Genomic DNA, 57,290 nt, shown 5'->3' on the forward strand with positions numbered 1-57,290 from the left:
CCGGATGCCCGGCTCACGCAGCCCGGGCGGCGAGCTCGCGGCGCGGTTCCTGGCGGGCGCTCAGCGTGGCGGTGCCGTGCCCAGCTGGCGGGAGATGCCCTGCGCGGCGACCTGCAGCGCGGCCGTGAGCCGCCCGCGGTCACGTCGGAGGGTGGCCACGACGACGCCGATCGCCGCGACGACCCGGTCGTCGCGGCGAACCGGCACGGCCACCGAGCAGGCGCCCAGCGACATCTCCTCGACCGTCGTCGCGTAGCCGGCGTGCCGGATCTGCGTCAGCTGCTCGCGGAGCCTTCCCGGATGAGTGACCGTGTACGACGTGATGCGGGTGAGCGATCCGAGGACGCGCCCGCGGACGTCCGCGGGCGCGTAGGCGAGCAGGACCTTGCCGACCCCGGTCGCGTGCATCGGCAGCGTCGAGCCCACCGAACTGACGACCGGGACCGACGCCCGACCCGCCATCCGCTCCAGGTAGAGCACCTCATCCCCGTCACGTACCGCGAGGTGGACCGTGGCTCGGGTGGCGGCATGGATGTCATGCAGGAAGGGCGAGGCCGTCTCGCGCAGGGTCGACTCGATCGGGGCCAGCAGGCCGATCTCCCACAGGCGCCGGCCGATGACGTAGTCGCCGTCGGCGCGGGCGAGGGCGCCCTGCAGGGTGAGCTCGCCCGCCAGCCGGTGGACCGTGGCTGGTGGCAGGCCGGTGCGCCGCGCGATCTCGGACAGCGGCAGCCGTGGGTGCCGGTCGTCGAACGCGTCGAGGATCGCCATGACCCGTCCCACGACGGTCGCCCCCGGTGTTCCAGTGTTTCCCGCCATCGGATCCAGTCTTCCACTGAGCGGAAAGATCGTGTTCGTCCGCGTGCGTGGCTCGACCTACCGTGCAGACCATGAGCCGTAATGCCACGTCGGCCCGCGAGCTGGAGCCACCGTCCGTGATCAGCTCCGAGATCGCGGCCATCGGGGCTCGCTACCGCCAGGCGGGTACCGAGGAGACCCAGCCACGGCTGGACTATCCGCCGTACCGCAGCAGCCTGCTGCGGCACCCGACCCGTGACCCGCACCGCGTGGACCCTGAGACGATCGAGCGCTGGGCGCCGTGCTTCGGTGACCGCGACGTCGCCCCGGCGGACGCCGACCTGACGGCCGGCCATCCCGGCGAGCCGATCGGCGAGCGCGTCGTCGTCACCGGGCGGGTGATGGACGCGGACGGCCACCCGGTTCGTGGTCAGCTGGTGGAGATCTGGCAGGCCAACGCCGCGGGTCGGTATGTGCACCAGCGCGACCAGCATCCGGCACCGCTCGACCCGAACTTCACCGGCGCGGGGCGATGCCTGACCGACGCCGAGGGCCGGTACCGGTTCCAGACGATCAAGCCGGGTCCGTACCCCTGGCGCAACCACTTCAACGCCTGGCGGCCGGCGCACATCCACTTCTCGCTGTTCGGCACCAGCTTCACCCAGCGCCTGGTCACGCAGATGTACTTTCCGGGCGATCCGCTGTTCGCGCTCGACCCGATCTACCAGTCGATTCTCGATCCGCGAGCCCGGAAGAGGCTGGTCGCGAGCTATGACCACGATCTGACCAGCCATGAGTGGGCAACCGGCTACCGGTGGGACGTGGTCGTGACCGGCGCCGGGCGGACCCATCTGGAGTCCGAGGACGCCCCATGACAATGATCGCGACTCCTGGCCAGACTGTCGGGCCGTTCTTCCACCTTGGCCTGCCGTACGACGGCGATCACGATTTGGTGCCGCTGGACAGCCCGGGAGCCGTGCTGTTGCGGGGCCGGGTGCTCGACGGCGCGGGCGACACGGTGCCGGACGCGCTCGTCGAGATCTGGCAGGCCCGCCCCGACGGTACGGTTCCGCGCGACACCGGTTCGCTGCGCCGCGACGGCCGGACCTTCAGCGGATTCGGCCGGGCGGCCACCGGACCGGAGGGGTCGTACGTGTTCAGGACCCTCGTGCCCGGATCGACCGAACCGGGCCGAGCGGCGTTCTTCGCCGTCACGGTCTTCGCCCGTGGCCTCCTGCACCGGCTCTTCACCCGCGCCTACCTACCCGACGACCCCGCGGCGCTGACGGCCGACCCGCTGCTGTCCGCGCTGCCCGCCGAGGCTCGCCGGACCCTGATCGCCGTGCGCGACGAGCAGGGCCTCGTGTTCGACATCCGCCTGCAGGGGTCCGGCGAGACCGTCTTCCTGCGCTACCCGGATCAGTGACGCCGCGGTATGAGTGATCTCTTCTGGCCCGGTGACGAGCGCGCGGGCGATCTGGTCACCGAGGCGGCGTGGCTGGCGGCGATGACGAGGGTCGAGCAGGCGTGGCTCGACGCGCTCGCGCGGGCGGGCATCGCTCCGGAGACCGTCGACCTCGCCGGGATCGTCGGACCCGGCGAGCTCGCCGCCGTGGCCCGCGAGGCGGAGGGCGCCGGCAACCCGGTGCCAGCGCTCGTGACGCGGTGGCGGGAACGCGCGCCCTGGGCACACCGTGGCCTGACCAGCCAGGACGTGATCGACACCAGCCTCGTCCTGCTGCTGCGCGACGTCGTCGAGCGCCTGCTCCAGGAGCTGCGCGGCCAGGTGGGCTCGCTCGCCACGCTGGCCGACGCGCACCGCGGCACGGTGATCGCCGGACGTACCCTCACCCAGCACGCCGTCCCCACGACCTTCGGGCTCAAGGCCGCCGGCTGGCTCACCGGCGTGCTCGACGCGGCCGACTCCCTGCGGCGGGTGCCGCTGCCGGCGCAGTTCGGCGGCGCGGCCGGGACCCTGTCGGCAGCCGTCGAACTCGCCAGGTTGCGCCGGGTGGCTGATCCGGTCGCCGCCGTGTCCGGCGCCGTGGCGGACGCCGCGTCCGTTCTCGGCCTGCGGGCCGCGCCTGCATGGCACACGACCCGCACGGCGTTCGCCGCGATCGGCGACGCGCTGGTCGCCTGTGTCGACGCCTGGGGGCACATCGCGACGGACACGGCGACACTGTCCCGTCCCGAGATCGGTGAGCTCGCGGAACCTTCCGGTGACGGGCGCGGTGGATCGTCGACGATGCCGCAGAAGCACAACCCCGTCCTGTCGGTGCTCATCCGCCGCGCGGCCCTCACGGCGCCGCCGCTGGCGTCGACGCTGCACCTGGCGGCGGCGCTCGCCGGGGACGAGCGGCCGGACGGCGCCTGGCACGCCGAGTGGCCGGCGGTCCGTGACCTGGCCCGCCGGACGGTCGTCGCGGCAAGCCAGACCAGCGAGCTGCTTCGCGGGCTGCGGGTCGACGACGCCCGGATGGGCGCCACGGCCAGGAAAGCCTGGGCCGAGCTGACCGCTGAGCGCCGCTCGATCGCCGCCTTCGCCGGCGGCGAGCCGTCCGGCGACGACTACCTCGGTGTGGCCGACACCGTCGTCGCCGACGTGCTCGCGCGCGCCCGCGGCTACCTGGAGGACACGCGATGACGGTTCCGCGCCTCACGGGCGCCCGGCTCTCAGGCCGCCCCCATCAGCCACTCCTGGTGGTCGGCCCATCGCTGGGCACGTCGTCGGCGGTTCTGTGGTCCACGGCCGCCGGTCTGCTCGGCGACGTCTTCCACGTCGTCGGCTGGGACCTGCCCGGCCATGGCGGCGCCCCCGTCGCCGGGTCCTTCACGGTCGCCGAACTCGCCCAGGGCGTCCTCGGCTATGTCGACGAGGTAGGCGCGGCCCGTGGCGACGGCGCGCCCCGGTTCGCCTACGCGGGCGTCTCGCTCGGCGGCGCCGTCGGCCTGCGGCTGCTGCTCGACGCCCCGGGCCGCGTGGAGCGCGCCACGCTCCTGTGCACCGGTGCGAAGATCGGTGAGGCGGGGGCCTGGCACGACCGAGCCGTGACCGTGCGCGCGTCCGGCTGCGCCGCCATGGTCACCGGCTCGGCCCAGCGCTGGTTCGCGCCCGGTTTCGCCGACCGGCAGCCGGCGGTCGTTGCGGAGCTGCTGCGTGATCTCGCCTCTGTCGACGCGGAGGGATACGCGTGGGCCTGTGAGGCGCTCGCCGACTTCGACGTCCGGGACCGGCTGGCCGAGATAGCCGCGCCGGTGCTCGCCCTCGCCGGTGCTCAGGACGTGGTGACCCCGCCGGCCAGCCTCCGGCAGATCGCGGACGGCGTGCGGGACGGACGGCTCGCCGTGCTCGACGGCGCCGCGCATCTGGCCCCGGCCGAGCAGCCACGGCAGGTCGCGGACCTGCTCCGTGGCCAGCCGCCCGCCCCGTCGCCGACCGTCGACGAGCTGTACGACGCCGGCCTGGCGGTGCGCCGGCAGGTCCTCGGCGACGCCCACGTCGACCGCGCGACCGCGGCGGCCACCGACTTCACGAACGAGTTCCAGCGGTTCATCACCCGGTATGCCTGGGGCTCCATCTGGACCCGGCCCGGGCTCGACCGCCGCAGCCGCTCGATGATCACGATCACCGCGCTCATCGCCCGCGGCCATCACGAGGAGCTCGAGATGCATGTCCGGGCCGCGCTGCGCAACGGGCTGACCGTCGAGGAGATCAAGGAGGTCATCCTGCAGAGCGCGATCTACTGCGGGGTCCCGGCCGCGAACACGGCCTTCAGGATCGCCGCGCAGGCACTGCGGACGCAGGGGGAGCAGTGACCGGGCGCCGACGGCGACCCGCGACGCCCTCCTGGGCCGACGCACCGCCGGCAGGCGGCCGGTGCGCGCGTTGGTGCTCAGATTCCTCGGGCCTCGAACGGAGCGCTCATGACCGTGATCGCCACCATCACTCGCACCCGCGTCGCGATCGTCGGCGGCGGGCCGGCCGGGCTGATGCTCTCCCACCTGCTCCACCTCGCCGGGCTGGACAGCGTCGTCGTCGACAACCGGACGGCCCACACCATCGAGACCACGCACCGGGCCGGCATCCTGGAACGCGACAGCGTCCGCCTCCTGGTCGACTCGGGCGTCGACCGGGTGCTCACGGACGGGCACCGGCACGAGGGCATCTCCCTGCGGTTCGCCGGGGCCAGCCATCGGATCGATTTCGAGGGCCTCATCGGCGCCTCGTGCTGGCTGTATCCGCAGACCGACGTGTTCGTCGACCTCCACCGGGCCCGCACCGGCGACGGCGCGGACCTGCGGTACGGCATCAGCGACACCGAGGTCCTCGACGTTCTGGACGCGCCCCGGGTCCGGTACACCGACGTGGACGGCCGTCGCCACGAGATCACGGCGGATCTGGTCGTCGGTGCTGACGGCTCGCGGAGCATCTGCCGAGCCCTGGTCGACGGGGCCACGCAGTACTTCCGCGAATATCCGTTCGCCTGGTTCGGCATACTCGTCCAGGCACCGCCCAGCGCGCCCGAACTGGTCTACACCCGGGCCCAGCAGGGATTCGCACTCATCAGCCAGCGCACCGCGTCGATACAGCGAATGTATTTCCAGTGCGACCCGAGCGAGAACGCCGACGACTGGTCCGACGACCGCATTTGGGACGAGCTGCAGCGCCGGGTGGCCGGCGAGGACGGTTTCCGGCTCCAGGAAGGGCCGGTCATCGAGCGGACCGTGCTCCCGTTCCGCAGCTTCGTTCAGGCCCCGATGCGGTACGGCCGGCTGGTGCTCGCCGGCGACGCCGCGCATACCGTGCCGCCGACCGGTGCCAAGGGCCTGAACCTTGCGCTCGCGGACGCCCGGCTCCTCGCCGAGGCCATCGAGCGGGCACTCGTCAAGAACGACCAGGCCGCCCTGGACCGCTGCGCGGGCCAGGCGCTAGGCCGGGTATGGAAGGCCCAGCACTTCTCGTACTGGATGACCAGCATGCTCCACCTCGTCCCGGGCGCGACCGCGTTCGACGAGTTACGCCAGCTGGGTGAGCTGGACAGCCTCGTCTCCTCCCGGGCCGGTACCACCTATCTCGCCGAGGGCTATACAGGCTGGCCCACGCGCTGACCGGCGCGTCGCGATAGCCCGTCCGGTCCCGCCGACGGTCAGGATGGCAGACGCAGGACCGGCTTGACGACGGTGCCGGCGTACGACGCGTCGAGTGCCTTCTCCACGTCGGCGAAGTCGAAGAACTCCACCAGCCGGTCGAAGGGGAAGCGGCCCTGGGCGAACAGGTCCATCACCGCGGGAATGAGCTGGGAACTCAGGCCACTGCCGCCGAGAAGGCCGATGATCCGCTTGCCCCACAGCGTGGAGATGTGGTCGAGGGTGAATGCGGCGCCGGCCGGTGCACCCCCGATCAGGTAACAGGTGCCGAGCATCCCGACCGAGTCGGCGGCCTGCCGCACGACGCTGATCACTCCGGTGCACTCCAGGGCGAGGTCCGCCGGGCCGCCGCAGATGCCGTGGACGGCGGCGACGGGATCGACGTCCGCGGCGTTGACGACGTCCGTCGCCCCGAGCTCGGTCGCCAGCCGCAGCCGGCGGTCGTGCCGGTCGACCGCGATGATGCGGGTCGCGGGGGAGTTGCGGGCAGCCATGATGGCCGCGAGCCCGACGGTGCCCACGCCGTAGACGACGAGGCTGTCGCCCGGGCCAGGGCGGGCGTCGTTGAACACGGCGCCGGCCCCGGTCGAGATCCCGCAGGCCAGCGGGCCCATCAGCTCGAGGGGGAGGTCGTCGGGAACCTTCACCAGCGCGGCGGCTGTCGTGAGCGAGTGGCTGGCGAACGACGACTGCCCGAAGAAGTGGCTGTGCAGCGGAGCGCCGGAGGAGCGGCGGAACGCGGATTCGCCACCGAGGCGGCCACCGCCCGCGAGGGCATCGCCCAGCCGGGCGCAGTAGCGGGGCTGGCCCCGGTGGCAGTTGCGGCACTGGCCGCAGGACGGCCAGCCGATGACGACACCGTCACCGACGCCGACTTCGGTGACTCCGGGGCCGACCGCGGCGACGCGCCCGGCGCCCTCGTGCCCCAGGACGCCCGGTAACGGGAAAGGCAGGTCGCCGTGGCGAGCCAGCCCGTCGGTGTGGCAGATGCCGGTCGCGACGAGCCGGACGAGAACCTCTCCCGGACCCGGTTCGTCGAGTTCGACCGTCTGGATGCTGAACGGGCCGTCATGCTCCTCGACGACAGCCGCGGAGATCTTCATGCGCGCGGTTCCCCGTCCGACTCAGAAAGGATAGGTGGCTGGCTGATCGCGCATGGTGATCCATCGGGTCTCCGTGAATGCCTCGACGTTGGCCGCCGGCCCGCCGAATCGAGCACCGGTTCCGGAGGCACCCACACCGCCGAACGGGCTGTTCGCCTCGTCGTTGACGGTCTGGTCATTGATGTGCACGATTCCGGTCGGGATCCGATCCGCGAGTGCCAGCGCGCCGACGGCGTTTCTGGTCACGATTCCCAGCGCGAGGCCGTATTCGCCGCGGGTCAGCTCGACCGCCTCGTCCAACGTGGAGAACTTCGCCACCGGGGCGATCGGGCCGAAGATCTCCTCGGCGAAGGCGCGTGAGTCGGGGGGCACGTCGGCGAGCACCGTGGCCTGATAGAAGAGCCCCGTGTAGGTGCCGCCCGCGGCGACGCGCCCGCCCGCGGCGACCGTGTCCGTCACGATCTTGTGGATCTTGTCGCGCTGGCCGGCGTCGATCAGCGGGCCGAGCGCGACCTGGGCGACGGCGGGGTCGCCGACGGGGAGGGCCGCCGCCTTCGCGGCGAGCTTCGCGACGAACTCGTCATACAGCCGCTCGGACACGACGTGCCGCCCGGTCGTCATGCAGATCTGGCCCTGATGGAAGTAGGAGCCGAACGCCGCCAGCGTCACGGCCTCGTCGACGTCCGCGTCCTCCAGCACGACCATCGCCGAGTTGCCACCGAGCTCGAGGTGGGCGCGCTTGAGGTGCCTGCCCGCGAGCTCACCGACGCGGCGGCCGGCCTGGGTGGAGCCCGTGAAGGAGATGACCCGCACCGCCGGGTCCACGACGAGTGCCTCCCCGACGTCGGCCCCGCCGGGGAGGACCTGCAGCACGCCGGCGGGCAGGCCCGCCTCGGCGAAGACACGGGCGATCGACACGCCCCCCGTCACGGGGGTGCGCGGATCGGGCTTGAGGATGACCGCGTTGCCGAGTGCCAGGGCGGGCGCCACCGAGCGGATGCTGAGGATGAGCGGCACGTTGAACGGAGAGATGACCGCCACGACGCCGGCCGGGACGCGGCGCGCGAGCGAGAGCCGGGGCTGCTCGCTCGGCAGGATCTCGCCGGTGGGCCGGCCCGGCAGCGCCGCTGCCTCGAAGCATTCCTGCTCGGCTGTGTGCACCGAGAACCCCGCCATCGCCGGGATCGCGCCGACCTCGCGGATGTTCCATCCGGTGATTTCCGCGGCGTGCTCGGCGAACAGCGCGCCCGCGCGGCGCAGCACGGCTGCGCGCTCGGGATGAGGAAGGGCGGCCCATGCGCGCTGCGCCTTCACCGCGGCCGCGCCGGCGCGCGCGACGTCGGCGGCGCTGGCCATGCCGATCTCGCCGAGCGAGTCGCCGGTAGCCGGCTCGATGATCTTGGCTATTCCGGCAGAACCAGGCCCCCAGGCTCCCTCGATGAAGATGTTGCCGGTCCAGGTGGCGGGTTCGAGCAGCACAGCGTCTCCCTAGCTCCCGAATGGTCGTCCGGGACGCTATGGCGACGATCACAGCAAGGCAATCCAGAGTTCCGTTCGAGGAACTGCTGTTCTATCCACCGGAACCGTCCAGGGTGCCGAGGTACCCCAGCCGCGACGAGATCTCTCCCGCTGTCCGCCGCAGTGGTCCCTCGAGGCGGCGCGCCACAGCCTCCATCGAGGCGTTCCACGCGCCGAGGTGAACGGAGATGTTGACCGCCGCGACGGCCTGCCCCGAGCGGTCGCGTACCGGCGCCGCGATCGAGCGGAGGCCGGGAGCGAGTTCCTCGTCGTTGACGGCGAGGCCGTCGGCCACCACCTTGGCCAGGATCGTCGTCAGCTGTTCGCGGGCCGTCACGGTCTTGGGCCCGCGACGCGCCAGGTCGGTCCGGTCGAGGATCGCGCGCACGGTCGCGGGATCGCGGTAGGCGAGCAGGACCTTTCCCATCGACGTGCAGTACGCGGGCAGCCGCGCCCCGACCTGGATGTTGAGTTCGATGCGGAACGCGGCCCGCGTTGGGCGCCTGCGCTCGATGTACACGATGTCCGCGCCGTCGAGCACCGCCATGTTGGCCGTGTGGCCCGTCTCGTCGGCGAGGGTCTGCAGGGGCCGGGCCGCGACCTTGCTGAGCTCCAGCGAGGACAGCGCCGCGAAGCCGAGCTGGAGTGCCTGCGGGCCGAGCGCGTAGCGCCGCGTGCCGGCGTCCTGTTCGACGAAGCCGAGGCTCACCAGGGTCGCCATGTAGCGATGGCAGGTGCTCTTGCTCAGCCCGACCGCGCGGCTGATCTCCACCAGCCCCAGCGGGGCCCGCTCGGCGCCCAGGGCCGACAGGACCGAGAGCCCGCGTTCCAGTGCCTGGCTGGTGGAGGCGATCGGGTCGCCATCGGGCGTTGCCGGCGCGCCGGTGCCGTTCGAGGCCATGCCCGCACCGTAGCGGAACGCGGTTCCAGCTGCTGGAACGAATTGTTGACACGTGGCGTGCGTCACGCGAATCATCCGGCGACCCCACAACCCATGGAGGACACCGGTGACCCCTTTAGGTAGACCCGAGATCTGGGTTCCGGACCGGCGAGGACTTCTGAAGGCCGGCCTGGGTGTCGCGGCGATGGCCACGGCCGGGCCGGTTCTGTCGGCGTGCTCGGTCAGGGGCGGTGGGGGCGGCGGCTCGACGCAGACAATCAAAATTGGTTTCGTCAGCCCGCGGACAGGGCCGGCCGCGGCCTTCGGTGAGCCGGACTCGTACGTGCTCGGCCTGGCCCGGGGCGTGCTGAGCAAGGGCCTGACCATCGGCGGCAAGAAATACGACGTGCAGATTTTCGACAAGGACGGTCAGTCGGACCCCCAACGGGGCGGTCAGGTCGCCAACGACCTCATTAGCGGGACCGGCGTCGACCTGATGCTCACCACATCGACCCCCGAGACGGTGAACCCCGTCTCCGACGCCTGCGAGGCGGCCGGGGTGCCCTGCATCTCGACGGTCGTGCCGTGGGAGGCCTGGTACTTCGGCCGCGGCGCGAAGGAGTCGGACAAGAAGGCCTTCAAGTACGTCTATCATTTCTGCTTCGGTGTCGAGCAGTTCGCCAACGCCTACACGACGATGTGGCCGCAGGTCGCGACCAACCGCAAGGTCGGCGTCATGTGGCCCAACGACGCCGACGGGAACGCCATCCGCGCGGCGCTCGGGCCGAAGCTGCAGAGCGCGGGATACACGATCACCGATCCCGGTGCCTACACCGACGGCACGAACGACTACTCGTCGCAGATCGCGAGGTTCAAGGCCGAGGGCACGGAGATCTTCAACACCTTCCCGCTTCCGCCCGACTTCGCGACCTTCTGGCATCAGGCGGCCCAGCAGGGATACAAACCGAAGATCGCCCAGGTCGCCAAGACCGGCCTGTTCGCCTCCCAGGTCGAGTCCCTGGGCTCGATCGGCGTCGGCCTGGCCGGTGGCGCCTACTGGACACCGACCTACCCGTACACCTCCTCGCTGACGGGCATCTCCTCGAAGGACCTGGGCGCGGGCTACCAGCAGAAGACCGGCAAGCAGTGGACCCAGCAGCTGGGCCCGAGTCTCGCGTTGTTCGACGTCGCGGCGGCCGCGCTGAAGGCGGCGCCGGACCCCAAGGACAAGAGCGCGGTGGCGAACGCGATCGGCGCCCTGTCGGTGGAGACGTCGGTGGGCAACCTGCAGTGGGGCAAGGGCCCCAACGGAAACGTCGTCGCGACCCCCATCCTCGGCGGTCAGTGGGTCCCAGCCACCTCGGGCAAGTACCCGCTCGACTTCGTGCTGTGCGAGAACTCCTCCGACCTGAAGGTTCCGGTCGCCGCGCAGCTCAAGCCCTACGGCACATGACGGCGGGCACCACGGTGGCGGCCGGGAACGCGTCCACGCGCGACAGCCAGGCGCAGGGAGAGCTCGTCGCGCGCGGCCTGTCGGTCCGCTACGGCGACGTGCGGGTCCTCGACAGCGTCGACTTCCACGTCGGCGCCGCAGAGGCGGTCGGCATCGTCGGACCCAACGGCGCGGGCAAGACGACCCTGCTGTCCGCCCTGTCGGGTACGGTGCGCCCGGCCGCGGGCACGATCAGCCTGCGCGGCACGGAGATCACCCGCCTCGGCGCCGAACGCCGCTGCCGGCTGGGCCTCGCGCGGGCGTTCCAGGTGCCGAAGCCGTTCGGCGGGATGACCGTGCTGGAGAACGTCATCGTGGGCGCGGCCCACGGCGGCCAGCTACGCCGACGCGAGCGCTTCGACCGGGCCATCGAGGTCGTCGAGGTGTGCGGCCTCGCCAGCCTCGCCAACCGCCGCGCCGAGACGCTCGGACTGCTGCACCGCAAGCGGCTCGAACTGGCCCGGGCGCTGGCGACCGGTCCGACGGTCCTGCTCCTCGACGAGATCGGCGCGGGGCTGACCGACTCGGAGGCCGACGAGCTCGTCGGCACGATCCTGCGGCTTCGCGAGCGCGGAATGTCCCTGGTGTGGATCGAGCACATCGTGCATGTGCTGGTCCGCGTCATCGACCGTCTCGTCGCGATGGACGCCGGGAAGATCATCGCCGACGGTGATCCGGACACGGTGCTGCGGGACGCGACGGTGGTGGACGCCTACCTCGGGAAGACACGCTCATGACGGCGCTGGAAGTCACCGATCTGCATGCGAAGCACGGCCTGCTCCACGCGGTCCGAGGGGTCTCCCTCTCGCTCGTCGAGGGGGAGACGCTCGCGCTCGTCGGCGCCAACGGGTCGGGGAAGACGACGTTGTTGCGGGCGATCGCCGGCGCGCATCCCATCGACGCGGGCCACGTCCGGCTGTTCGGCGAGGACATCACCACCGTCCCGGCTCACCGGCGGGTGGCCAGGGGGCTGGCTCTGGTCCCCGAGGGCCGTCGGCTGTTCCCCGAGCTCACCGTGCTCGAGAACCTCCAGGTGGCCGCGCGGCGCGGCCGGAAAGGGGAATGGACCGTCGCCACGGTTCTCGACGCCTTCCCCATGCTGCGCCCGATTGCCGGAAGGCTGGCGTCGCGGATCTCCGGCGGCCAGCAGCAGGCCGCCGCCATCGCGCGCGCCCTGGTGACCAACCCGCGAGTGCTCCTCATCGACGAGGCGTCTCTCGGGCTCGCCCCCGTCGCCGTGGACGCCGTCTATGAGTCCCTGACCCGCCTGCTGACGGCCGGCGTGACCGTCGTCCTCGTCGAACAGGACCTCGAACGCGCGCTCTCGGTCAGTCAGCGGGTCATCTGCGTCCTCGAAGGCCGCGTCGCACTCGAGGCACCCACGCCGTCGGTGACCCGCGAGCAGGTCACCGCCGCCTACTTCGGAATCGGGTCCGCGCCCATACCCGACCGCGCGTCGAACCCAACCGACGTCGCCAGCGCGGAAGTAGGGACATCGTGAACATCGTCAACGCCGTCGTCCAGGGCATCTTCCTGGGCAGTCTCTACGCGCTACTCGCCTGCGGGCTGTCACTCATCTTCGGAGTCATGCGGATCATCAACCTGGCGCACGGCGACCTCGCCATCCTCGGCGCGTTCCTCGTCTGGCTGGTGACCGACCAGACGGGCCTGTCACCGTTCCTCGCGATCCCGCTGGTTCTTCCCGCGATGCTCGCCGTGGGATACGGGCTGCAGCGCACGGTCCTCGCCCGCAGCCTCCGCGGCGGACCCCTGGTGCCGCTGTTGGCGACGTTCGGGCTGTCGATCGTGCTGCAGAACGGGTTCCTGCAGGTGTTCTCCCCGGATGTGCGCTCGCTCGGCTCCGACGTCGGCACCCTGTCGACCGGCAGCTGGAAGGTGGCCGAGGACCTGTCGATCCCCTATCTGGGCGTCGTGCTGCTGGTCGTCTCGGTCGTGGTGCTCGGCGGCCTGCACTACACCCTGCGCAGGACCCCGTTCGGCCGCGAGATGCGGGCCACCGCGCAGGATCCGGACACCGCTGGACTGGTCGGGATCCCGGCCTCGGCGGTGTATGCCCGCGCCGTCGCCATCGCCGTGGCCACCGCGGGCATCGCCGGTGCCTTCCTCGCCATCCGGACCTCCTTCGGCCCAGGCAGCGGCCCGGCCCAGCTGATCTTCGCGTTCGAGGCCGTCATCATCGGTGGCCTGGGCTCGCTGTGGGGAACGCTGGTCGGCGGCATCGCGCTCGGGGTGGCGCAGACCATCGGGGCCACGATCGACCCTCAGTACTCCATCCTCGCGGGCCACCTGCTCTTCCTCGTCGCGCTCGTCCTCCCGCGTATCAAGGCCCTGGCTCCCCGGAAGGCCCTCGCATGACTTCCACGCCCGTCGCGACCCGGGCCGCCAGCCACCCAGCCCAGTCCCGCATCGCCCGCTCGACCCCGGCATCGAAGGCGATGTCGGGTGTCCTCCTGGTTCTCGGGGCCGCGCTGTTCGCGGTGCCCATGCTGTTCACCACGAATGTCGTCCTGCAATGTACGAACCTGTTCATATTCATGATTCTCGCGGTCATGTGGAACGCTCTCGCGGGCTATGGAGGGATGGTATCGGTCGGGCAGCAGGCCTTCATCGGATTCGGCGCCTACGCGACGATCTGGCTTACCCATCAAGGCATCTCGCCGTTCCCTTCCATGATTCTCGCCGCCGCTTTGTCTGCGGTTCTCGCTGCGGTCGTGGCCCTTCTCGTGCTGCAGCTCAAAGGCGGTCACCTGGCCGTCGGCACGTGGGTGGTCGCCGAAGCGCTCGGGCTTCTGGTGGTACTCGACAAAGGCCTCGGCGGTGGCACGGGGGTCTCGCTGCAGGGTCTGAACTCCTACGCCCCGGAGCTGCGCCGCGCCTACATCTACTGGCTGACGCTGGCGGTCCTGATCGTCCTGCTCGGCGCCCTGTTCCTGCTGCTCCGGCTGAAGACCGGCTCCGCGCTCCAGGCCATCCGGGACGACGAGGAGGCGGCGGCCTCGCTCGGGGTACGGGTCCGGCCGCTGAAGTTCGGGATCTTCGTTCTCGCGGGATTCGGCTGCGGCGCGGCGGGTGCGCTCATCCTCGCGAACACGTTGTTCATCCAGCCGCAGTCAATCTTCGGGGTCCAGTATTCGGCCTACATGATCTTCATGGTGCTGGTGGGCGGTCTGGGTACCTTCGAAGGGCCGATTCTCGGGGCAATCATCTTCTTCGTCGTCCAACAGCAATTCGCCGACCAGGGGGCCTGGTATCTCATCGGCCTCGGGGTGATCGCGGTCCTGTTCGCGCTCTTCCTACCACGCGGGCTGTGGACGGTCGTCAGTGACCGTCTGCCCGTCCAGTTGCCACTCGGATATCATCTGTACACGGCCCCACAACCTGTGAAGGAGCGGCGCAGCTGATGGCCCAGTCCGCGACGTCCGGCGACACGCGGCGCAACGGGGCGATTGGCGGACCAACCACCATCCGTCATTACATCGACGGCCAGTGGGTCGACTCCTTCAACGGACGTACCTACGAGAGCCACAGCCCGTGGAGTGGCGAGGTCATGGCGACCGTCGCCGCTGGGGACGCGGACGACGCCCGCGCCGCGATCGACGTCGCGCAGCGGGCGCTCACTGACTGGTCGAGCTCGCTGCCGCATGAGCGTCAGCGCATCTTCCTGCGAGCGGCGGAGGTGCTGGATCGGCGATGGGACGAGCTCATCGTCCTGCTGGCCAGAGAGACTGGCTGTGGCCGTCACTTCGCCGAGGTGCAGGTCCGCTTCGCGGGCGCCCTCCTGCGGCAGTGCGCGGCCCTTCCCTATGCCGCCACGGGCCAGCTGCTGCCGTCGGACCAGCGGGGGACCTACTCGCTGGCAGTGCGTCAGCCCGTGGGCGTCGTGGGCGCGATCGCGCCGTGGAACGCGTCCCTGACGCTGTCGGCCCGGGCGATCGCGGGACCGCTGGCGCTGGGTAACACCGTCGTGCTGAAACCCTCGGAGGAGGCTCCGCTCACCGCCGGCGCGGTGTGGGCCCAGGTGTTCGAGGAGGCCGGCCTGCCACCGGGCGTGCTCAACGTCGTCACGCACGCGCCGGGCGAGGCGAGTTTCATCGGCGACGAGCTGCTGGCCAACCCGCTGGTACGACGGATCAACTTCACCGGTTCGACCGCGACGGGGCGGCGGCTGGCGGAGGCCGCAGGCCGGCACCTCAAACGGGTCGTGCTGCAGCTCGGCGGACAGAACCCGCTTCTGGTCCTCGCGGGCGTCGACCTCGACTACGCGGTCAACGCCGCCGCCTACGGTGCCTTCGTGCACCAGGGCCAGGTGTGCATGTGCGCGCGGCGGATCTTCGTGGAGGAGTCCATCGCGCAGGAGTTCTCCCAGCGATTCGCCGCCAAGGTATCCGCTTTGCCCATGGGCGATCCCGAGGATTCCGACACCGTCATCGGGCCCATCATCAACCACTGGGCGCTGTCGCTGCTCACCCGCCGGGTGGAGCAGGCGGTCGAACGAGGCGCACGTATCCTGGCCGGCGGAACCCCCTCGCCGCCCTGTTTTCCGGCGACGATCCTCACCGACGTGCCGGACGACATCGAGCTCGCCGTCGACGAGACCTTCGGGCCGGTCGTCGTCCTCGAGGTCGTCAGAGATCGCGAGGAGGCCATCGCGCGAGCCAATGCCTCCGGCTTCGGACTGACAGCGGCCGTGCTCGCGGCCGACCCGCAGGAAGGTCTGGAAGTGGCACGTCAGCTTCAGGCGGGAATCGTCCACGTCAACGACCAGCCAGTGAACGACGAACCCCAGATGCCCTTCGGGGGCGTCAAGGAAAGTGGCTGGGGACGATTCGGCGTCGGCTTCGCGGTCGAAGAGTTCACCGAGGCCCGGTGGATCACCGTACGCCGGCAGGCGCGCGAGTTTCCGTTCTGAGCAGCTAGCCGGCATGGGCCCGTCGCGTCAACCGGCTGTTTTCTCCGTGGGTTCGGGGCGCGGAAGATCGGCCCACGGGTCTCCAGCGGCCTGAGCATCGCCGCCATGGACGGCGGCGTGACGAGGGAGCGCCGGGCCAGCTGGCGGCCGACACGCCACCTGCCCGGCTCCGCCGCGGCCAGCTCTCCTGCCTGTTGACCCTGTTGACAGGTTTCCTGACGGCGGACCATCATGCGAGATCTTCAGGTTTCCTGTTGATCGGACGACCGATGAACACGACGATCCGCGACGTTGCGGGCTGGGTTCTGGCGCGCTGGCGATGCAGGCCCGCGCCGTCGTCGCCGACGACCAGGCCCCTCCAGTGCTCGTCGAAAGTCGGGTGCGGAGGCGTCACCCGCGCGGTAGGCCGAAGTGATCAGTAACTCTGAGGAGCACACGTTGCCGACCGCGACGCCCGCAATTCCTGATTCCCGGCCCCGATCGAGGCGTCGGCGCTTCTTCGACAGCCTGACCCATGGCCGGCTCAAGGGCCGTCACCAGGCCACCACCGACTACCGGGTGACCAGTGACCTGCGGATCCCGATGCGCGACGGCGAGGTCTTACTGGCCGACCACCTCGCGCCCATGGGCAAGAGCCGCGGAACGGTCCTGGTCCGCGGTCCGTATGGCTTCGGCCCGTTGGTCGCCTCCATCACCGGCGGAATCTACGCATCCCGCGGGTATGACGTGGTGATGGTCCGATGCCGGGGAACCTTCGGCTCTGGCGGCCAATTCGACCCCATGGTCACCGAGATCGACGACGCTGCGGACACCGTTGCCTGGCTGCGCCAACAGCCCTGGTTCGGCGGCCGGTTCGCGACCGTGGGCGGTTCCTATCTCGGCTTCACCCAGTGGGCGTTGCTCATGGACCCACCGCCCGAGCTCACGACCGCCGTCATCCAGGTCGCTCCGCATGACTTCAGTCGGGTGGCATACCTGAACGGCGGTTTCACGCTCAGCGACTTTCTGAGCTGGAGCGACAGCGTCACCCACCAGGAGGCCGGCTTTCTCAACTCACTGCGGCGGCGGGCGACGGCGGATCGGCGGCAGGCGTCGGCAGTGGCTGGACTTCCGGTCACGAACTGCGCGGACGAGCTCTGCGACGGGCGCGCCACCTGGTTCCACGACTGGATCGGTCGGCGCGACCTGGACGACCCGTTCTGGGCGCCCATGCAGCTGGCCGCGGCCCTCGACCGCGTCCAGGTACCGATACTCCTGCAGACCGGCTGGCAGGACATGTTCCTCCAGCAGACCTTCGAGCAGTATGAGCACCTGCACCGCCGAGGCATCGACGTGGCGCTCACGGTCGGGCCCTGGACGCACCTGGGGCTCGCGGTACGCGGGTCCCGGACAGTGCAGCCGGAATCCCTGGACTGGCTCGCGGAACATCTCGCCCAGGACGGCGCCCGCCACCGGTCGCAACCCGTGCACGCCTACCTCACGGGAGCCGGGCAGTGGCGTGACCTGCCCACCTGGCCCCCGCCTTCGCGCGACCAGGTGCTGTTTCCCCAGCCCGACCGCGGCCTGAGCACCGACGCGGTAACCGAGGCCGACGCCACGGCATCGTTCACCTACGATCCCGCGGATCCGACGCCGACCCGGGGCGGCCGAGGGAGCTCACCCGCCCTCGGCGGCTACCAGGACGACACCGAGCTCGGCCGACGCGCCGACGTGCTCGCCTTCACTGGAACAGAGATCACCGCGCCCATCGAGGTGGTGGGTACGCCGGTCGTCGAGCTGTCCCACACCACCGACAACCCACACGCCGACCTGTTCGTCCGCCTGAGCGAGGTGGACCGCAAGGGCAAATCCCAGAACGTCAGTGACGGATTCCTCCGCCTCGCCCCCGAGCGGGCCAACGGACCCATCCGCATCGAGCTCGATCCCGTCGCCCACCGGTTCGCGGCGGGAAGCAGAATCCGGCTGCTCATCGCGGGCGGATCCTTCCCGCATTGGGAGCGCAACCTCGGCACGGACGAGGACCCGGCCACCAGCACGAAGCTGGCACTCTCACGCCGCACGATCCACCTCGCCTCCTCATCCCTAATACTCCCGGTTACCAGCCTCGGTCATTCCGGCGAATGAACCATCGATATTCGCGGCCACTCGACGTCAACGGCAAGGTGGTAAACATGTCGCATATCCGGAGACCGGCGGCTCGGCGGCCAGGCGCGCAACCATTCCCATTCATCATCTCCACCCGGTTACCCACCCTTCCGGCGGGGTTACGGCCGGCCGGCGTCGCGGTCCTGGCCGCGAGCCTGGCCTTTCTCGCGGCCTGCGGCGGCGGCTCCGACGGCACAGGTGGCTCCGCTCCGACGGCCAGTGCGCCCACCGCGCAGGCGGACATCCTGGGCCCGGTCGCCAGGGCGACGGGCGCGCCCGTCAAGATCGGCGTGATCACGGACGGGGCGAGCGCGGTCGCCGACCACACCAACGACAACAAGGTCGCCGAGGCCACCGCCAAGTACCTCAACGAGCACGAATCCGGGATGGGCGGCCGGCCGATCGAGATCACGGTCTGTGAGACCCTCGGCGACCTGTCCAAGGCCACCGACTGTGGCAACCAGCTGGTCGAGAAAGGTGTGTCCGCCGTCCTGATCGGTGTCTCGGGCGTCGTCGAGAGCGCCTGGAAACCGCTGAGCGACGCCAGGATCCCCGTCATGCTCTACGGCTCGAGCGACCCCGGCCTGCTGACCAGCCCGACGACCTTCAGCCTCGGCAACCCGACCTTCCCCGTCATCGACCTGCCGATCCAGGTCGCGAAGGACCAGGGCAACAAGAAGGTCGCGTCCATCGTGATCGACGTCCCGGCCGCCCTGCACTCCGCCCAGGACGTGGCGCCGCCGCTGTTCGAGAAGGCTGGCATCGGCTACGAGCTCGTCCGCGTCGCTCCCGGCACCGCCGACATGACCCCCCAGATGCAGCAGATCGCCGACGACGGCTCCGACCAGGTCTTCATCATCGGCAACGACTCGTTCTGCATCAGCGCCATGAACGGCCTCAAGGCCGTCGGCTTCACCGGCACCATCACCGCTATCTCCCAGTGCATCACCGACGCCACCCGCAAGGCGGTGCCCGCCAGCACCCTGAAAGGCGTCGTCGTCAGCGCCACCGTGCCCATCGGTCCGGACAGCCCCTCGATGCGCCTCTACACCAAGGTCGCCGAGACCTACGGCGACGGCATCGACCTCAGCGCCCAGGACGGAATGATCATGTTCTCGCTTGTGGCCAGCTTCCAGGTAGCGACCCAGGGCATCTCGGGCGACATCACGCCGGCGGCCATCACCTCGACGATCAAGGCGATGAAGGAGACCGCGCTGCCCGCCGGTGCCGGCCTGAAGTTCCGCTGCAACGGCAAGGCCATCCCGGACCAGCCCGCCGTCTGCGTCCTCGGTGGCCTGACGACCGCCCTGGACGACAAGGGCCAGCCCACCCAGTACAAGGTCCTCGGCAACACCCCGATCGCGGACTGACATCCCGGATGGCGGCCACGGAGGCGACGAGCGGCGCGGACGCGCCGGACCCGGCGATGCCCGGCGGTGGGCTCGGCCTGCCACCCGGCACCGCGCTGCCCGACCTTCCAGCCGGGATGCCGCCTCCACCGCCGCTGGTGCCCCTGGCGCAGGTGCGCTGCGACGTCGGCGCGGTCGTCTCGCTTGGGCAGGCCACCTACGGCGAGCGCCGGTACGTGCCACTGGCCGGTGGCACGGTGCGAGGGCCGGAACTCAACGGGCGGCTGGTCGAGGGCGGCATCGACTGGCAGGTGGCGCGGGCCGACGGCGTCCTGGAGATCGCCGCGCACTACGTGATCCGTACCGAGGACGGCGCGTTGATCGAGGTCCGCAGCGACGGCCTGCGCCACGGCCCACCCGAGGTGATGGACCGCCTGGCGCGCGGGGAACCTGTCGCGCCGCGCGAGTACTTCTTCCGCACCATCGTGCGCTTCACCACCGGCGCGCCGGCCAGGCTGCACCTCAATCGGACGCTCGCGCTGGCCGTGGGCCGGCGCGAGCCGCGGCGGGTGGTGCTGGACCTCTACCGCATCACCTGACGATGCGCCGCCATCGTCGGACGAGGCGCCGCCCGCCGCCCGCCGCCCGCCGCCCGCCGCACCGACGGCCCGGATCCACCCGGCCGCCCTCGCGCAATCGGCGAACCCGGGGAGATCGCTGTGCCATGATGCCGAAAGATAGACAGGAAACCTGATGAATTGGTGGTGGCGGTGGACATCGAGTCACAGGCCGAGGTCGTGGTGCCACCCCAGGCCGCGGCCCTGCCCGTCTCGGTGCGGGTGCGGGCGGAGGGTCAGGTCCTTGTCGTGACCCTCGCCCGGCCGCGCAAACGCAACGCCCTCGACGACGCGACGATCGGTGCCCTGGAACGGGTGTTCCGGGAGATCGCGCCGGCCTACCGCGCCGCGGTCCTCGACGCCGAGGGCGACCACTTCTCGGCCGGCCTCGACCTGCACGAACTCGCCGAACGCGACGCCTTCGCCGGCGTCGCCCACTCCCAGTTCTGGCACCGCGCGATGGAGGCGATCGACGGCGGGCAGGTACCCACCGTGGCCGCACTCACGGGCGCCGTGGTCGGCGGCGGGCTGGAGCTCGCCGCCGCGTGCCACCTCCGGGTCGCCGACCGCTCGGCGTTCTACGCCCTTCCCGAGGGGCAGCGTGGGCTGTTCGTCGGTGGTGGCGGATCGGTGCGACTCCCTCGGCTCATCGGCGTGGCGCGGGTCATGGATCTCATGCTCACCGGCCGCCGCCTGGACGCGGACGAGGGCCAGGCGGCCGGCCTGACGCAGTACCTGGTCGAGACCGGCACCGCGAGTGCCGCGGCCCTCGAGCTCGCGCGGCGCATCGCGGGGAACGCCCCCCAGACGAACTTCGCCGTGCTGCGGGCCCTGCCGCGCATCGCGCAGGCCAGTCCCGATGAGGGCTATCTGCTGGAGTCCCTGATGGCGGCCGTGGCCCAGAGCACCGAGGACGCCAAGCAGCGGATGGCCAGCTTCCTGGCCGGGCGGGCGCCGAAGGTCACCGACCTGTGAGCGACACCAGCCGGGCCGCGACGCGGACCTCCGATGGCAGCCGGACCGCCGATGGCAACGTGACGCTGGACGAGATCTCCGAGGAGCGGCAGTGAACGATCACGGGATCGGGTCGTGGACCCGGCGGCGGGCCCGCATGGTCGCCGACAAGACGGCGCTGGTCGAGAGCGACCGGACCGTGACCTACGGCGAGCTCGACCAGCTCGCGGTCCGCGTCGGCCACGGCCTCGCCGCTCGCGGCGTCCAGCGTGGTGACCGGGTCGCCTACCTCGGGCTCAACAGCATCGACCTGATCGTCTGCATGATCGGTACGGCGAAGCTCGGCGCGGTGTTCGTGCCGCTCAACACCCGCCTCGCGCAGCCCGAGCTCGCCGCGATCCTGCGCGACTGCGCGCCGGCGCTGCTGCTGCACGACACGGTCTTCACCGATCTGGTCATGTCCGCGGACGTGGCTTCCCTCGGCCTTGCGCGCGTGGAGGTGGGCGGACCCGCAGCGTCGGGTCTGGCCAGCCTCATGGCCGACGACGGCACGCCGTGGGACGAGCCGATCGGCCTCGACGACCGGTTCATGATCCAGTACACGTCCGGGACGACCGGCCGGGCGAAGGGCGTACAGCTCAGCCACGGCAACATCACCTGGAACGTCGTCAACCTGCTCAGCGACCTCGACGTCCGCACCGATGAGATCTCCCTGGTCACCGCCCCGCTGTTCCACACCGCGGCGCTCAACCAGGTGCTGTTCCCGACCCTGTTCAAGGGCGGGACGTCGCTGATCGAGCCACGTTTCGACCCGGACCGCGCGCTGTGGCTCATCGAGCATCAACGGGTGACCATGCTGTTCGGGGTCACCTCCATGTACCTCGCGCTCGCCGCCGTGCCGACCTTCGCCGACGCGGACCTCACGTCGCTGCGGATAGCAATGACCGGCGGCGCGCCGGTGCCCGAGAGCGTGCTGCGGCTCTGGGCCGACCGCGGGCTGCCGCTCATCCAGGGCTACGGCCTGACGGAGACCGCGCCGGGCGCCACCCTGCTGCGCGGTGAGGACGCGTTGCGACGACTCGGCTCGGCCGGGGCCGGCGTGTTCTTCGCCGACGTCCGGGTCGTCGCGCCCGACGGTGCCCCGGTCCGTCCCGGAGAGCCAGGCGAGGTACAGATCAGCGGCCCGAACGTCACCGAGGGCTACTGGCGCAACGAGCAGGCGACCCGGGACGCGTTCACGGCCGACGGCTGGCTGCGCTCCGGCGACGTGGCCGTGGTCGATGACGACGGCTTCTTACGCATCGTCGATCGCCTCAAGGACATGTACATCTCCGGCGGGGAGAACGTGTACCCCGTCGAGGTCGAGCAGGCCATCCACACCCACCCCGCGGTGGCCGAGTGCGCGGTGATCGGCGTGCCCGACGCGCACTGGGGCGAGGTTGGCCGAGCCATCGTCGCGCCGCGCGCGGGCTGGCGGCTCACCGAAGCCGATCTGCTCACCCACCTGGCCGGCCGGCTCGCCCGTTACAAGCTGCCGAGGTCGGTGGTGATCGTGGCGGAGCTCCCGCACAGCGCCGCGGGGAAGGTGCTCAAGTCCGTCCTCCGGGAGGAGTACCGGTGACCGTCTACACCCCCGCCGTGGACGTCGAGGCTGTCCGCGCTCTCGACATCCACGTGCATGTCGAGAAGGACAGCCACGGTTGTTGCGCCCTCGACGACGAACTGCTCGAGGCATCGGCCGGCTACTTCCGGGCCGTCGACAACCGCACCCCCACGGTCGCCGACCTCGCCACGATCTACCGCGGGCTGGGCATGGCCGCCGTGGTGTTCACCGTCGACGCGGCCACCAACCTCGGGCATCCGGCGCTGTCCAGCGAACAGATCGCGCAGGAGTGCGCCGAGCACGCCGATGTCCTGATCCCGTTCGGCTCCGTGGACCCGCTGCGCGGCGCGGCGGCCCTCGACCAGGCCACCCGGCTCGTCGAGCACTTCGGCGTACGCGGCTTCAAGTTCCACCCCAGCCTGCAGGGATTCGCACCCGACGATCCCGCGTACTACCCGCTGTGGGCCCGGCTGGAGGAGCTCGGCGTCCCTGCCCTGTTCCACACGGGGCAGAACGGCATCGGCGCCGGTCTGCCCGGCGGGCGCGGCATCAAGCTGCGCTACTCCAACCCACTCCTGCTCGACGACGTCGCGGCCGACTTCCCGCGGCTCACGGTCATCCTGGCCCACCCGTCCGTGCCGTGGCAGGCCGAGGCGATCTCGATGGCCACCCACAAGGCCAACGTCTACATCGACCTGTCCGGCTGGCGGCCGAAGTACTTCCCGCCCGAGCTCACCCACGCCGCCGGCCACCAGCTGCGACACAAGGTGATGTTCGGCAGCGACTACCCCCTCATCCCACCAGGACGGTGGATGGAGGACGCCGCCGCGCTCGGCTGGCCCGCCGACATCCGCCCCGCCATCGACAAGCTCACCGCCGCGCGGCTCATCGGCCTGGTCTGAGCCGGTCAGCCGATGCCGGGGCAGATCCCGGGCAGGCAAAATCTCGCTGTATGGGCATCGCACACGAGCGCCGAGCGCCGCAACCGGATCTCAGCCCGGGCCCGACGATGCTCTACCTGGTCAAGCAGGTCGAGCTCGCGATCCGCACCCGCCTCGACGACCTCGTCCGCCCGGCGGATCTCACCGCGCTGCAGTACACGGCGATGACGGTGCTGGAGCGCCAGTCCGACCTCACCGCGGCGCGGCTGGCGCGCCGCTCGTTCGTCACCGCCCAGAGCATGGCCGACATGGTCACCGCGCTGCTCGACCGCGGCCTCGTCGAACGCCGCCGCGACCCCGCCGACGGGCGGCGTCTCCTGCTCGCGCTTACCGCGACCGGCCAGCGGGTACTCGACGAGTACCGCCCCAAGGTCGCTGCCCTCGAAGCACGGATGCTGCATGACCTCTCCGCCACGGAGGCCATGGAACTCCGACGAGTGCTCGAATCCTGCCGAGCCGCGCTGGTGGAGTGGGCACCGTGACCAGGCCGCCTGACACCCTGCCCCACGGCGGAGCGGTTCAGTGGACGTGGTCGCCAGCCGCGGCCGCGCGCCGGCCCGGTCGTCATGAGCTGGGCTCGGGTCCTCGGGGGAGTGGCGGTAGGCCGCGGGCGAAGGCGGCCAGCCAGCCGGGTGGCGGTATCTGGAACGGGCGTAGGCCGATGACGTCGCCGTCGTCGTTGAGCAGTGCCTGGCCGTCGCGCAGCCGGTTCGTCGCGAGTCCGGACAGGGCGTCGACCCGGTCGTACTGCTGCGGGCGCTGACGGGTCAGGACGATGCCGAACTGGTTCAGGATGTCGCGGTGCACGCGGCGCAGGCCGTTGCCGTCGATGGTCGCGACGACGAACACCCCGACCTCGGGTCCCTCTCGGAGCAGGTAGTCGAGCGGGACGCCCAGCCCCGCCGCACCGCCGCTCCAGGACGGTGCCGCGGAGATCCCGCGGCAGCGGTGCAGGCCGTTGAGGAGCAGGAACCGACAGTCCTCGACCAGGTCGACGGTGTAGCTGTCGTTCATGGTCCGCTTCTCCACCAGCTCCGCGAGCTCTCCGACGTGCGCCAGGGCGTCCGCCGCGCCGCACCGCCGCAGCCCGGGCAACAGCGTCACGAGTTCCTCATGCACCGCGGTGTACCGCTGGTCGACGGCGGTGAAGTCGACGACCGAGACCGCCGCCAGGCGGCCCGGGCCACGGCCTACACCCCCGGCGGCGAGCGACGCGCACACGGCCGTCAGCACACCCACGTTCGCCGGGTCGTCGCCGATGGCCAGCAGCGCGCGGTCGGCGCGGGCGGCGAAGTCGGTGTGCACCGGTGCCGAGAGCCCGAGCGGCTCGCCCAGCCAGATGCGCAACGGCGCGGCGGGCTCCCGCCGCGCGCCGGCGAGCTCGGCGAAGACGCCGCTGGTGATGTCGCCGGGCCGGTCGCCGTCGTAGACCAGGGGATCACGCGGGAAGTCCCGCGACCGGGCGAGCGCGCGGAACGTGTCCAGCAGGGCGGCGCGGTCGGCTGTCTCGAGGTAGGCGACCTGGAACTTCGTGTCCCGGCCGCGCTGGCCCGAGCTGGCGTTGTAGATGGCCTCACCGCGTGGCGCCAGCTCGGTGGCGGCCGGGTTGTTCTCGGCGAGGATGCGGCGGCTCACCTGGTCGTGGCACCGCAACGCGATACGGATCTCCATGTTGCGCACGGCGTCGCTGCCCATGCTGACCGGGCTGCTCGGTGTCTGGGACGCGAGCAGGACGTGGACGCCGTAGGCGCGGCCCATCCGCACCAGCGTCGCCAGATGCCCGGCCGCCTCCCGCCCGGTCTCGTCGTCGGCGTCGAACAGGACGTGGAACTCGTCGACGACCAGCAGCACCCGGGCCAGCATCGGGTCGTCCGCGTCCGCGTCCGCGTCCGCGCCAGTGCCGGTGCCGGTGCCGGTGCCGGTGCGGGTGCCGGCGGCCTCGGCCCGGGCCCGCCGGTAGCCGGCAAGATCCGCCGCCTGGTACCTCTTGAACAGGGCGGCCCGTCTCTCGATCTCCATCGTCAGCGTCCGCATCGTCTCCAGGCCGAACTCGCGCTGGCTGTGCATGGCGACGACCCGGGCGTGCGGCAGCGCCCGGCGCGCGTACTCCTGGAACTCGACGCCCTGCTTCATATCGATGAGGTAGAGCTCCAGCTCCGCCGGCGAGTAGAGGACCGCGGCCACGGTGATGAGCGTGTGCAGCAGGGTCGACTTCCCGGCCCCGGTCATGCCGGCGATCATGACGTGGTTGCGGGTGCCGTCACCCAGACGCATGACCATCAGGTCGTCCAGGCCGTACGTACCGAGGGGAACCGCGAGGCTCTCGGTCGCGTCCGCCTGCCACCAGGTGGACGGGTCACGCAGACGGACCAGCCGTTCGACACCGGCGATGCCACCCAGCTCCGGCCGGGTCGCCACCGGGAGCAGGTCGAACATCCGCTTCGGGGTGACGACGACCCGATCCGCGTCCCTCGCCGCGTCGGCGACGCGGTCCACGACGGTCCGCAGCACCTCCGACGCCTCCCAGCTCGACGCGGCCGGATGCTCCAGTTCGAACGTCCACTCACCCACGGCGGCCGGGGTGAGGACCGCCGGACCCGTCGTGACCTGCCCGTCCTCGCCCATGGCCAGGTGATGGGGGTAGTCAGCACTGTCCTGCGCGATCACGAGGATGGTGTAGACCCCGCACCGCGGGCCGTTCAGCATGACCTGGTCGAGCCGGGTGCGGCTTTCCGGGGTGGTGAACCCGCGAGGGAAGTCGAAGACGACGACGACGTGGTAGGGCTCGGGCCGGGCGCCAGGCCGTCGGTTGAACTCGACGAGCGAGCCGAGCCGGTGCGGTCCCAGCAGGTCGCGGTCCACCCGGCCGATCCGCTCGACCAGCTCGGTGAGCTTGTTCTCGATCTCCTGTGGGCGCACGAGGGGGTCGTCCATCAGCCGTACGTCGTCGGAGTTGAGGCCGGCGAGCGACCGCACCGCGCTGCCGAGCGCGATCGGGTCGATCACCGAGAGGCGCAGCCGGCCCGCGGGGATCGAGGCCAGCATGCGCCCGACCACACCCAGGACCGCGTCCGCGCGCCCGGGAACCCCCCGGCCGGCCCGAACGACGAGGTTGGTCGTCCCTGGGAACGGGAACAGCGCGGGCACCGTCAGCGGCTCGTCCTCGCACCCGCGCCGCGAGTACGTGCCGATGCGCAGCGCGTCGACAGGTTGGGAGAGCGGGTGCCACGCGCTCCAGTCGGCGTCGGCGGGTGGCATGGCCGCGTCGAGCTCGGCGCGCAGGGCGTCGACGGTGCGCCGCAGCTGGGCGAGGTCGCGCCGCCAGGCGTTCAGCGCGTCCTGGACGGCCTCGTTCCGGCCTCGCGTGGCGGCCTGCATGCCCTCCTGCCACTTGCGCGCGGCGTCCGCGCCCGAACGCGCGATCAGGTCGTCGCAGCGGCGTACCGCCGCGACGGCGACCGCGACCCAGTGCCGCTTCCTGCGCAGCGGCGAGCGCAGGCGACGGACGGCCAGCGTGAGCTCGGCGAGGGCAGCGGCGGCGCTGACCTCGGACGACGGGCCGGTCTCGTCCCGTTCCGCCTCCTCCCACAGCGACCAACGGGAACCGAGCGCCTCGCGCGCGCGACCCACCAGGTGGTCGACCTCGCGGGCACGCCAGTCGGCGTTGCCGGTCAGTGCTCGGCCGCGCGCCTTGTCCAGCTCGCCGCGGCGCGTGGCCAGCGCGGTGTCGGCCTTCTCGATCGCCTGCTCGGTTCGCTGGATGACGCGGTGGGCGTCGGTGCGCACCTGGTCCCACCGGCCGGCCAGATCTCGCACCGGACCGCCCGCGGCCGTCTCACTCATAGGTCCCGTTCACCCTTTCCCGGGATCCTTCGCGCGCTGCGTCAGTTCCCTCGCGCCCACTCGCGCCCATTCACGACCGGTCGGAATCGGACGGGTCTTGTTAGAGACCGCCGCCCTGGTTCGCGAGACCGCCGAGTATCCAGTGCACGGCGGCCTGAATGTCGAAGGCCATGGTCACCGCTTCACGCAGCCCACCGATCATCGGAGCCAGATGGTTTTCCTGATAACGCCGGCCGACACTGTCGTTCCAGCCCTTCTCCAGATCCGCGGTGCCGACGTCGAGTCCGGCAAGCAGGTCGCCGAGGAGGTCCGCGACACCGCCGACGCCCGCGCCTTCGCCGGCGAACGTCCTGAGGCCGTGCCGTGCGGGGGCTCCGGCGATCTGCGCCATGAACGCGGGCTGACGCAGGCTCGTCGCGCTCGCGGCCTGCCCCGGCACGTCCGCGAGGTACACGTCCAGCAGGTCCAGCAGCTCCGCCAGGAGGAAGATCGCGTCCGCCGCGAGGTCACCGAACCGGGTGGCGCACGTCGAGAACGTCCGTCCTCGGTCGACCTGTTCGCGGGCCCGGCCGCGCAGCGCGAGCGCGTTCTCCCGTAGCCGGACCGTGACAGTCCGTTCCGCTCTCGCGCGCTCCAGCTCCGCCTCGGCCTCCTCGACCTTGCGCCCGGCCACGTCGAGCGCCTTGGCCGCCCGGCGTTCGGCCTGGAGCGCCGCCTCGGTGTCGACACCCTCTACACCGGCTGTCGCGCCTTCGTTTGCCTGGCCGACGGCCGCCTCGGCCTCGCGCAGCGCACAGGCGGCCCGCTCCTCCTCCTCACGCGCGCGTTCCAGCGCCCGCTCGGCCGCGCGTACGGCATTCTCGGCCCTCGTGAGATCCTGGCTCGTGGCTCGCACCCGCTCCTCGGTCTGCTCGTAGAGGCCGGTCAGCCCGTCACGCTGCGTCACGATGGCGCGGTTGACGCTGGCCGCCAGGGCGGCGAGCTGGTGCGCGTGCGCGACCAGGACCGCTGGGACCACCGAGACGAGCGCCACCTGGCATCCACTCCTGGTCGTGCCTGACCTGGCCGCCGGTCAGCTGGCCTCGAGATACTCCGCGAGCTTCTGCGCCTTGTTTCGCAGCTTCGGCGGGATTTCGCCCATTTTGTCCGAAAGTGGCTTGAGCCGGCTGGTCGATTCCTCCAGCAGGTCGGCGATGTGCCGCCGCGCGTCGTCGTCCCACTCGAGATCGTCAAAGCGCTTGCGCAGCTTCTCCAACTCGGCCTGGGTATTTTCGACGAAGGTCTCTATTTCGCCGGCGAAATCCCGTAGCTCAGTCGGGTCCGCGTGTACGCGTCCGGACATGCTGCCTCGCTCAGAAGAAAGGACGTGGATGCCCGCGGCAGGGACACGCCGCGGAAGAAAGAGACCGGTGGCTGAGCCGGCCAAGGTGGCACCGAGCGGTTGGACCCGCCGGATTCAGGGCGCGACCCTGCCGCGCCCAACCGCTGTCGGGTGAGAGCGAGTGGCCATCGGCGGGTTCCCTTCCAGTCCGCACGGGGTCATGGTTCTTCCTCCCGCGGGCCGGGTCTCGGGGGTCCTGCGTCCCCGGTGGTCACGGCTCGCGGCAGTTACCAACAGAATGGCACGCGGGCCGGCCGGCGGGCAGCGAGTTCTCCTTTTGGTTGTTCCGGCGCCGTTCCGTTGTTTCGTTTACGGACCTGTGGTCATCGAGGCCGGAGTGGCCGGTGGCCGGGCAGATCATCCGTGGGCGAGTGGGCGCAGCAGCGCCACGGCGGCGGGGAGGTCGGCGGGTCGTTCGACGGTGGGGGGCAGGTCCGGCCAGCCGGGGCCGGTCGCGACGAGCACGGGTCGGTGCCGGTGGCGCAGGCAGGCCTGAAGCTGGTGCGGGTCGGCGGTGGTTCCGTATGTGACCAGATGACGACGGCGGTTGGCCGGGTCCGGCGGACGGTCTCCGTGAGCGCCGGCGTGGGGACGCTGGCGCCGAGCAGGCGGCTGGGCACGTCGTGTTCGGCCAGTGCGGCGGCGAGTGCCTCGAGCGGCAGGCTGTGCTGTTCGTCCGCGGCGCACGCGAGCAACAGCCGGGGCGGTCGTGCGCGGTCGGTGGGTCGGGGCACGGCGGCGAGTGCTTCGGAGACGCACCGCGACAGCAGGTGCTCGACCTCGATCAGCCCGCCGGTGGCGGCGTGCCGGCGCCCAAGGCCGGCGAAAACCGGCCGCAGGACCTCGTCCCAGGTGCCGGCGACTCCTCGTTCCTGGATGGCCGCGGCGATGATCTCGTGCATCGCGAGCGTGTCGAGCCGCATCGCGGCGCGGGCGAGGCCACGGGCGGCCGGGTCGGCGCGGCCGACCGGGACCGTGCGGCCGCCGCCGTCGCGGACGGCGGCGGGTGAGCTCCTCGGAGCGTGGTCCTCGGCGAGGGCGGTCCGGGCAGCCTCGGCGGCCGGCAGGCCGCGGGCGGTGAGACGGGCCATCAGGTCGAGCCTGGCGATGTCGCTCTCGGTGTAGCGGCGGTGTTGCCCGGGGGCGTGGTGGCTGGGTCCGAGGCCGTAGCGTTGATGCCAGGTCCGCAGGGTGGTGACCGCGACGCCCAGCCGGCGGGCGACGTCACCGGCGCTGGCGGTGTCCTGTTCGGGTGTCGGCTGGCCGGTCATGACTCGCGTCATGACTCGCGCTGGCTGGCCGCGGCGCAGAGGCAGCCAAGCGCCTCGCGGGTCGCCGGGTCGAGCGGAGCCTCGTCGACCGCGGCGAACGCGCAGGCGACCCGCTCGGAGATCATCCGGTCCAGCTCGGCCGCCGCGCCCGTCCGGGTGAGCAGCGCGGCCAGTCGTGGCAGATCCTCCGGAGCCCGGCGGGCGAGCAGTCGCCGCAGCTCGTCGGCCTCGGCACCGGTGGCCATGGCGCGGGCGAGTTCCAGCAGCACGGTCGACTTCCCGCGGGCGAGATCCTCGCCGACCGGCTTGCCGGTGACCCGCGGGTCGCCGTAGACACCGAGCAGGTCGTCCCGCAGTTGAAATGCCTCGCCCACCGCCATGCCATACCGGGTATATGCCCGCGCCAGCGGACCGTCGGCGGCCGCACCGCCGAGCACGGCTCCGTAGATCAGCGGTCTTGCCACCGTGTAGCTCGCCGTCTTGAGGCGAGCGACGTGCAACGCGCGCCCGATCGAGGACGACTCCAGCGCGCCGTCACCCAGCAGGTCCAGGAACTGCCCGGCAATCGCCTCCAGGCGCATGCGGTCGTAGCCCTGACGAGCGGCGATCAGCGTGGCCGCGGGCAGGTCCGCGCGGCTGGCGAGCCGATCCGCCCAGACCATGCACAGGTCGCCGACGAGGATCGCGGTGCTGCGCCCGAACTCGTCCGGGTCGCCGGGCAGTCCGAGGGCGACGTGCCGGCGGGCAGCCGCTCGGTGCGCGGTCGGCAGGCCGCGCCGGGTGGCCGAGGCGTCCATGACGTCGTCATGGACGAGTGCGCACGTGTGCAGAAGCTCCAACGCACCCAACGCCGGCAGAACCGACGTGGCGGGCCGACCCGGCCCGACGGCGCCACGCCACCCCCAGAAGGCGAACGCGGACCGGAGACGCTTACCGCCGCCGAGCACCATCTGCCGCGCGACGGTGACCAGTACCTCGAGGCCGGGATCCAGGCCCGTCAACGACGCTGACTCGCGTCCAGGAACTCGGTGAGCAGCCGGTCGACGGAGGTGGCGATCTCCCCGGAACGCGGTGACACGGCGCGGCGCGCGTCGGGGATTGACCTGGTAAGGGCGTCCTCTGCCACGCCGACAGCGTACGCCTGCCGACAGGTTGCGTCGATTTGTGCGTCGAAACACTGGCCGATCGTGGCTGGTGCGCCGTCTGGTCGACGCCGAACTCACCCAGGGCTGTCAGCCAGGGGGTAGCCGACGTATCCGGTCGAGGGCTGTCTCGGCGGAACGTTCCGTCATGCGGACCCGCCGTTCACCGAGATCGCCCGGGGGATCAGGCCGAGACGCTCAGGGTGCGGTGGATCGTGGCCGGGTCGGTGAGGGCGTTCGTGGCGACCCGGGCCACCTGGGACCGTGCCACCTTCATCCCGGCGGTCGTGTCGTCGGTCGTGACGTGCGCCGGCGCGTCGGTCTGGTCGTCGGTGAGCGAGACCGGGCGGATCAGCGTCCAGTCGAGGCCGCTGCCGCGGACGATCTCCTCCTGGCGCTCGCTGTCGCGGATCTGCGGGGCGAGCAGCAGCGCGAAGACCAGCTTGAGGGACCTGGGCAGCAGCCGGCGGCCCGCACCGAGGCCGTAGGTGGTCTGCGCGACGAGGCGGGGCACGCCGACCTGTCGCATCGCCGCGACGACGCGCGCCGTTCCCGTCGACCGAACGTCGAGCGGGGTGGCGGCGCGGCGCGCCAGCCGGACCTTCACCGGGTTGTCACTGATCCCGAGCGTGACGACCACCGCGTCCTGGCCGACCATCGCCTTCGCGAGTGCCTCGGCGTCCAGCACGTCGCCGTCGACGCGGACCACCTCCCGGTCCCGGTCGGCCGGCCCCAGGTCCGCGGCGCTCGCCGATCGCGCGAACGCGGTCACCCGGTGGCCTTCGGCCGCCAGCGCCCGGACCGCCGCGGCGCCGCTGCCCCTGCTCGCTCCTACGACCAGCACGTTCATCGTCTGCCTCCTTCTCGCGGTTCCCCGCGGTCCGCCGTTCGGACCTGGTTCCACGATCACGCGACGCGGTCGGACGTACAATGCTCGGAAGCCCGGCTCGATTGCTCATCCGTCCAGGGGGGCGCGGTGGCCGACGTTCTTGACGAGACGCTCGCCCACTTCGGTATGACCGGCGTCTTCTACGCGGTCTCGGAGCTGAGCGCGCCGTGGGGGATCGGCATCCCGCCGATCCGCGACACCGTGATGTTCCACCTGCTCACCGAGGGCGAGTCCCTCGTCGTCGACGTGGAGGGCCAGCGGGCCACCTCGGGTGTTGGTGAGCTGGTGCTCGTGCCACACGGAGCGGGCCACGTCGTCGGTTCCGACGCGGACGGGCCGGCGGTGCCGCTGTGGGACCTGCCCCGCGAGGAGGTCACCGAGCGCTACGAGCGGATGCGGATCGACGGGGGCGGCGCGCCGGCGCGGCTGATCTGCGGGGCGGTGGAGTTCACCGATCTGGCCGTCGGCCGGCTGATGGCGAGCCTGCCGCCACTGCTGGTCGCCGAGCAGCGCGACGGCTGGCTGCGCTCGACCGTCGAGGTGATGGCGGCCGAGTGCCGCGCGGCGGCGCCCGGCAGCGCGGTGGTGACCGCCCGGCTCGCCGACGTCCTCGTCGTCCACGCCGTCCGCGACTGGCTGCACCGCGAGCAGCCGACCCGCGGGTGGGTGGCGGGGGTCCGCGACCCACACCTCGGCCGCAGCCTGGCCGCGTTCCAGGCCGCGCCCAGCCGGGCCTGGGACCTGCCCGCCCTCGCCGCCGAAGCCGGACTGTCCAGGTCCGCGTTCGCCGCCCGTTTCACCGAGGTGCTGGGGGAGCCGCCGATGGCCTATGTCACGTCGTGGCGGATGGATCTGGCGGCCAGGCTGCTGGAGGACGGCGAGCTCAGCGTCGGTCGGGTCGCGGCCCGGGTCGGGTACGCCTCCGAGGCGGCGTTCAACCGGGCGTTCCAGCGGATCAAGGGGGCCACCCCGGGCCGGTGGCGGCGACCGTCCCCGCTGGAGGACGCGGCCCCGGCGTCACTGACCGGCGTCGACTGAACAGGACCGGTCCAGACCGCCCGTCGCCCGCCGCTCGTCGTCCGCCGGCGATGTCACACGCTGGTCAGCGCGGGTGCGGCGCACGGACCAGTTATGATGGCGCCATCAGCTCGTCGAGCTCCTGCCGCGAGTTGTCCGTGCGTCGCAGCACCCGATTTCTAGCAGCGGCTTCTCAACATCCGCTTCTCGGCATCGGGCCTCCGCTCCGCGCGTAACCGGTCGAGATCCTCGGGTCCCTGGTTGTCGGCGGGACATCCGCACAGATAGCGATCTTTCTTGTCTTCGTTCACCGATCTTGGCGTGCCCGCGCGCCTGACCGACGTTCTCACCCGTCTCGCCATCGAGACCCCCACCCCGATCCAACGGGCGACGCTGCCGGACGCGCTCGCCGGACGTGACATCCTCGGCCGCGGCCGCACGGGCTCCGGCAAGACACTCGCCTTCCTCCTGCCCGTGGTCGCGCGGCTGTCCGGCGGGCCTCGGGCCCGGGCCGGGGCCCCGCGCGCGCTGATTCTGGCGCCCACCCGCGAGCTCGCCGCGCAGATCGACACGGCGCTGCGGCCGCTGGCCGCCGCGGCCGGCCTCACCTCGTGCACCGTGTTCGGCGGCGTCGGTCAGAACCCGCAGGTGGCCGCGATCCGGCGGGGCGTCGACATCGTCGTGGCCTGCCCTGGCCGGCTCGAGGATCTCCTCGATCAGCGGCACTGCTCGCTGGCCCACGTGAAGATCACCGTGCTGGACGAGGCCGACCACATGGCCGACCTGGGGTTCCTGCCCGCTGTACGCCGGCTGATCGGCCAGACCCCGGCAGGCGGGCAGCGCATGCTGTTCTCGGCCACCCTGGACAAGGCCATCGACACCCTGGTGCGCCAGTACCTCACCAGACCCGCGGTACACGAGGCCGACTCGGCCCAGTCCCCGGTGGGCACCATGACGCACCATCTGCTGCACGTCGAGCGGGACAGCCGGCTTCCCGTGCTCGTGCACCTGTCCAGCGCACCAGGCCGCACGGTCGTGTTCACCCGCACGAAGCACGGCGCCAAGGCTCTGGCCCGCCACCTGAACCGCGCCGGCGTGCCCACGGTCGAGCTGCACGGCAACCTGAGCCAGAACGCGCGTACCCGCAACCTCGACGACTTCCAGGCGGGCCGCGCCTCGGCGCTGGTCGCCACGGACATCGCCGCCCGCGGCATCCACGTCGACAACGTGGCCCTCGTGATCCACGCCGACCCGCCGGCCGACCACAAGGCCTACCTGCACCGTTCCGGGCGTACCGCGCGCGCCGGCAACAGCGGCACCGTCGTCACCGTGGCGACCACGGAGCAGATCCGTGAGGTCACGCAACTGGCCCGCGCCGCTGGCATCAAGCCGACGACCACCCGGGTCGCATCCGCCGATCACCCGGTGCTCGCCTCGCTCGCCCCGGGCGCCCGGTCGCTGCCCAGCCCCGCGGCCGCGATCCAGCCGGAGACCCGAACCGCCCCAGCCCAACGGGTGCCGGCAGACGGAAACCGCGGCACCGAGCCGACACCTCGAACAGGCAGACGACGTGGACGCCGCCCCGCCGGTAACCACAGCCGCGGCGCCGGGCGGACCACAGCGTCTGCCGGGCGGACCACGGCGTCTTCCGGGCGGACCACGGCGTCTCGACCGCGTGCGGCCACGGCCACGGCTCGTGCCGGCTCACCTGATCACGAGGCCGCCCCGTCGCCCGCCCAGCGACCTGGGTCGCGACCGACCCACAGCGCCGCGACGTTCAGCGCACGCCGCGCCCGCTGACCAGACCCGGTCACGACGCGCCAGCGGTCACGTGATCGCCGAGTCCGCACGCTGTTCGCCGGTTGAGGCGGCCTGGTCAGGCCGGTGACGTGCGGCGACAGCGGCCACAGCGGTTGGGGATGCCCGGAGTGTGCCCCCCAGGGGCTCCGAGCATTCCCAACCCGTGGCCGCTGACCATCCTTGGCGCTGGCTTACGCGGCCTGGCGCCACGCTTCGGCCAGTGCGGCGAAGCTGGCCTTGCGACGATCGCGGTCGAGGCTCGGGGTGACGATGACGATCTCGTCGACCTCGGCCTCCCGCTTCATCTCCAGGAGCCGTTCGGCTACGGCCTTCGGCTCGCCGGTGACCATCCGGCCGTCGTCGTGGCGGGTGGAGCGGAACTGCGGCGACCTGGCGAACTCGCGGACGTCCTCCGGCCGCAGCGGCTCGCGTATCCCGCGGCTGATGTTCTGGATGGTCAGGGTCCACGCCGCCGTGAACTCGAGGGTCGCTTCCTCGTCCTCGCTCGCGAAGGCCAGCACGGACATCGCCGAGTACGGTGCCGCGCCCTCGGCCCGGGCAGTGAACTCGCGCCGGTAGCCGCGCAGCGCCTCGAACGCCAGGTCGGGGCTCATATGGTGCGCGAACACGGCGCTCAGGCCGTTGACGGCGGCGAACCGCGGGCCGTAGGGGCTCGATCCCAGGACGAACAGTTCGGGCCTCTCGTCGACCACGGGAGCGGCCACGAGTCGCGAGTAGGGATGCGAGGGCGGAAAGCCGTCCCCGAGGAACGCCAGCAGCTCGCCGACCTGCCCGGGGAACTCCGCGCCTGGATCGGCGGATGCCCCGCGGCGCAGCACGTGCGCGGTCAGGGGATCGGTTCCCGGCGCCCGGCCGAGCGCCAGGTCGATCCGTCCGGGGTACATCGCCAGCAGCGTCCGGAAGGTCTCGGCGACCTTCAGCGAGGTGTGGTTGGGCAGCATGATCCCGGCCGCGCCGACCCGGATCCGGGACGTGTGCGCGCCGACGTGCGCGGTCAGCAGCTCCGGGGCGCTGCACGCCAGGCTGGTCATGTTGTGGTGCTCGGAAACCCAGTACCGCCGGTACCCGGCCGCCTCGACGGTCTGGGCGATACTCACCGCGCCGGCGATCGCCGCGCTCGGGCTCTCGCCGTGCTCGATCCCGACGAAGTCCAACACGGCCAACGGAAGCGAACCCTCGGCACCACTCACCTTCAGCTCAAGGGCAGGCCCGCCAGCCGCATTCCCCGACCTCGACGTTCCCGTTGGTAGGCGGCGGGGCTCTGCGGGCGAGTGTCGGCGCCGGTCGCGCCCTCGCCGGTCAGCTCGCCCTGCGACGCCCGAAGCGCCGGTCGGTCGTCGCGGTTCGGATTGGGGGCTGGCTGACGTACCGTCGGCCCGTGTGGGGGACAGCTGCCCAGGAGACACCGCCGGCCGGGCTCGGCGGGGACCGGACGTGCCCGGCTGGTGGGCGTGTTCATGAGCGCTGACGGCGCTGACCTGTGGCGGGGTGGCGACGCGAGGCTGCCTGGGGACGGCGGTCCGCCGCTGGTCGGGTACACGCTGCGGTACCTGCGGGACCCGGCGCCGCACTGGCGGGCACGCTATGACCGGTACGGGCCGGTGTCGTGGGAGCGGACGTTCGGGCTGCGGGTGGTGACCATGCTCGGCGCGGACGCCGCGGGCGTGGCCCTGCGCAACCAGGAGCGGGCCTTCGCCAACGGCCCCGGCCAGGAGCTGCTCGCCGGGCCGTTCTTCCGCCGCGGGCTGACGATGCTCGACTTCGACGAGCACCGCCACCATCGCCGGATCATCGCCGCCGCCTTCGCCCCCGACCGGCTGCGCGACTACCTGGCGGGTATGAACCCGTCCATCGCGCGAGGCCTGGCCGGCTGGCGGCCGGACGAGCGGTTCAGGGTCTATCCGGCGATGAAGCAGCTGACCCTCGAGCTCGCGACCGAGATCTTCATGGGGGAGCGGCTCGGCCCGGAGGCCGACCGGTTCAACGCGGACCTGTTCGACTGCCTCCGGGCGGCGGCCTCGGTGGTCCGGGTACCGGTCCCGGGGCTGCGCTGGTCCCGTGGCCTGGCCGCGCGCCGGCGGCTGGAGGAGTTCCTACGGCCACAGGTGTCGGCGAGGCGGGCCGGCGACGGCCCGGACATGTTCAGCCGCCTGTGCCGGGCTCGGGACGAGGACGGCAACTCGCTGACCGACGACGACGTCGTCAGCCACATGATCCTCATGATGGCGGCGGCGCACGACACGTCGACGGGCACGATGACCAGCATGATCTACTTTCTGGCCCGGCATCCGGAGTGGCAGGAGCGCTGCCGCGACGAGTCACGCGCCCTCGGCACGGACGCGGTGGACCACGCCGACCTGGCCCGGCTGCCGGCGCTGGACATGGTGATGAGGGAGTCGCTGCGCCTGATCACCCCGGTGCCGCTCCTCGTGCGTCGGACGGTCCGCGACGTCGACGTGCTGGGTGTGCCGATACCGGCTGACACCCTCGTCGCCGTCGTGCTGGCCTTCAGCCACCGGATGCGCGAATACTGGCCGGATCCGGAGCGCTTCGACCCGGAGCGCTTCGCCGAGCACCGCCGCGAGGACAAGGCGCACCCCCACGCGTGGCAGCCCTTCGGGGGCGGCGCGCACACCTGCATCGGCCTGCACTTCGCGGGCCAGCAGGTCAAGGCGATCCTGCACCAACTGCTGCTGCGCTACCGGTGGAGCCTGCCGGCGGGCTACCGGCTCTCCCTCGACCGGTTCCCGCTCCCGGTCCCGCGTGACGGTCTGCCCGTCCAGCTCGAAGCGATCACCTGACCTGAGCGGCCACACCGGCCGTCCTGAGCGTGGTTCTCAGCAGTCTGAACTTCATTGACTTCATTGAGGGGATGGCAGGATCTCGACGTATCCGTCGGTTCCGTGCACGCGGATCCGCTGCCCGTCGGGGATCAGCCGGGTGGCGTCCACCACGCCGACGACGGCGGGCAGTCCGTACTCCCGTGCGATCACCGCGCCGTGAGTCATCAGTCCTCCGACCTCCGTCACCAAGCCCGCGATGGCGACGAAGAGGGGCGTCCAACTGGGGTCCGTGTGAGCCGTGACGAGGATGTCACCCGGTTCGAGGTCGGCCCGTGCCATGTCCAGGATGACGCGGGCCCGCCCTTCGACGGTCCCGGCGGAGACCGGTAGGCCGAGCAGCGCGCCGGCCGGCATGCCGTCGCGCCGGTAGGCCCCGGTGATGGCCTCCCCATCCGACGTGAGCACCCGGGGCGGCGTGAGCGCCTGATACGACCTGAACGCGTCCTTGCGTCGGCCGATGAGCTGGGCATCCACGCGGTTCGTGCGCACGACGTCGTGGAGCTCCTGGAACGTGAGGTAGAAGATGTCCTCCCGCTCGCGAAGTACGTGGGCCTGGGCGAGGCGCTCGGCTTCTGCCAACAGGGCGTGCTTGTACACGAAGTAGCGACTGACCATGCCGTACTTCGGATACTCCCGGTACCCGATGAAGGTCCGGACCCGATCGATCATCCGCTTCGTCTCTTCGGCCTTGCGCTCCCCGTCCGGCAGGGCCCGCAAGCGCTCCAGCAGCTCCTGCTCCTTCTTCCAGGCCTCCTGCCGCCCTTGCTCGAAGCGCCGCTCGCCGGCTCCCGGCTCGAAGTTCCTGATGTTGCCGAGAATCATGGGCACGAGCGTGGAGGGGCGTTCGCTCCAACGCGGCCGCGTGATGTCGATCTCGCCGACGCAGCGCATGCCGTACTTGTCGAGCCAGGCCTCGATGGCGTCCCGCGCCGCCCGCCCGCCCGCGAGCTTGGGCAGCTCATCCAGGAAACCCTCGTCCTCGACGCGCCGCAGGAACGCCACCACGCCCGGATGCGGGCGGATCGCGTCAGCGACGTCGAGCAGTGCCAGCCCCATCTCCGACGTGATGTTGTGGGGCACGGACTGCGTGAGCGTGTCCGCCGCGTTCTTCTCGCCCAGCCACGCCTCCAGCCGCTCATTGAGCCACCACGTGGCATCCATCGCCGACATGAACACCTGATGGCTCCGCGGATCGAACAAGATCCGCCTCAGCTCCTGGATGTCCGCCCGGATGAAGTCGAGCAGCGCCTCTCCCGACTTCGTCCGGATGTCACTTTCCAAGGCGGCGAGGGATGCCTCGCTGCGCCCGATCAGCTCGGTGACGATGGCCGGATCGGTCTCGATCGGGGCTGACGCGCCGCCCGACAGCGGGCCGGGGGGACCCTCGTCTGGCAGCGGCCGGATGAAGCCGTCGCGCTCGAGGATCGTCTGCAGCGCGTCCGCGGTCAGCGGATCGGATTTCCCCATGAGCTCCAGGAGGCCGGCGCGGCTCGTCGGCGAGGCCACCCTCTGGGTGACGTCGACGAACAGGCGGCCGCCGGCCTCGGCCATGGGGGCGGGGGTCGTCATCTGCCAAAAGGAGAGCCCCAGGGGCTTCATGGGGTCGGTCATCATCTGCTGATGGCCGACGGAGAGGTAGACGTGGTTCTCCCGGTCGCCGGACTCGGGGATGGGGAACAGCGTGGTGATCGGCCGGCTCTGGACGATCTGGAAACCGTCGTCGGCCAGGCACCACTCGATGTCCTGAGGGCGGCCGAGGTGCGCTTCGATCCGCCGGCCGAGCTGGACGAGCCGCACGACCTGCGCATCCGTCAGCGCCGGCTGTTCCCGCCGTTCCGGGGCGATCGCCTGTTCCTGCGTCCCGCCCGCCGGCGAGACGTGGATGGCGAGCTGCTTGGCGCCGACCGCCTTCGCGACGACCTCACCGTCGCGCACCGTGAAGACGTCCGGGTTCACCAGGCCGGAGACCAGGGCCTCGCCGAGGCCGAAGCTGGCCTCCACAGAGGCGACCTTCCGGTTGGACGTGATGGGGTCGGCTGTGAACAGGATGCCGGCCGCATGCGGGAAGACCATCCGCTGCACGACCACGGCCATGTGGACGGTGCGGTGGTCGATGCCGTTGCGCTGGCGGTAGGTCACGGCCCGCTCGGTGAACAGCGAGGCCCAGCAACGGCTGACGTGCTGGAGGATCGCCGCCGGCCCCACGACGTTCAGGTACGTGTCCTGCTGGCCGGCGAACGACGCCGTCGGCAGGTCCTCGGCCGTCGCGCTGGATCGGACGGCGTAGGCGGCCTGCTCGCCGAGCTGGGCGAGCGAGCCGGTGATCGCCGCCGTGAGATCGCCCGGGATGGCGATCCCTTCGAGCGTCCGGCGGATCTCCGCGCTGCGCGCGCGGATCGTCTCCCGGTCGTCCGGGTCCAGGCGCGACAGCTGATCGAGCCGATCGTCGATCGACGGCGCCTCCGCCGCGATCCGCCGGAAGGCGTCCGTCGTCACGCAGAAGCCAGCCGGCACGCGGATGCCTTCGATCCGCGACAGCGCCCCCAGGTGCGCGCCCTTGCCGCCGACGACCGCGACCTGCGTCTCGTCAACCTCTTGAAGATCCAACACGTACTGCTCGCTCATCGCCATACCTCCGGGGCAGCCGTGCTTCGTTGTCCGCTGCTGGTCAGGCCGACGATTCTGCGGCGCGACCCGGGTCTTGCGGCAAGCCCCCCAGGCCGCTGTACGTTGAAGATGGCAAGGAGTGGGATCTCCTTGCCTCGGGCGGGTCTTGCCTCGACGGGTCCTGTCTCAGACAGGGAGTCGGCGAGCCACGGCCGGCACCACGATGGCGGCGGCGACCAGGTGGGTCGTCATGAGCAGCAGCTTCGTGACCCAGGTGGCGTCCGCCAGCAGATCCGGCACCAGAGACAGCGCGGTGAGCACCACGGTGGTGCGGATGAAGATGCCGCGCGGGTGCCGCGTCACGCGCGACAGCACCACGGCGAGAACCAGCCCGACCAGCGAGAGCACCGCGGTCAGCATGGCGAACCCGAGCACCGGGATCGCCTCGCCGCTCATGTCGAGGCTGATCCCCGCCGCATGGCCGGCGGCGGCGACCGTCGTGGTGGCGGCGCTCGCGACGACAGCGGCGGCGACACCGGTCCAGACGAGCGGGCCGGTCTTCGTGGTGACAGTGGCGGTGGGGGTGACGGCCATCGTGGCCTCCGTAGCGGTGGCGACCGGCCCGGTGCCGGTCTCTCACCAGAGCTACGAACGCGACCGGGCCCGATCGACAGGTCCGGCGAAAGTCTTCTGAGAATCCTCCGCCTGGTGCCGTCGGGAAACGGATCCGACTTCATCGCTCCAGGACCGGCCGAAGCTGTGTCGCCACGTGGTGGCCGAATGGCCGAACGCCGGCCGGGAATGCCGGTGAACGGTTCCTGGCGCCAGGCCCGCGCCGGCCGGTACGAGGCGACCATCTCGCGCCGTCGATGGTGGACGGGAGGCATTCCTCGGGGGATGGAAACGTGTTACCGTGTCAGCGCTCAGCCGGTTGGAGCGCTGGGCGCGCGACGTGTTGCACTATCGAAAACGGTCGCGGCTGGCTTCTGCGGGAAGGGCCGGTTGCGTGTACGCCCTGGGCGCCACCCTCGCCCTCGGCCAGCTCATCCTGATAGCTGGCTATCTCGAGCCGTCGTTGGGGTTGGCGATACTCCTCTTTCTCGCCGCGGCCGTCGCGGATCTCATCGTCCTGGGCCTTGTCTACGCGGCGTTTCGCCCGCTGGGCCTGGCGCGGGACTCCGAGACATCCGCCCCGCCGCGGCTGTTTGATTATGTCGCCGCTTCCTTCGGCGCCGGCGCCATGGCCATGTTCGGCCTGTCCATGGTTGCCCTGGGCTCCTGGCTGTACATCGGCCTGCACGGCTGGGGGCTGCATCCGGTGCTCAGCGTCGCGATCACCTTGCCGCTGATGCTCGTCGGGCTGTTCGTGGTTTTGATCTTGTCGATGCTGCTCCTGGGACTGGCCATCAAAGATCCTAAGAAATGAATCTCGGATCGCGCCCGCGGCCTGCCTGAGTATCTCCGCGCTGGCCACACCTCGGGTTGATCATGGTCGGCGCAGGTTGTGGCGTGGCGGCGGGCGACGGCGCGTTCGACGGCGGAGGGGAGAGCGGACGGCGCGGCACGCCCGGCATGCCGCGCCGGCCGGACCGAGGTCGCCGGCCCGCCCGGGCGGGAAGCGCAGTCTCGTCGTCCTGGCGGGCCCGAGCGTCCCGTGGTCCTGACCGGGACGGATCAGGCTGTGCTCTGATCTCCTCGCAGCAACGACTCCAGATGTGCGCCGGCCTCGCGGACAGCCACGTCCGGGGCGGCTCCGGCGTCGCGGGCAACGATATAGGCGGCGTACCAGTCCGACCAGTGGTGCGCGGGAGCGACTGCCTCATAGGCGCCGTGATGCTCCTCCGCCTCGCGGAGCAGTCCGGCCAGTGCCGTGACGTTCATCGGCCTTAGCGTCCGGGAAGCCGGGTCGTGATTTCCTGAACGACCCAGCCGTTGCCATCCGGGTCGCTGAAGGAGACGAACGACGAGTAACTGCGACGCTCCGGATCCGGCCCGGGCACCCGCCCCTGCGTTCCCGCATGGTGGAACACGCCGCCCGCGTCGTGAAAGACCTCGCTCACGTCGACGCCAAGCCCGGCGAGTTCGGCCCTGGCCGCCTCGACGTCGTTGACGACCAGGTGCAGGCCCTGCGCGGAACCCGGCGTGGCGGTCGTCAGGCCGGTACCGAAGATGACCGAGGACGGCGACCCGGGTGGCGTCACCTGGACGACGCGGAACGGCTCGTCCGTGGCGAAGTCGGCGTCCAACCGCCACCCCAGCGACACATAGAATTCCTTGGCCTTGTCGACGTCGGAGACAGGGATGACGACGACCTCGAGCTTCATGTCCATGTCGGCTACCTCGTTCACACGGAGGTGGTGCGATTGGCGTGCTCATCTTCGCGTGGCCCGCGTCTCTCAGGGCTCAGTTGGCCCAAGTCGGGCGATGGCCTGACGAGGTGGGTGGAGAAGGGGCCGGCGGTTGTTCTCGCCGCGGCGGGCCTGTTCAGGTGGGCGCGGTCCGCCGGCCCGGTTGATGATCGCCGTCCGTGCCCTCCCATGGTTGTCCGCCGGGCCGGATCGCGACCACGGGAGGGCGCGGATGGCGATCAAGCTCGTGGGGTCGCTGAAGTGAACCGACGATCAGCATCCGCTCGGCGGCGTCGGCGACTGACTGTCCGTCGGCGGCGGGACGGCCGTGGCGAGGGTGGCGGTCGCGTCGGCGCATGCGGCGACGACCTCATCGAAGCAGGCGACGAGTGACGGTCGGTCCTCGGTCAGGTAGAGGTGGGTGGCAGTCGTGAACCAGCTCATCGCCATCAGAGCCACCGCGTGGATCTCGAGTGAGGACCAGCGGGTGCCGGCACGACCGAGGAGGATCTCGGTGGCCGTCCTGATGAACCCGCCGATTCCCAGCGGAAGTGGCTCGATCGTGGGTCGTGGCTCGGTCGTCAGCACGGCGCGAATCTGGGTCAGCAGGCCTCGGTCGTAGCCCTGGTCGCACAGTTCCCGCAGGACCGCGTGCAGGCTTCCCAGCGGCGCCTCGGTGGCTGGCCGCTCGGCGAGACGAGCGAGGGCGACCTCTCGCCGGACGACGAGGTGGTCCACCAGGATCGCTTCCTTGGTCGCGAAATGGTGGAAGACGGTGCGGCGGCCGACATCGGCGGCGGCGGCGATCTGGTCGATCGTCGTGTCGGTGTAGCCCTGGGTCTGGAACAACTTCAGGGCCGCGGCGGCGATGCGCGCCCGTTTCGCCGTCGGGTCTCGCTCGCGGGTCGGTGCAGCTGACACGCGGCGACATGTTACCGACCAGGCATGGTCTCGTCGCTCGACGTCGTGACGCTCGCAGGTCCGTGCCACCTGTCGGCGCAGCGGCCCGGGTCACCGACGTGAGCGAGCTTGTGCCGGCGCCGAGCGGCCTAGCTCGTGGGGAAAAGCTTGGCTGCGTTTGTTGCCGCGGCCGCCCTGATGGAGTCCGCGTCCTGGGCCAGGAGGTATCCGGCGCTGACGGCCTCGTCGACGGCGTGGTTGTAGGCGGTGAGATAGGCCTGGCCGTCCGGGTACAGCGAGTGCAGGCGGTCGGGTGAGAAGTTGGACATCGACCCGAACAGGGATTCCATCGCGGATGCGCCCGGTACGACGCCGCTGTAGGTCGCGACGGGTACCTCCAGCTCGGGCATCCGGATGCCGCCGAGTGCGTTGCCGTACTCGTCTCGCTCGATGCGCGGTGGGTTCTCGCCGAGGGAGATGCGAGGCAGGACAGGCGGTGGGGTGTTCCCAGATGCCCATTCCGTCAGGCCGACGCGGGCCGTGGATATGACTGGCAGCCAGTCGAGGGAGTTCGGAGCCGACGTCGCGCCGACCGCTCCTGACGTCGATCCGAGGTCGCCCGAGGGCAGTTTGAGGCCGTCGCGCACGAAGAGCGTGACCACGTCCCCGATGCTGTCGGCGCCGGCGCCGGCGTGGGCCGCGCCAGCGATCTCCCAGTACCGGAAGGTGGCCGAGTCCGGTTGGCGCACGGGGTAGATCGATTCGGCCTCGGTCTCGGTGCTCACGAGAATGACGGGAATGTCGAGGTCGTCCCGGATGCGCACGGGCGGCCGGGTGAGAAGCGTGTCCGCGTCGTCGGTGTCCGAGCCTGTGTCGACCCTGGCCGCACGGCCGAAGTTGGCGATCAGGAGCGCACCGTCGAGCGCATTGCTCAGTGGCTGCACGCCGTCAAGATAGGAGGTCAGGCGTATGGCGGACTGGGACGCACCGGTGGCGAACACGTGCTTGACGTCGAATCCGGCCATCGGGTCGACCGGCAGCTTTCCGCGGTCATGCCCGACGAGGAGCGCGGCCTTCGTGAAGATGCCGTAGGAGAAGTCGTCCCCGGGATGGGCGAGCGATCCGTACCGCTTTGGGTCCCACCTTCTAAGCCCGTTCCCCTCGGCGCCAGGAACGCCGTCGAGGCCGATCTTCTGCGCCGACACGTACACGGTGGCGTCGCCTTCGCGCACACTCGCGCGGGTGAAGTCGCCAATCTCGAATCCGGCCGTCACGTTGAGCCAAGACAGCCAGACGGTCCCGCTGAACTTCTTGGGATCGCTCGGACGCAGGACGAGCATCCGGGACCTGAACGGCGCCGTGCCAGACGGTTGCAATGCCCACCGGCCGTCCGTGCCGAGCTGCGTGCCAGGCGCCGGGGCGTAGGAGACGGCGTCGCCGCCGAAGAAGTACTCCCGCGCGGAATATCCGTAGCCGTCGAGGTCGAACACCGGCAGCGAGAAGGGGTTCGGGCGCTCGCCGTTGGCTGTCGGCCCGGTCACGGTCACCCCGGCCAGCTCGGCCGCGTTGCCGGTCGGTGTCGTTGTGCCGGCGGCCGCGCCGCCATCGCCACCGTCGCCGCGCGCGGTACGGCCAGGTAAGGCCGCTCCGGCGGCGAGCAGGAACACGGCTAGTCGACCCGGCCTGATTCGGCTCATGCGGACTCCCGAGGTGTTCGGCCGGCGAGCGCCACCAAGGAGATGTGAACGACCCGTCGCGAGAGATGCGACACTAGTGCCATAGTGGAAGGGTGGTCAAGACCGCGCCACGCTGTCGACGCGCGATGGACCGTGGCGCGCCTGGCGGCGTGGATGTCAGGCGGGAGTTCTTCCGCTCAGCGGAATCGTGGTGTTCGCGAGTGCCGCTGTGGGTCCTACGCTGCGCTCCACGCGCGGCGCCGGCGCTCGGGATCGAGTGCCTGGGTCGGACAGTCAGGCCGCTCACCGATCCGCTCGACCGCCCTGATGCGGGAGGTCCGCGAACGGTGCCTCAGGCCAGCGGCGTACAGCGAGAGGATCCATGAAATGATCACCGAGACCGCGTCGGGCGCTGTCCGTGGCGCTGAGAACGATGGCGTCGTTTCCTTCAAGGGCATTCCCTACGGCGATGACACCGGTGGAGACGCCCGGTTCCTCCCGCCCCGCCCGGCACCCGCGTGGTCCGGCGTGCGGGACTGTCTGACCTACGGGCCGTCCTGCCCACAGCCGTCCAGCGAGGAGGTCACCGGAGCCAGCCGACCGATCGACATGGAACGGATGACCGGGATCTGGAACTACGAGCGTCAGTTGGGCGAGGACTGCCTGGTCCTCAACGTATGGGCGCCGACCGGGGCTGTAGGCGCGCCCGGCGCGGGTGCGCGGCGCCCAGTCCTGGTCTGGCTGCACGGCGGCGCCTTCACCATCGGTTCGGCGTCCTGGCCGCTCTACGATTTCACGAATCTCGCTCGCAACAACGACGTGGTCATGGTCGGAGTCAACCACCGGATCGGTGCGCTGGGTTTTCTCGACCTGTCCCACCTGGGCGACGAGTTCGCCGACTCGGCCAATGCCGGCATGCTTGACATCGTCGCGGCGCTCGAGTGGGTCCGCGACAACATCGCCGCGTTCGGTGGTGATCCGAGCAATGTAACCATTTTCGGCGAGTCCGGGGGCGGCGCGAAGGTGAGCGTGCTGCTCGCCATGTCGGCGGCTCGGGGCCTGTTCCACCGTGCCTTCGCCATGAGCGGCGCCTTCCTCGACTGCATGCCCCCAGCGGAGTCACGGGAGCTGACGGACCTTACGCTGCAGCTCACGGGGCTCGCTGACGTGACCGATGACGCCGCTGTCGATGCCCTGCGCAAGCTTGACGTAATGACCCTCGTGAACTCACAACTGTCCCACCCCTTGGGCCTGCGGGCGATCACCGAGATGCGTGGGCGGTTCAGCCCGGCCCGATGCCCAAGTCTTCCGCGCGATCCCGTGGACGCGATCGCCGACGGCTCCGCCGCTGACGTGCGCGTCGCACTCGGCTGCACGACGCACGAACTGGAACCGTTTTTGGGGACACCTGAGGTATGGAGCGCCGATGACACGTTCCTGATGGGGCGGCTGCGGGGCTTCCTGGGCGACGACACCGACCATGTGCTCACCGCCTACCGCAGTGCCCAACCCGATGACAGTCTTGTCTCGCTCTACCTGCTGATCGCTTCCGACCACGCTTTCCGGATCCCAACGGTGCGGATCGCCGAGGCGCTCCTCGCCGGTGGCGGCCTGCCCCCGTATGTCTATCTCTACGCGTTCGGAAGGCGTAGTCCCGACGGTGTCGTGCGCGCCGGGCACGGCAGTGACATGTGGTACTTCTTCGACAACGTCAGCGTGGGGCCCGCTTTTGACGGTCCGCACGCCGCTCCGCTCGTCCAGGCCATGGCGGGCTCGCTGGTCGCCCTTGCGCGCCAAGGCGACCCCAACCACCAGGGCCTGGCGACCTGGCCCCCCTACGACACCACCAACCGGCCGACCATGATTTTCGATGTCGAGTCCCGCGTCGAGCCCGACCCGATGGGAGCGGAACGGCGGGCCTGGCAGGACATCGTCACCGTCGGCCTCGGGTGACCGACGTCCGGTCGGAGGTTGGCGCGTCGCGGTTCTGATGCCGACGCAGCCGGTGGATGACCAAAGCGCAGTCGACTCATGGAAGGCACCTCGCAATGGATTCGCGGCAAGCTCGGCCCCTTTCGCGGCCGATCCTACGATCAGGGAGAAAAGTGAAACACATCTGGAGAAACACCTGCCCGGCCGGCTTACGCTCGACCGCCGCCGCGATGATGGCCGCCGCCCTGTGCGTCGTCGCGGCCTGCGGCGGCGGCTCCGACGACAAGGGTGGCTCCGCCGCCCCGTCGGCGAGCGGCTCCGCCAGCCAGGCGGACGTCCTCGGTCCGATCTCCAAGGCGACCGGTGCACCGGTCAAGATCGGCCTGATCTCAGAAGGGGCGAACCCCGTCGCGGACGCCAGCGACGAGGCCCGCATCGCGCAGGCCACCGTCAAATGGCTGAACGAGCACAGGGCCGGGATCGGCGGCCGGCCGGTCGAGCTGACGGTCTGCGAGACCCTCGGCGACCTGTCCAAGGCCTCCGACTGTGGCAACCAGATGATCGATGACGGGGTCGCCGCGGTCATCATCGGCACGTCCGGCGTCGTCGAGAGCGCCTGGAAACCACTGAACGACGCCAAGGTCCCGGTCATGGTCTACGGCTCGAGCGACCCCGGCCTGCTGTCCAGCCCGACGACCTTCTCCCTGGGTGACCCGACCTTCTCGGTCATCGATCTGCCGATCCAGGTCGCCAAGGACAAGGGCAACAAGAAGGTCAGCGCCATCGTCATCGACGTCCCGGCCGCCCTGCACTCTGCCCAGGAGGTCGCGCCGCCGCTGTTCGAGAAGGCCGGCATCGGCTATGTGCTCGTCCGCGTAGCGCCGGGTACGGCCGACATGACGCCGCAGATGCAGCAGATCGCCGACAACGGCTCGGACGAGGTCTTCATCATCGGCAACGACGCCTTCTGCATCAGCGCGATGAACGGCCTCAAGGCCGTCGGCTTCACCGGCACCATCAGCGCCATCTCCCAGTGCATCACCGACGCCACCCGCAAGGCGGTGCCCGGCGGCACGCTGAAGGGCATGGTCGTCAGCGCCACCGCGCCGATCGGCCCGGACAGCCCGTCGATGCGCCTGTTCCTGGCTGTGGCCAACACCTATGGCAAGGACATCGACACCAGCAACCAGGGGAGCCTGACGATGTTCACGCTCCTCGCCGGCCTCCAGACGGCGACGCAGGGCATCACAGGCGACATCACGTCGGCGACAATCACCTCGACCATCAAGGCGATGAAGGAGACCGAGCTGCCCGGCGCCGGCGGCCTCAAGTTCCGCTGCAACGGCAAGGCCATCCCCGACCAGCAGGCCGTCTGCGTCCGCGGTGGCCTGGCGTCGACCCTGGACGACAAGGGCCAGCCCGCCGACTACAAGGTCCTCGGTAACACGCCGATCCCGGACTGAGCGTCACCTCGGCACCGTGCCAGTACCCGGCCGCGGACACGTCCCGCGGCCTCGTTGCCAGGCCATCCGTGGAGCGACAGCCAAACGGGGTTCTGGCACGGTGTCGATCGCCACGGGCGAACGGAAGACAGCGAGCGCGATCACCACCAGCGACGGCCCGCATCAGCCCTGCCCCCGTCGTCGCCCCCAGGTAAACCGCTTGCCATGCCCGGAGGGTTCCGGGAAGGTGATCGCATGATGCTCTGACCGACAGCGCTATTTCTCCGTGGTGCCAGTCCGCACCGCGGGTGTCGGTCATGTTCCCCTCCTGGTGAAAGAGCATCCTTCTTGTCTCAGCGACATTCCAGCCAGGTGACCTCGCAGCGATCCGGCCCGCCCGCGACGGTCAGGGATTCGGCGTCGGTCACCGTGTTCGCCTCGCCCGCGAGCTGGATCGAGTCGGACGCCGTCGCGCAGTGCCACCAGGTGGCCGCCCTCGAAGGCATGATCCATGTTGCCGGGATGCCGGACCTGCATCCCGGGAAGGGTGCCCCGATCGGTGCCGCGATGGCGTCGAGCGTGCTGTACCCGACGCTGGTGGGATCCGACATCGGCTGCGGTATCGCCGTGTTCCCCATCAGGCTTGGCCGCGCCGCGCCGGAGAAGCTCGCGAGGCGCTTCCCGGACCTCGACCGCGCGCTCGATCCCGAGCGGGATGTCGACGACCCCGCCTGGGACGCCGCCCGGGGCGACATTCCCGCCGGCCATGGCGACGGCCTCGGGACGGTCGGTCGAGGTAACCACTTCGTCGAGCTGGCGCGGATCGCCACCGTCGACGAGCTGGAGCACGCGGGCCGCCTCGGGCTTGCCGTCGGGGACCTGGTGCTCGTCGTCCACAGCGGCTCCCGCGGGCTGGGTGAACGGATCCTGCGGGCGCACACCGAGGTTCACGGCGCCGGCCCCGCTCCCGACCCCGCCGCCTACCTGGCGGCCCACGACGACGCCGTGCGCTGGGGGTCGCTCAACCGCCGACTGATCGCCGCCCGGGTCGCCCACGCGCTGGGCACCGAACCCACCGAAGCCGTCGTCGACCAGTGCCACAACCTGGTCGAGATCCGCGACGGGGTCTACCTGCATCGCAAGGGCGCCGCGCCCGGGGATGGCCGCGACGTGCTCGTCGCCGGCACCCGCGGCACCGCCTCCTACCTGGTGGCCGCCCACGCCGGGGCGGCGGCCAACCATTCCGTGGCACACGGCGCGGGCCGCAAGATGTCGCGCGCCGACGCGCTGCGCCGGGGCCGGGCCAAGCACACCGTCGAGCAGCTGCGCCGCACCCCGGTGGGGTCGCTGGTGATCTGCGGCGACCGTCAGCTCCTTTTCGAGGAGGCCCCGACGGCCTACAAGCGCATCGAGCAGGTGATCGCCGACCTCGTCGGCCACGGCCTGGCCACCCCCATAGCCACCACGATCCCCCTCGTCACCTACAAGACGCCCGACCTCCCGGACCGCCAGAACCACCGCCGCGAGCGTGGCCGGCGGTGACGTCGTCGCGTCGATCGCTGATCGCGGATCGCGGATCGATCGTGGCCACTGGGCAGTGATCAGCCGCCATCTGGCCTGTGCCTGATCAGGCGATGTTCTCGCTGGTCAGAGGCCTCGGTCGGGTCTGGTGGCCCTTCGGTCGGCTCCGGGGCGGCGCCTGGTCCGGCCCGGCTGTTTCTGGCTGGCCGAGACTGCCCCGGCCGAGGTGTGGAGGGGAGCCGGCCGATCGCGAGTTCGATCAGTTCCGCGGCCAGCGGGGTCGGCGCGTGACCGGACCAGACCGCGTGCAGCGGTCGGACCAGCTCCAGGTCGGCCACCCGCAACCGGACCAGCTCGCCGGTGGCCAGGCCGGCCGCCGCGGCCCGGGCGCTCACGACGCCCACGCCGCCGCCCGCCCGGACGGTGGCCAGGATCGTCGCCGTCGAGCCCAGGCTGGTCACGTGCTGGATGGGCGGAGTGCGACCGAGCGCGCCGGCGAGAGCGCGTAGGAACGTCTCGCGCGTGCCGGAGCCGGGTTCGCGCAGCAGGAGCGGCACCTCGGTGAGATCCTTGGCGCGCAGATCCCGTTCGGCCCGGGCGGCCAGGGGATAGCGGGCGGCCACGACCAGCGCCAGGCCGTCCGTGCCGACCACTCGGCGGCCGAGGTCGGCCGGGACGTCGGGCGACTCGACGAAGCCGAGGTCGGCCCGGCCGGAGCGGATCGCCGCGCAGACGTCCTCGCTGTTGGCGACGCTGGCCGAGATCTCCAGATCCGCGTGGCCGCGCCGCAGGACCAGCAGCCAACGGGGCAGCAGGTACTCGGCCACGGTCAGGCTGGCCGTGATGCGTAGGCGGGCCCGCTGGTCGGCCCGTAGTGAGAGCACGCCGTCGGCCAGCGTCTGGGCCGCGTCGACGACCGGGTGGATCCAGGCGACGACGGCCTCGCCGGTCGGGGTCAGCGTGCTGCCGCGCCGGGTCCGGACCAGAAGTGGCACCCCGAGACGCCGTTCCAGCCGGGCCAGCCGTTCGCTCGCGCTGGGTTGGCTGATGCCGTGCGCCTGGGCGGCGCGGCCGACGCTGCCGGTCTCGGCGACGGACAGGAGCAGGTCGAGCGTCGCCAGGTCGGTGGCCCAGCTCGGGAGGGACATCGCCGGACAGCGTGTCACACCACCCTGGCGACGGTGAGGCTGGTCAGGCTCACCGTGACCCACAGCAGCAGACCGAGCAGGAGCGGCCGGTACCCGGTGCGGCGCAGCGCCGCGACGTCCGTGGCGAGGCCGGTCGCGGCTAGGGCGACGGCGACGAGAATCATCGTGGCGCGATGCAGCGGCTCGTGGCTCGCGGCGGGGAGAAGCCCGGCCGAGTTGGCCGACGCCACCAGCACGAACGCGATGAGGAACCCGGGAACGAGGCGGACGCCGCGCCGCACCACGGCCAGCAGGCGACGTGACCGGTGCCGCGGCTGGCGGCGCGACTGGCCGCGAGGCCGGTGGCACGGCCCACCGTCTGGGCCGGAAGGGGCCACGCGGTCGCAGGCGAGCGCGCCCAGCGTCAGCACGATCGGAATGATCATGAGTGTGCGGACGAGCTTGACCACGACCGCCTGCTGGACGGCGGCCGGGTCGTAGGCGCTGGCCGCGGCGACGACCGAGGACATGTCGTTGACCGCGGTCCCGGCGAACAGGCCGAACCCGCTCGGGCTCAGGCCGAGCGCGTGCCCGAGCGGCGGGAAGACCAGGGCCGCGGCGACGTTGAACACGAAGATCGTCGAGACGGCGTAGGTGACGTCGGCGTCCTTGGCTCTGATCGTCGGGCTCGTGGCGGCGATCGCCGACGCCCCACAGATCGCCGTCCCGACCCCGATGAGGATGCGCAGGTCACGGCCGACCTGGAGACATCGGCCGAGCAGCGCCGCACCGGCCACGCAGACGGCGAGGGTGGTCAGCATGACCGGCAGCGAGGCCACCCCGACGTCGGCCACCTCACCCAGGGACAGCTGCGCGCCCAGCAAGGCGACGGACGCCCGCAACAGCCGGGTCCGGGCGACGTCGAGACCCGGTTGAAGGACGCGCCGCCATCGCCGGGCGAGTGGGCTGAGCAGGACGCCCCCGACGACCGCCACGACGGGCGCGCCGATCACCGGGCTGGCCACGCCGACGGCGGTCGCGGCCAGTCCGATCGCGATGGCGAACGCCAGCCCGCCGGACACGCCGGAGACGGCGGACACGGTGGGCGGAAGCCGCGCGGGCCGGACGACATGGCGTTGCCCGGCGGGGACGGTGGTCATGGACCCAGCCTCAGCCGGCCGCGGGCCCCTCGGTACCGACCGACTGCCAGGGATGGGCATAGGGAATCCCTATGGCTGGATCCCGTGGACTAGCCGAACATTGTCATATGGGGCTACAGCCTGGAAAACTCCGGCTACTCGACCTCTGTGAGTCGTGGAACCGTGAGATGTTGAGGGGACAACTGTGCGGCGGCTGACCCGCTACGCAAGAATCGTCACGCTGATCGGATTCGTCGCCGCCATCGGCGCGGTCGGCTGCTCGGAAACCACCGGAGCGACCTCGCTCACCTCGTCCGGCACCGTCGCGCCGGCGGACAGTACCAATGCGCCGGCTGACATCAAGCCGCCGGCCGAGGGGCCGACGCTGTCAGCGCAGATCGCCCTCGACATGACCAGTGTCGCTCAAGGCGGCCAGATTGCCGGCACGCTCACGGTCACCAATCGTTCCACCGAGGCCATCGGCATCACAGAGAAAAACGGCTGCCACCCGGCCTGGACGGTCGGCCTCCAACGACCCGGGATGCCCGTCCAGTTCGCCTACACGCTGATGTGTGAACTGCGGCCACTCGTCTTCCCGCCCGGCACGACGAGTTTCGATCTCTCGATCCGCACGACGTACATCAGCTGCTCCTCGGACGAGTCGACGTCGGTAGCCGGGTCGTCGCTGCCCCGGTGCGAGAACGGCGAGGCGCCACCGTTCCCGATCGGCGACTACGAAGCGGTCGTGGTAAGCAATTCTCCCGACTTCCCGAGAGCCGCGGCTATCGGCGTGCGCGTGGTCGCCCGCTAGCACGCACCGGTAGCCGGCGGGACTGGCACCTGTTCTGCTCGGGTGAGGTCGCTGTCGCGGGCTGCCGGGTCGGCATGGGGTCCACAGGTGAGGCGGTTCGGGCGGCGTCCGTCGTCGCCCTTGGACATGGTCGATTGCCTGACGGCTACGAGGAGTTGGTAGCAGCGCGGTAGGCCGCGTTCAGGCGCTCGCGAACGCTGGGCGATCGCGGTGGGGTGCCGGAGCCAAGGTGCGCGTGGCGCGGTTCGTCCATGAACTCTTGCCAGAGCGCCGGGCACTAGGCTCCCGACAAGCGGTTGCAACCACAAGCGGAGGGAGCCACCGGTGTTGAGGCAGGTCGTGGAGGGCGTGCTGATCCACGAGAGCGAGTTCCTCCAGAGCAACACCATCGTGGTGCAGGGCCGGGCTGGCGTGTTGCTCATCGACCCTGGGGTGACCGGCGACGAAATCGCCTGCCTCGCGAACGACCTCCGCGAGTTGGGCCAGCCTGTGGTGGCGGGGTTTTCGACGCATCCGCATTGGGACCACCTGCTCTGGGACGCCCGGCTCGGCGTGGCGCCTCGTTACGGTACGGCCCGCGGCGCGTCCACTGTCCGAGAACGGCTGTCGGACGCGCGCGCGAAGGCCTTCGTCGCCTCGCTGATACCGCCGGACATCGCCGAGCAGGTACCGCTGGACCTGCTCGGAGTCATCACCGGCCTGCCCGCCGGGGAGACGCAGATTCCTTGGGATGGCCCGCAGGTCCGGATTGTCGAGCATCAAGCGCATGCCCCGGGCCATGCAGCGCTGTTGATTGAGGGACGCGGGGTTCTCGTCGCCGGCGACATGCTTTCCGACATCTTGATTCCTATGCTCGACTTGAACAGCACCACTGACCCGGTCGAGGACTGCCTCGTCGCGCTGCGGCTGCTCGAGGGCGTGGCGGGCGGCGTCGATGTCGTCATCCCGGGTCACGGGTCCGTCGGCGGAGGTGGTCAGGTACACGCACGGATCGACCAGGATCGCGCGTACCTGCATTCCCTGCGCGATGCCGAGGTTCCCAGCGACCCGCGGCTCGGCCCGACGGCGTACGGCAAGGATTGGCTTCCCGGCGTGCACGAACGGCAACTTCAGCGCATCGCGCGATGAAGGCGGCCCGTCGCCGGGGAAACAGTCTCGGCGACGGAGGAATCGACTCCTCAACGACGCGTCTTGTCCCACGCTGGTGGCCAGTGGATGTCCTCGGGGGCGAGGCGGGGGCGCTGGTCGGCGGGCCACGGCGCGGTGAGCTCTTCCTGGACGATCTCGAAGAGGCCGTGGTCGAAGGGGGTACCGGGGGCGGGTGTGGTCTGGACGAGCCGTTCGCGGGTGCCTGCCCGCTGGTGGGTGAGCGCCCGGTGGTGGCAGTAGGGGTTGTTGCCGGGGCGGCCGAAGAAGGTGTGCGCGGTCCAGGTACAGCCGCCGCGGCACACGTCGGCGTATTCGCAGGACCGGCAGAACCCCCAGGTGTTCTCCGTGGCGGCGTCGGTTCCGGCGGTCATGTTGATGGCCAGCTGGGGTGCGTCCCGTAGCAGGTCGACCAGTCCCCGCTCGCGGATGTCGCCGGCCGCGTAGTCGCCAGTGGGCAGCGATGGGCAGCCCTTGATGGTGCCGTCCGCCTCGATGCCGAGCGTGGTCAGCCCTGCCTGGCATCCCGACCAGAATGCCGTGCCTTCCGGCGAGCGCAGCAGCCGTTCGTAGGGGCCGTAGTAGCCGACGTTGTTGCCCGCGTGGATGCGGATGCCGTCCGCCGCGGCTCGGCGCGCGACCTGGGCGAGCATCGGGAAGACGTCGAGAAGCTCGACCGGCTGGAGCAGCATCTCGGAGTGGTCGGCCGCGTTTCCCATCGGGACGGTCAGCTGCCATTGCCAGGCGGCGACCCCGGCGGCGCGCAGGGCGAGGTACAGCTCGGGCAGTTCCGGCGCCGTCAGTCGGTTGATCTGGGTGTTGCAGGTGGCGGTGACCCCGGCGGCGCGCAGGTGCCGGATGGTGGCGAAGCAGGAGTCCCACGAGCCGGTACGGCCGCGGAGCCGATCGTGCGTGGCCGTCATGCCGTCGACCGACACGGAGCACTGCTCGATGCCGGCCGCCCGCAGACCCCGGGCCATCGCCGCACTCATCCGATATCCGCCGGTGGTCATGGTGCAGGCCATTCCCCGACGGGTGATCTCGGCGGCGATCGTCAGCCAGTCGCGCCGCAGGAACGCCTCACCGCCGATGAGGGTCACCTCGTCCACGCCGGCCTGTTCGAGCTGGGCGACGACGTCGAGGGCCTGCGCCGTGGTGAGTTCCGCCGGACGTGCCTGGCCCGCCCGGGAACCGCAGTGCCCGCAGGCCAGGTTGCACGCGAGCGTCAGCTCCCACACCGCGTAGGTGCGACGCGGGGTGGTCATCGACGGCGCAGCCGGTCCAGCAGCCGCCGCCATCCCGAAACAGGTCCAGGCGACGGCGGATAGCCCTGACGGGACCAGGGCGGCGGACCGCCGTAGACCGGCGCTGGCGGTGGTGGCAACGGCGGTGGCGGCATGGGAGGCGGTGGAAACGGCGGCGGCGGTGGAGGCGGTGCCCCGTAGACCGGCGCCGGCGGCGGGCCGAGCCGATGAGGGTCGGGAGACGGCGCGATGGGTGGCGGGAAACCGGAAGGAGAACGGTCGGTACCGAGACGGATCGTGTCGTCGCGCTCGGCGTCCTCTTCCTCCGCGAGCCGTCGCGCGATGGCGTCGTCCCGCTCACGGCCTATCTGCTCGTCACGGCCAGGCCCTCGCGGCAGGCGTGGTTCGGACGACTCCGCTGGAATCACCTGCACGTCTCCTGTCCTGTAGGGGCGGCTTCCAGGACAGACCGTACGCCGGGGACACTGGGGCCTGGCCGGTTCTGACGCCGGCCGTCCTGCCCGCGCCCACCGGCCTCGGCCGCGCGGTGCCTGGCCCGCCCGCGCGCCGGCCGGCGATCAGAACTGGGTGCCGCCGTCGATGTTGATGACGGCGCCCGTGAGGTATCCGGCCCGGGATGACAGGAGGAAGGCGAACAGCTCGCCGACCTCCGTGGGTCTGCCCGGGCGGCGCAGGGCGACGTCCATGTGCCACTCGTCGGCCATGACCTGCTCGAGAAGCCCGTCCGGCGGCACGCCCCGCTCGCGCGCGAGGGCCTGGCGCACGGCGGCGAGTGAGTCGGTCTCGATGGCACCCGGGCAGACGCAGTTCGCCCGCACGCCCGAGCCGCCGTACGCGCGGGCGACGGTCTTGGTGAACGCTGCCACGCCGCTCTTGAGGGTGACGTAGGGCAGTCGGTCCGGGTGATAGGCGCGCATGCCGTAGGCCCCGGTGGTGACCACGGTTCCCCCGCCACCGGCGACCAGGTGCGGCACGGCGGCGCGTACGGTGCGCACCGTTCCCATCAGCACGTCGTCGATCGCGTTCGCCCACACCGCGTCCGAGGCCCCGTCGAGGTCGGCATGCGCGGCCGTGGAGGTTCCGGTCGTCACCGCGACGCCGGCGAGCGAGCCGAGCGAGGCGACCGCCTCGGCCAGGATCCGCTCCGCCGCGCCGGGGTGGGTGACGTCGCCTACCAGGGCCGTCGCCCGCCCCTCGCCGGTTCCCTCATCGATCCGCCGGACGGCTGCCCGCGCGCGGTCGGCGTCCCGGCCCACGAGCACCACCCGCGCGCCCTCGGCGACGAGCACCTCCGCCGTGGCCAGTCCCATGCCCGCCGTCCCGCCGACGACGACGAACCCGTGGTCGCGGATGCCAAGATCCATCTCGACTCCTAGGAAGTGGGTAGCCCGACCAGCTCCGCGCAGTTGGCGCGCATGATCCGGTGGACCTCGTCGGGGCTGAAGGCGGTGAGCTCGTCGGTGAACGACGCCGGCTCGGCGAGGCCCTCGCCATGTGGCCAGTCGGAGCCGAACAGGACCCGCTCGACGCCGATCGTGTCAGCGAGTTTGCGCAGGTCCTCCTCGTAGTAGGGCGTGACCCAGACATGGCGCCGGATCGTGTCGAGTGGGTCGGCGGCGAACAGCGACGGGGCGCGGTTCGCGAGCTTGCGCAGGCCCTTGAGCAGGGGATAGACCCAGTCGGAGCCG

Annotated in this window: 50 protein-coding genes (1 of these 50 running past the window's edge); 27 read left to right on the top strand and 23 right to left on the bottom strand. The window is 71.1% G+C overall.

Going from position 1 to position 57,290, the window contains the following annotated elements; translation table 11 throughout:
- Positions 1-60: 60 nt before the first annotated feature.
- Entirely contained in the window at positions 61-819 is a 759-nt protein-coding gene (locus tag FRCN3DRAFT_RS0215245; protein WP_027140607.1) for an IclR family transcriptional regulator, read from the bottom strand.
- Between the two features lie 71 nt (positions 820-890).
- Between FRCN3DRAFT_RS0215245 and pcaH the strand changes: the two genes are divergently transcribed.
- The 5 genes from pcaH to FRCN3DRAFT_RS0215270 all read left to right on the top strand — a co-directional run bounded on the left by pcaH (position 891) and on the right by FRCN3DRAFT_RS0215270 (position 5,910).
- Entirely contained in the window at positions 891-1,673 is a 783-nt protein-coding gene (gene pcaH / locus FRCN3DRAFT_RS0215250; protein ID WP_027140608.1) for a protocatechuate 3,4-dioxygenase subunit beta, read from the top strand.
- Positions 1,670-2,224, top strand: a complete 555-nt coding sequence (pcaG, locus tag FRCN3DRAFT_RS0215255) for a protocatechuate 3,4-dioxygenase subunit alpha (protein ID WP_007512511.1) — start codon at positions 1,670-1,672, stop codon at positions 2,222-2,224. Before pcaH ends, pcaG begins: the two co-directional genes overlap by 4 nt.
- Before the next feature lie 9 nt (positions 2,225-2,233).
- Positions 2,234-3,445 (top strand): lyase family protein, encoded by a 1,212-nt coding sequence (locus tag FRCN3DRAFT_RS0215260; RefSeq protein ID WP_007512510.1) that lies wholly within the window; start codon positions 2,234-2,236, stop codon positions 3,443-3,445.
- Positions 3,442-4,617 (top strand): bifunctional 3-oxoadipate enol-lactonase/4-carboxymuconolactone decarboxylase PcaDC, encoded by a 1,176-nt coding sequence (gene pcaDC / locus FRCN3DRAFT_RS0215265; RefSeq protein WP_007512508.1) that lies wholly within the window; start codon positions 3,442-3,444, stop codon positions 4,615-4,617. The genes FRCN3DRAFT_RS0215260 and pcaDC overlap by 4 nt, the downstream gene beginning before the upstream one ends.
- Before the next feature lie 108 nt (positions 4,618-4,725).
- On the top strand, positions 4,726-5,910 hold the full coding sequence (locus FRCN3DRAFT_RS0215270) for a 4-hydroxybenzoate 3-monooxygenase (protein WP_007512507.1): 1,185 nt from the start codon (positions 4,726-4,728) through the stop codon (positions 5,908-5,910).
- Between the two features lie 38 nt (positions 5,911-5,948).
- Here the strand turns inward: FRCN3DRAFT_RS0215270 and FRCN3DRAFT_RS0215275 are convergent, their stop codons facing one another.
- From FRCN3DRAFT_RS0215275 to FRCN3DRAFT_RS0215285, 3 genes are all read right to left on the bottom strand, one after another.
- Positions 5,949-7,052 (bottom strand): NAD(P)-dependent alcohol dehydrogenase, encoded by a 1,104-nt coding sequence (locus FRCN3DRAFT_RS0215275; RefSeq protein WP_007512506.1) that lies wholly within the window; start codon positions 7,050-7,052, stop codon positions 5,949-5,951.
- A gap of 21 nt (positions 7,053-7,073) precedes the next feature.
- Positions 7,074-8,531: an aldehyde dehydrogenase family protein gene (locus FRCN3DRAFT_RS0215280; RefSeq protein ID WP_007512505.1), complete on the bottom strand. Its 1,458-nt coding sequence runs from the start codon at positions 8,529-8,531 to the stop codon at positions 7,074-7,076.
- Positions 8,532-8,622: 91 nt separating this feature from the next.
- The gene (locus FRCN3DRAFT_RS0215285; RefSeq protein ID WP_007512504.1) at positions 8,623-9,471 is read right to left on the bottom strand and encodes an IclR family transcriptional regulator; all 849 of its coding nucleotides are present in this window, start codon (positions 9,469-9,471) and stop codon (positions 8,623-8,625) included.
- A 106-nt stretch (positions 9,472-9,577) separates the two neighbouring features.
- Here FRCN3DRAFT_RS0215285 and FRCN3DRAFT_RS0215290 point away from each other — a divergent pair, with 106 nt between their 5' ends.
- The 13 genes from FRCN3DRAFT_RS0215290 (at position 9,578) to FRCN3DRAFT_RS0215355 (ending at position 23,963) form a co-directional block, all read left to right on the top strand.
- Positions 9,578-10,903, top strand: coding sequence for an ABC transporter substrate-binding protein (locus FRCN3DRAFT_RS0215290; protein WP_007512503.1), 1,326 nt, complete (start codon positions 9,578-9,580; stop codon positions 10,901-10,903).
- Positions 10,900-11,679, top strand: a complete 780-nt coding sequence (locus FRCN3DRAFT_RS0215295; RefSeq protein ID WP_007512502.1) for an ABC transporter ATP-binding protein — start codon at positions 10,900-10,902, stop codon at positions 11,677-11,679. The genes FRCN3DRAFT_RS0215290 and FRCN3DRAFT_RS0215295 overlap by 4 nt, the downstream gene beginning before the upstream one ends.
- The gene (locus FRCN3DRAFT_RS0215300; RefSeq protein ID WP_007512501.1) at positions 11,676-12,443 is read left to right on the top strand and encodes an ABC transporter ATP-binding protein; all 768 of its coding nucleotides are present in this window, start codon (positions 11,676-11,678) and stop codon (positions 12,441-12,443) included. Before FRCN3DRAFT_RS0215295 ends, FRCN3DRAFT_RS0215300 begins: the two co-directional genes overlap by 4 nt.
- On the top strand, positions 12,440-13,318 hold the full coding sequence (locus tag FRCN3DRAFT_RS0215305) for a branched-chain amino acid ABC transporter permease (RefSeq protein ID WP_007512500.1): 879 nt from the start codon (positions 12,440-12,442) through the stop codon (positions 13,316-13,318). Before FRCN3DRAFT_RS0215300 ends, FRCN3DRAFT_RS0215305 begins: the two co-directional genes overlap by 4 nt.
- Positions 13,315-14,364, top strand: coding sequence for a branched-chain amino acid ABC transporter permease (locus FRCN3DRAFT_RS0215310; RefSeq protein ID WP_007512499.1), 1,050 nt, complete (start codon positions 13,315-13,317; stop codon positions 14,362-14,364). Before FRCN3DRAFT_RS0215305 ends, FRCN3DRAFT_RS0215310 begins: the two co-directional genes overlap by 4 nt.
- Positions 14,364-15,872 (top strand): aldehyde dehydrogenase family protein, encoded by a 1,509-nt coding sequence (locus FRCN3DRAFT_RS0215315; RefSeq protein WP_007512498.1) that lies wholly within the window; start codon positions 14,364-14,366, stop codon positions 15,870-15,872. The genes FRCN3DRAFT_RS0215310 and FRCN3DRAFT_RS0215315 overlap by 1 nt, the downstream gene beginning before the upstream one ends.
- Positions 15,873-16,310: 438 nt before the next feature.
- Positions 16,311-17,996, top strand: a complete 1,686-nt coding sequence (locus FRCN3DRAFT_RS0215320; RefSeq protein WP_035928014.1) for a CocE/NonD family hydrolase — start codon at positions 16,311-16,313, stop codon at positions 17,994-17,996.
- 47 nt (positions 17,997-18,043) lie between these two features.
- Entirely contained in the window at positions 18,044-19,387 is a 1,344-nt protein-coding gene (locus FRCN3DRAFT_RS0215325; RefSeq protein WP_027140614.1) for an ABC transporter substrate-binding protein, read from the top strand.
- A gap of 8 nt (positions 19,388-19,395) precedes the next feature.
- Positions 19,396-19,965, top strand: a complete 570-nt coding sequence (locus FRCN3DRAFT_RS0215330; RefSeq protein ID WP_007512495.1) for a DUF3237 domain-containing protein — start codon at positions 19,396-19,398, stop codon at positions 19,963-19,965.
- A 171-nt stretch (positions 19,966-20,136) separates the two neighbouring features.
- A complete protein-coding gene (locus FRCN3DRAFT_RS0215335) occupies positions 20,137-20,958 on the top strand; it encodes a crotonase/enoyl-CoA hydratase family protein (RefSeq protein ID WP_007512494.1) in 822 nt (273 codons plus the stop codon).
- Between the two features lie 91 nt (positions 20,959-21,049).
- Positions 21,050-22,558 (top strand): acyl-CoA synthetase, encoded by a 1,509-nt coding sequence (locus FRCN3DRAFT_RS0215345; RefSeq protein ID WP_007512492.1) that lies wholly within the window; start codon positions 21,050-21,052, stop codon positions 22,556-22,558.
- Positions 22,555-23,442 (top strand): 4-hydroxyphenyl-beta-ketoacyl-CoA hydrolase, encoded by an 888-nt coding sequence (locus tag FRCN3DRAFT_RS0215350; RefSeq protein ID WP_007512489.1) that lies wholly within the window; start codon positions 22,555-22,557, stop codon positions 23,440-23,442. Before FRCN3DRAFT_RS0215345 ends, FRCN3DRAFT_RS0215350 begins: the two co-directional genes overlap by 4 nt.
- 50 nt (positions 23,443-23,492) lie before the next feature.
- Entirely contained in the window at positions 23,493-23,963 is a 471-nt protein-coding gene (locus tag FRCN3DRAFT_RS0215355; protein ID WP_035924799.1) for a MarR family winged helix-turn-helix transcriptional regulator, read from the top strand.
- A gap of 82 nt (positions 23,964-24,045) precedes the next feature.
- On the opposite strand, the gene FRCN3DRAFT_RS50665 is transcribed toward FRCN3DRAFT_RS0215355, so the two are convergent.
- The 7 genes from FRCN3DRAFT_RS50665 to FRCN3DRAFT_RS0215390 all read right to left on the bottom strand — a co-directional run bounded on the left by FRCN3DRAFT_RS50665 (position 24,046) and on the right by FRCN3DRAFT_RS0215390 (position 31,968).
- Complete coding sequence (locus FRCN3DRAFT_RS50665; RefSeq protein ID WP_007512486.1) at positions 24,046-27,324, bottom strand: FtsK/SpoIIIE domain-containing protein; 3,279 nt, start codon at positions 27,322-27,324, stop codon at positions 24,046-24,048.
- Between the two features lie 100 nt (positions 27,325-27,424).
- Complete coding sequence (locus FRCN3DRAFT_RS53085) at positions 27,425-28,357, bottom strand: hypothetical protein (protein ID WP_007512484.1); 933 nt, start codon at positions 28,355-28,357, stop codon at positions 27,425-27,427.
- Between the two features lie 39 nt (positions 28,358-28,396).
- Complete coding sequence (locus tag FRCN3DRAFT_RS0215370) at positions 28,397-28,666, bottom strand: WXG100 family type VII secretion target (protein ID WP_007512482.1); 270 nt, start codon at positions 28,664-28,666, stop codon at positions 28,397-28,399.
- A 362-nt stretch (positions 28,667-29,028) separates the two neighbouring features.
- Positions 29,029-29,976 carry a MerR family transcriptional regulator gene (locus FRCN3DRAFT_RS44630; protein WP_198535978.1) on the bottom strand — a complete coding sequence of 316 codons (948 nt, stop codon included), beginning with the start codon at positions 29,974-29,976 and terminating at the stop codon, positions 29,029-29,031.
- 8 nt (positions 29,977-29,984) lie between these two features.
- Complete coding sequence (locus FRCN3DRAFT_RS0215380) at positions 29,985-30,977, bottom strand: polyprenyl synthetase family protein (protein WP_007512478.1); 993 nt, start codon at positions 30,975-30,977, stop codon at positions 29,985-29,987.
- Positions 30,974-31,102 (bottom strand): hypothetical protein, encoded by a 129-nt coding sequence (locus tag FRCN3DRAFT_RS57110; protein ID WP_269799825.1) that lies wholly within the window; start codon positions 31,100-31,102, stop codon positions 30,974-30,976. Before FRCN3DRAFT_RS57110 ends, FRCN3DRAFT_RS0215380 begins: the two co-directional genes overlap by 4 nt.
- Positions 31,103-31,302: 200 nt before the next feature.
- Positions 31,303-31,968 (bottom strand): SDR family oxidoreductase, encoded by a 666-nt coding sequence (locus tag FRCN3DRAFT_RS0215390; protein WP_007512477.1) that lies wholly within the window; start codon positions 31,966-31,968, stop codon positions 31,303-31,305.
- A gap of 126 nt (positions 31,969-32,094) precedes the next feature.
- On the opposite strand from FRCN3DRAFT_RS0215390, the gene FRCN3DRAFT_RS0215395 reads away from it, so the two are divergent.
- Positions 32,095-33,045, top strand: coding sequence for an AraC family transcriptional regulator (locus FRCN3DRAFT_RS0215395; protein WP_007512475.1), 951 nt, complete (start codon positions 32,095-32,097; stop codon positions 33,043-33,045).
- Positions 33,046-33,345: 300 nt separating this feature from the next.
- Positions 33,346-34,824 carry a DEAD/DEAH box helicase gene (locus FRCN3DRAFT_RS0215400; protein ID WP_007512473.1) on the top strand — a complete coding sequence of 493 codons (1,479 nt, stop codon included), beginning with the start codon at positions 33,346-33,348 and terminating at the stop codon, positions 34,822-34,824.
- A 191-nt stretch (positions 34,825-35,015) separates the two neighbouring features.
- Here FRCN3DRAFT_RS0215400 and FRCN3DRAFT_RS0215405 read toward each other — a convergent pair whose 3' ends face one another.
- A complete protein-coding gene (locus FRCN3DRAFT_RS0215405; RefSeq protein ID WP_232794293.1) occupies positions 35,016-36,002 on the bottom strand; it encodes an LLM class flavin-dependent oxidoreductase in 987 nt (328 codons plus the stop codon).
- A 300-nt stretch (positions 36,003-36,302) separates the two neighbouring features.
- Between FRCN3DRAFT_RS0215405 and FRCN3DRAFT_RS0215410 the strand changes: the two genes are divergently transcribed.
- Positions 36,303-37,646 (top strand): cytochrome P450, encoded by a 1,344-nt coding sequence (locus FRCN3DRAFT_RS0215410; protein WP_007512469.1) that lies wholly within the window; start codon positions 36,303-36,305, stop codon positions 37,644-37,646.
- 60 nt (positions 37,647-37,706) lie between these two features.
- Here FRCN3DRAFT_RS0215410 and rph read toward each other — a convergent pair whose 3' ends face one another.
- Positions 37,707-40,313, bottom strand: coding sequence for a rifamycin-inactivating phosphotransferase (gene rph / locus FRCN3DRAFT_RS0215415; RefSeq protein ID WP_007512467.1), 2,607 nt, complete (start codon positions 40,311-40,313; stop codon positions 37,707-37,709).
- 168 nt (positions 40,314-40,481) lie between these two features.
- Positions 40,482-40,889, bottom strand: coding sequence for a DUF6069 family protein (locus FRCN3DRAFT_RS0215420; RefSeq protein WP_007512466.1), 408 nt, complete (start codon positions 40,887-40,889; stop codon positions 40,482-40,484).
- A 319-nt stretch (positions 40,890-41,208) separates the two neighbouring features.
- On the opposite strand from FRCN3DRAFT_RS0215420, the gene FRCN3DRAFT_RS0215425 reads away from it, so the two are divergent.
- Positions 41,209-41,721, top strand: a complete 513-nt coding sequence (locus FRCN3DRAFT_RS0215425; RefSeq protein WP_131803632.1) for a hypothetical protein — start codon at positions 41,209-41,211, stop codon at positions 41,719-41,721.
- A gap of 248 nt (positions 41,722-41,969) precedes the next feature.
- Here FRCN3DRAFT_RS0215425 and FRCN3DRAFT_RS0215430 read toward each other — a convergent pair whose 3' ends face one another.
- The 4 genes from FRCN3DRAFT_RS0215430 to FRCN3DRAFT_RS0215445 all read right to left on the bottom strand — a co-directional run bounded on the left by FRCN3DRAFT_RS0215430 (position 41,970) and on the right by FRCN3DRAFT_RS0215445 (position 45,240).
- Complete coding sequence (locus FRCN3DRAFT_RS0215430) at positions 41,970-42,176, bottom strand: hypothetical protein (RefSeq protein WP_007512462.1); 207 nt, start codon at positions 42,174-42,176, stop codon at positions 41,970-41,972.
- 5 nt (positions 42,177-42,181) lie between these two features.
- The gene (locus FRCN3DRAFT_RS0215435; protein WP_232794051.1) at positions 42,182-42,643 is read right to left on the bottom strand and encodes a VOC family protein; all 462 of its coding nucleotides are present in this window, start codon (positions 42,641-42,643) and stop codon (positions 42,182-42,184) included.
- A gap of 273 nt (positions 42,644-42,916) precedes the next feature.
- Positions 42,917-43,564, bottom strand: a complete 648-nt coding sequence (locus FRCN3DRAFT_RS49500; RefSeq protein ID WP_007512459.1) for a TetR/AcrR family transcriptional regulator — start codon at positions 43,562-43,564, stop codon at positions 42,917-42,919.
- Positions 43,565-43,692: 128 nt separating this feature from the next.
- A complete protein-coding gene (locus tag FRCN3DRAFT_RS0215445; RefSeq protein ID WP_007512456.1) occupies positions 43,693-45,240 on the bottom strand; it encodes an alpha/beta hydrolase domain-containing protein in 1,548 nt (515 codons plus the stop codon).
- A gap of 366 nt (positions 45,241-45,606) precedes the next feature.
- Here FRCN3DRAFT_RS0215445 and FRCN3DRAFT_RS0215450 point away from each other — a divergent pair, with 366 nt between their 5' ends.
- The 3 genes from FRCN3DRAFT_RS0215450 (at position 45,607) to FRCN3DRAFT_RS0215460 (ending at position 50,135) form a co-directional block, all read left to right on the top strand.
- The gene (locus FRCN3DRAFT_RS0215450; RefSeq protein ID WP_007512454.1) at positions 45,607-47,172 is read left to right on the top strand and encodes a carboxylesterase/lipase family protein; all 1,566 of its coding nucleotides are present in this window, start codon (positions 45,607-45,609) and stop codon (positions 47,170-47,172) included.
- A gap of 209 nt (positions 47,173-47,381) precedes the next feature.
- Positions 47,382-48,614 (top strand): ABC transporter substrate-binding protein, encoded by a 1,233-nt coding sequence (locus FRCN3DRAFT_RS0215455; protein ID WP_035928026.1) that lies wholly within the window; start codon positions 47,382-47,384, stop codon positions 48,612-48,614.
- 351 nt (positions 48,615-48,965) lie between these two features.
- The gene (locus tag FRCN3DRAFT_RS0215460) at positions 48,966-50,135 is read left to right on the top strand and encodes an RNA ligase RtcB family protein (RefSeq protein WP_007512451.1); all 1,170 of its coding nucleotides are present in this window, start codon (positions 48,966-48,968) and stop codon (positions 50,133-50,135) included.
- Between the two features lie 59 nt (positions 50,136-50,194).
- Here the strand turns inward: FRCN3DRAFT_RS0215460 and FRCN3DRAFT_RS0215465 are convergent, their stop codons facing one another.
- Entirely contained in the window at positions 50,195-51,262 is a 1,068-nt protein-coding gene (locus FRCN3DRAFT_RS0215465; protein WP_007512449.1) for a LysR family transcriptional regulator, read from the bottom strand.
- Between the two features lie 14 nt (positions 51,263-51,276).
- Positions 51,277-52,401: a YeiH family protein gene (locus tag FRCN3DRAFT_RS0215470; protein ID WP_007512447.1), complete on the bottom strand. Its 1,125-nt coding sequence runs from the start codon at positions 52,399-52,401 to the stop codon at positions 51,277-51,279.
- Positions 52,402-52,585: 184 nt separating this feature from the next.
- Between FRCN3DRAFT_RS0215470 and FRCN3DRAFT_RS0215475 the strand changes: the two genes are divergently transcribed.
- Together FRCN3DRAFT_RS0215475 and FRCN3DRAFT_RS0215480 are read left to right on the top strand one after the other, a co-directional pair.
- The gene (locus FRCN3DRAFT_RS0215475) at positions 52,586-53,191 is read left to right on the top strand and encodes a hypothetical protein (RefSeq protein WP_007512446.1); all 606 of its coding nucleotides are present in this window, start codon (positions 52,586-52,588) and stop codon (positions 53,189-53,191) included.
- A gap of 324 nt (positions 53,192-53,515) precedes the next feature.
- On the top strand, positions 53,516-54,319 hold the full coding sequence (locus tag FRCN3DRAFT_RS0215480; protein WP_007512444.1) for an MBL fold metallo-hydrolase: 804 nt from the start codon (positions 53,516-53,518) through the stop codon (positions 54,317-54,319).
- 50 nt (positions 54,320-54,369) lie between these two features.
- Here the strand turns inward: FRCN3DRAFT_RS0215480 and FRCN3DRAFT_RS0215485 are convergent, their stop codons facing one another.
- The 3 genes from FRCN3DRAFT_RS0215485 to FRCN3DRAFT_RS0215495 all read right to left on the bottom strand — a co-directional run.
- Positions 54,370-55,602: a radical SAM/SPASM domain-containing protein gene (locus tag FRCN3DRAFT_RS0215485; RefSeq protein WP_007512442.1), complete on the bottom strand. Its 1,233-nt coding sequence runs from the start codon at positions 55,600-55,602 to the stop codon at positions 54,370-54,372.
- Positions 55,603-56,159: 557 nt separating this feature from the next.
- Positions 56,160-56,966 (bottom strand): SDR family oxidoreductase, encoded by an 807-nt coding sequence (locus FRCN3DRAFT_RS0215490; protein ID WP_007512440.1) that lies wholly within the window; start codon positions 56,964-56,966, stop codon positions 56,160-56,162.
- Positions 56,967-56,974: 8 nt separating this feature from the next.
- Positions 56,975-57,290, bottom strand: partial view of an amidohydrolase family protein gene (locus FRCN3DRAFT_RS0215495; RefSeq protein ID WP_007512438.1) — the end only. It continues 893 nt past the right edge of the window; 316 of the gene's 1,209 nt are visible here — the last part of the coding sequence; its start codon lies beyond the right edge, outside the window; it ends in the stop codon at positions 56,975-56,977.

The organism is Pseudofrankia saprophytica, from assembly GCF_000235425.2.
GTDB lineage: Bacteria > Actinomycetota > Actinomycetes > Frankiales > Frankiaceae > Pseudofrankia > Pseudofrankia saprophytica.

Coding starts and splice junctions, on each gene's coding strand:
- FRCN3DRAFT_RS0215245 (WP_027140607.1), bottom strand. CDS start 819: ATGGCGGGAAACACTGGAACACCGGGGGCGACCGTCGTGGGACGGGTC.
- pcaH (WP_027140608.1), top strand. CDS start 891: ATGAGCCGTAATGCCACGTCGGCCCGCGAGCTGGAGCCACCGTCCGTG.
- pcaG (WP_007512511.1), top strand. CDS start 1,670: ATGACAATGATCGCGACTCCTGGCCAGACTGTCGGGCCGTTCTTCCAC.
- FRCN3DRAFT_RS0215260 (WP_007512510.1), top strand. CDS start 2,234: ATGAGTGATCTCTTCTGGCCCGGTGACGAGCGCGCGGGCGATCTGGTC.
- pcaDC (WP_007512508.1), top strand. CDS start 3,442: ATGACGGTTCCGCGCCTCACGGGCGCCCGGCTCTCAGGCCGCCCCCAT.
- FRCN3DRAFT_RS0215270 (WP_007512507.1), top strand. CDS start 4,726: ATGACCGTGATCGCCACCATCACTCGCACCCGCGTCGCGATCGTCGGC.
- FRCN3DRAFT_RS0215275 (WP_007512506.1), bottom strand. CDS start 7,052: ATGAAGATCTCCGCGGCTGTCGTCGAGGAGCATGACGGCCCGTTCAGC.
- FRCN3DRAFT_RS0215285 (WP_007512504.1), bottom strand. CDS start 9,471: ATGGCCTCGAACGGCACCGGCGCGCCGGCAACGCCCGATGGCGACCCG.
- FRCN3DRAFT_RS0215295 (WP_007512502.1), top strand. CDS start 10,900: ATGACGGCGGGCACCACGGTGGCGGCCGGGAACGCGTCCACGCGCGAC.
- FRCN3DRAFT_RS0215300 (WP_007512501.1), top strand. CDS start 11,676: ATGACGGCGCTGGAAGTCACCGATCTGCATGCGAAGCACGGCCTGCTC.
- FRCN3DRAFT_RS0215310 (WP_007512499.1), top strand. CDS start 13,315: ATGACTTCCACGCCCGTCGCGACCCGGGCCGCCAGCCACCCAGCCCAG.
- FRCN3DRAFT_RS0215315 (WP_007512498.1), top strand. CDS start 14,364: ATGGCCCAGTCCGCGACGTCCGGCGACACGCGGCGCAACGGGGCGATT.
- FRCN3DRAFT_RS0215325 (WP_027140614.1), top strand. CDS start 18,044: ATGTCGCATATCCGGAGACCGGCGGCTCGGCGGCCAGGCGCGCAACCA.
- FRCN3DRAFT_RS0215330 (WP_007512495.1), top strand. CDS start 19,396: ATGGCGGCCACGGAGGCGACGAGCGGCGCGGACGCGCCGGACCCGGCG.
- FRCN3DRAFT_RS0215355 (WP_035924799.1), top strand. CDS start 23,493: ATGGGCATCGCACACGAGCGCCGAGCGCCGCAACCGGATCTCAGCCCG.
- FRCN3DRAFT_RS50665 (WP_007512486.1), bottom strand. CDS start 27,324: ATGAGTGAGACGGCCGCGGGCGGTCCGGTGCGAGATCTGGCCGGCCGG.
- FRCN3DRAFT_RS0215370 (WP_007512482.1), bottom strand. CDS start 28,666: ATGTCCGGACGCGTACACGCGGACCCGACTGAGCTACGGGATTTCGCC.
- FRCN3DRAFT_RS44630 (WP_198535978.1), bottom strand. CDS start 29,976: ATGACCGGCCAGCCGACACCCGAACAGGACACCGCCAGCGCCGGTGAC.
- FRCN3DRAFT_RS0215390 (WP_007512477.1), bottom strand. CDS start 31,968: ATGAACGTGCTGGTCGTAGGAGCGAGCAGGGGCAGCGGCGCCGCGGCG.
- FRCN3DRAFT_RS0215410 (WP_007512469.1), top strand. CDS start 36,303: ATGAGCGCTGACGGCGCTGACCTGTGGCGGGGTGGCGACGCGAGGCTG.
- rph (WP_007512467.1), bottom strand. CDS start 40,313: ATGAGCGAGCAGTACGTGTTGGATCTTCAAGAGGTTGACGAGACGCAG.
- FRCN3DRAFT_RS0215420 (WP_007512466.1), bottom strand. CDS start 40,889: ATGGCCGTCACCCCCACCGCCACTGTCACCACGAAGACCGGCCCGCTC.
- FRCN3DRAFT_RS0215430 (WP_007512462.1), bottom strand. CDS start 42,176: ATGAACGTCACGGCACTGGCCGGACTGCTCCGCGAGGCGGAGGAGCAT.
- FRCN3DRAFT_RS0215445 (WP_007512456.1), bottom strand. CDS start 45,240: ATGAGCCGAATCAGGCCGGGTCGACTAGCCGTGTTCCTGCTCGCCGCC.
- FRCN3DRAFT_RS0215450 (WP_007512454.1), top strand. CDS start 45,607: ATGATCACCGAGACCGCGTCGGGCGCTGTCCGTGGCGCTGAGAACGAT.
- FRCN3DRAFT_RS0215455 (WP_035928026.1), top strand. CDS start 47,382: ATGATGGCCGCCGCCCTGTGCGTCGTCGCGGCCTGCGGCGGCGGCTCC.
- FRCN3DRAFT_RS0215465 (WP_007512449.1), bottom strand. CDS start 51,262: ATGTCCCTCCCGAGCTGGGCCACCGACCTGGCGACGCTCGACCTGCTC.
- FRCN3DRAFT_RS0215470 (WP_007512447.1), bottom strand. CDS start 52,401: ATGACCACCGTCCCCGCCGGGCAACGCCATGTCGTCCGGCCCGCGCGG.
- FRCN3DRAFT_RS0215485 (WP_007512442.1), bottom strand. CDS start 55,602: ATGACCACCCCGCGTCGCACCTACGCGGTGTGGGAGCTGACGCTCGCG.
- FRCN3DRAFT_RS0215490 (WP_007512440.1), bottom strand. CDS start 56,966: ATGGATCTTGGCATCCGCGACCACGGGTTCGTCGTCGTCGGCGGGACG.